This window comes from Oscillospiraceae bacterium NTUH-002-81, from assembly GCA_032620915.1.
GTDB lineage: Bacteria > Bacillota > Clostridia > Lachnospirales > Lachnospiraceae > JAGTTR01.
Map to the genome: position 1 here is coordinate 1,380,858 of CP136052.1, position 57,671 is coordinate 1,438,528.

Consider the following 57,671-nt stretch of genomic DNA (forward strand, 5'->3'; position numbering starts at 1 on the left):
GACCGGCGGGCAGAGCAGCTTCTTGCGCTTTTGCGAGAGATCGACCCACGGTTAGCGGTGGGGAAAACAGCGGCGGACATAGAGCGCCCGGAAACCTCCATCGCACAAAGCTCACTTTTCACCGGGGCTGTGCATGAGCCGCAGATGTTTACCGAGCTCAAAAAAGGAAATCGTCTCGGCCGACCGGATCGACATGCTGGTGTCCTTCATCAAATGGAGCGGTCTGCGGCTTATCATGGACGAGCTGCGGGAGTTTACGCACAGCGGCGGCGAGCTCCGCATCATCACCACCTCTTACATGGGCGCTACAGATGTGAAAGCCATTGAGGAGCTTCGAAAGCTGCCCAATACGCACATCAAGGTCAGCTACAACACCAAGATGACCCGGCTCCACGCCAAGGCATATATCTTTTACCGCGAAACCGGCTTCACGACGGCCTATGTTGGCTCGTCCAATCTGTCCAATGCGGCATTGACTAGCGGGTTGGAATGGAACACAAAAGTAACGCGGCGCGACTTGCCCGAAACCATCGACAAGATCGCCGCTACCTTTGAGTATTACTGGAATGACCGCGAATTTGAATACTACGCAGAGGATCAGAAAGAGCGCTTGGCACGGGCATTGAAGGCGGAAAAATATTTCGACACCAACAATGCTGACGTCTACACCATGGACATCAACCCATATTCCTACCAGCAGGAGATTTTGGACAAGCTGGAGGCAGAGCGCACTGTTCGTGGCTATACGCGCAATCTGGTGGTGGCGGCCACCGGTACCGGCAAGACGGTCATCTCTGCGCTGGATTACAAGCGCTTCCGCAAGCAGAATCCGGATCGACCCTGCCGCTTGCTCTTTGTGGCGCACCGAGAGGAAATCCTCAAGCAGAGCTTGTACACCTTCCGCGCCGTGCGCAAGGATGCAAACTTTGGTGAGCTGTTTGTGGGCAACTATAAGCCGGAGAGCATCGACAACCTGTTTCTGTCCATCCAGACTTTCAACTCACAGAGCTTCACGGAAAAGACGAGTCCCGATTTTTACGATTACATCATCGTGGACGAATTCCACCATGCCGCTGCACCGACTTATCAGAAGTTGTTGTCCTACTACCAGCCGCGCATCCTGCTGGGCTTGACCGCTACTCCGGAGCGTATGGACGGCAAGAGCATCCTGCCGTACTTCCATAATCGCATTGCAGCGGAGATCCGTCTACCGGAAGCTATTGATCGAAAGCTCCTGTGCCCGTTCCAATATTTTGGCGTTACCGATACGGTGGATTTGGATGCGCTCAAATGGTCTGCCGGTGGCTACCAAAAGAGCGAGCTGGAGCACATCTACACGTTCAGCGGGGCGGTTGCCGACCGCCGCGCTGACCATGTGGTGACGGCACTGCTGAAATATGTGACGGACATTGACGAGGTGAAGGGCCTCGGCTTCTGTGTAACGGTAGATCACGCGGAATTTATGTGCCGGTATTTTAACGACCACAACATCCCGTCCATGTGCCTCATCGGGCAATCTTCGGACGAGGAAAGAGCGGCGGCCAAGCGGCGCTTGGTGTCCGGCGAGGTGCGGTTCATCTTCGTCGTGGACATCTACAACGAGGGCGTGGATATTCCGGAAGTTAATACTGTTCTGTTCCTGCGTCCCACAGAGTCGTTGACGATTTTCTTGCAGCAGCTGGGACGTGGTCTGCGTCTATCTGAGGACAAGGAATGCCTGACCGTGCTGGACTTCATCGGTCAGGCAAATCGAAAATACAATTTTGAAGATAAGCTTGCGGCACTGCTGTCGAATGCCACCCGCAGCGTGAGTCGTGAAATTAAAGATGGTTTTGTGTCCGTCCCCAAGGGTTGCTATATCCAGTTGGAGAAGAAGGCAGCCAAATACATTTTGGAGAATATCCGCGCGTCCTATGGCAATACGGCTGGGTTGGTGGCTCGCGCAGCCTCCTTCACGGAGGACAGTGGGCTGGAGCTGACGCTCAAAAATTTCTTGGATTACTACCATCTTGACCTACGGGCGATCTACAAGTTTTCCTCCTTCTCTCGCATTTGCACCAGAGCGGATGCCATCGAGGACTTTTCAGAACCGCTGGAGGACATTCTGACCAAAGCGTTTGTAAAGCTTGCTGTGGCCGATTCCCGCCGCTGGATTTCGTTCCTGCTGGACGTCCTTCCGCGTTTGGACAACCTTGATTTTACAGCGCTTCCGGATGCGGAAAAGCGGATGATGCAGATGTTCTATGTCACCGTCTGGGGCAAGACTGTGGAGAACTGGGACGACGAAGAGGTGCTTAGTAACCTCTATGCCCTGTCTGACAGCACGGTTCTGCTCGGCGAGCTCTTGGAGCTGCTGCGTTATCGCTTCGAGCAGATCGACTTTATCGACGAGCCGGTGGAACTGGGCTTCGACTGCCCGTTGGATCTGCACTGCACCTATACCCGCGACCAGCTCTTGGTGGCGCTGGACTTTATGAAGCCGTCCACCGTTCGTGAGGGCGTGAAGTGGCTGCCGGAGAAAAACATTGACGTGTTCTTTGTGACGCTGAACAAGGCGGACAAGGACTACTCGCCAACTACCATGTACAACGATTATTCCATCAATGAGAGCTTGTTCCATTGGCAGAGCCAGAGCACCACGGCAGAAAAATTTGCCCACCGGCCAGCGCTATATCCACCACAAGGAACGCGGCAGCAAGGTGCTGCTGTTTGTCCGTGAGTTTAAGGCGGACCGTATGACCGGCGGTGCGGAGGCGTACACCTATCTGGGCACGGCGAACTACGTGAAGCACACAGGCAGCAGGCCGATGAATATCACCTGGCAGCTGGACCGCCCGATCCCGGCGAAGTTCTTGAAGAAGACAAATAAGTTGGTAGTAGGCTGACATACTTGGCATGATTTAAGGAGACACCTATGGACGCACGAAAGCACTTAATTATCATAAAAGGAAAAGACCAGACGGACTCGGTTGCGAGCTTTCAGTTCCATGACGGGAAGTGCGAGGTCGTCTATATCAGTGCGCCCAATAAGACATACAGCTTTCAGCGTAGCAGTGTGGAGATCCTACCCCTGCAAAAGAAAATCGACCCTGCGCAGGTGATTGTCACCGCAAATGGGCAGACCATCAGCGAAATTGATGAGCTTCTCGACTTCGGTGGGTATTATCGTATTGTCCGCAACGGAAAGAGAGATTTATCATTCCGTAGGAGCGAAGTGCAGTTCCGGCAAAATTGCCTGACAGACGGTAAAAATCAAGAAACATGCCAATATTTCAAGGAGACTGCCGCTGCAATCAGTCTGGTGGCGGAAAACGGTATCAACATTCTAAGCATGCAGTATGACAAGATCAAGCAGGTCAGCGAGGATACCGTGTTGGCAAGCTATCTTGCACCGCAGAAAGACGTCAAAATGCCCCAGATGCCGGAGGCAGTGATCTATCCGTTTGGCCTGAACCAGAGTCAAAAGCTGGCGGTAGAACGGGCGCTTTCCTCCAAAATCAGTATCATTCAGGGGCCTCCGGGTACTGGAAAGACACAGACGATCCTGAATATCATCGCCAATGTTGTCCGCAGTGGAAAAAACGTGGCGGTTGTCTCCAACAACAATTCCGCAACGCATAATGTTGTGGAAAAGCTGGAGAAGAAAAATTCAGCCTTTCTGACTGCGTTTCTCGGCATCCTTGCCAACAAAGAGAGAGGTTTCTGGATGCACAGACAGGCACCTATCCGAATATGAGCGATTGGGAAATGCCGCCGGAGGAGCAACAGCAATTAGACCGGGAAACAACTGCGCTTTCCAAAGAACTGAACGAAATGCTCAATGCTAAAAACCGCATTGCGGAAATTGAGCAGGAGTTCTTGCGGCTAAACCCGGAGCAGCATTATTTTGAGGAATATTACGCAAGTTACAGCGATGTGCCAATGGATAGCATGGACAAGCTGTCCTCGCAGAAGCTTCTTGCGCTTTGGATGGAATTTGAACAGCATGCAGAGCGTGAGACTCGCTTGGGCCTGTTGCAAAAAATATCCATCATGTTTCGATTCAACCGTAATGCGCTCAAATTGTTTATCCGTTCCCCGGAACAGGTCATTCCCTATTTGCAGAGTCAGTTTTATTCGGTGAAGAGGCAGGAACTGGAGGCTGAAAAGCAGGAATTGCACCGAAAGCTGGAGCGTTACGCTTTCGACGCGAAAATGGAAGAGCTCACACAGAAGTCCCTGCGGCTGTTCCGGGCGGAACTGGCAACACGGTATCATTGGCGAAATAATAGACGGTGCTTTGAAAAGAATGATTTCCGCCGGAATTCCGAAGAGTTTACCCGCGAGTATCCGGTGGTGCTTAGCACGACCTATTCCATCAAAGGAACGCTGAGCATCGATCATATCTACGATTACTTGATCGTGGATGAAGCCTCACAGGTCGATTTAGCCACAGGGGTGCTGGCATTTTCCTGTGCGCGGAATATCGTGATTGTCGGGGACTTGAAGCAGCTCCCCAATGTGCTGACGGAGGATGACATTCGCACCAGCGATGCCATTTGGCAAAAGCATTCCTTGGATGAGCGTTATCGCTTTTCTACCCACAGTTTGCTGTCCTCTGCATTGGAAATATGGCAGGATGCACCTGTTACGCTGCTGCGGGAACACTACCGCTGTCACCCGAAGATCATCAATTTCTGCAATCAGAAGTTCTACCACGGACAGCTGATCGTTATGACAAAAGACCATGATGAGCCGGATGTGTTGACCATGTTCCGGACGATTGCCGGTAATCACGCCCGTGGGCATCTCAACCAGCGCCAGATCGATGTCATCCAGCAGGAGGTGCTTCCGCGGCTGCATCAGCAAAATTTCCAGAGCATCGGTATTATCACGCCATATCGGGATCAGGTGACAGCCATCCGCAAGCAGCTGGGAGATACTTATGAGGTGGACACCGTCCACAAGTTTCAGGGGCGAGAACAAGATGCGATCATTCTGACCTCAGTCGACAATGTCATCACAGATTTTGTGGATGATCCCCATATGCTGAATGTGGCGGTTTCCCGCGCGGTCCATTCGCTGACGGTGGTCACATCGCAGGACCCACGTAATGACCAGACCAACTACGGTGATTTGACACGATACATCGAATATAACAATTTTGAAGTGATCCAGAGCCAAGTCTACTCCGTGTTCGATATGCTCTACCAGGGCTATGCCGAGCAGCGCAAGGTATATCTGCAAAAACATAAGCGGGTATCTGAGTACGATTCTGAGAATCTCATGTACTCTGTGATTCAAGAGGTGCTGTCCGAAGAGGCATTTTCCACTATCGGCTGCGCTGTACATGTTTCTCTTGCAACACTGGTGAAAGACTATGAACCGTTGACGGGGGAAGAACGCAAATATGCCCGGAATCCGTTGACGCATGTTGATTTTTTGTTATTCAATCAAATGGATAAACAACCTGTGCTAGCAATTGAAGTGGACGGGACTGGCTTCCATGAAGCCGGGAGCAAACAGGCAGAACGCGATATAAAGAAGAACTCCATTCTGAAGAAGTGTGCCATCTCGCTGCTGCGGCTACGTACAGACGGTAGCGGAGAAAGAGAGAAGATTAGGACTGCACTAAAGAGAAAATGATTATGTCGAGAATAATCAGGAATACAATCAGATGTAAAAAATGTGGAGACGTCATCGAAAGTAAAACCATTCTTTGAGACATAACGCTTCGTTTCAGCAATTCTATTATGAATGCTAGATTGTATTGGTTTCGATTATACCCCATTATACCCTTGATTTAGATGGTATAATGGGGTATAATTCTGCATAGAATAGTATCTCACAGGAGGTGCGCTATGGACTTATCTGAAATGCAAACCCGCGTGGCGGAGCTGGAACAGCAGATTTCTGCTTTGCCCGCTGGCTCTGTCACGAAGAAAACCGTCAACGGCAAGGAGTATTTTTACCACCGTTGGACGGAGAACAAGAAGCGGCGGGAGAAGTATATTCCTGCTGACGAATTGGAGAATTTCCGCGCGCAGATCGAACAGCGGAAGGAACTGGAGCAGGAGCTGAAAGCGCTGAAAAAGCAGCTGCCCAAGGCGAAATCTGCGAACCTTTCCGCGTTTGCCACCAATGTCCGCACCGGCAAGGCGCTGCGTTCCCTTGCGGCGTCTGTTCGCAGCTATCGCAGGCGCGAGTGTTTCCGGCAGCTGCACGACTTTGTCTATGGTGAGCCGCAGGACAAGGTATTCATCCTCTACGGCCTGCGCCGGACGGGAAAGACCACCATGATCCGCCAGATTTTTGCGGAGATGAGCGACACGGAGCTTGCCAAGGCAGCGTTCATTCAGATCACCGCAAAAGACACGCTGGCAGACGTGAACCGCGACCTTAAGGCATTGGAAGTGCAGGGTTTTCGCTATGTGTTCCTCGACGAAGTGACGATGATGGAGGATTTTATCGAGGGCGCAGCGCTGTTTTCTGACGTGTTTGCGGCCTGCGGTATGAAGATCGTGCTCTCCGGCACGGACTCGCTGGGCTTCCTCTTTACAGAGGACGAGCAGCTTTACGACCGCTGCATCCTGCTGCACACCACATTCATCCCTTACCGTGAGTTTGAATCCGTCCTCGGCGTTCACGGCATTGACGAGTATATCCGCTACGGCGGCACCATGAGTCTCGGCGGCGTCCACTACAACGAGACCTCCACCTTTGCCAGCAAGGAAAGCACCGACGAATATGTGGACACCGCCATCGCCCGCAACATCCAGCACTCCCTGCGCTGCTATCAGTATGAGGGACATTTTCGCCATCTGCGGGATTTATACGAGAAGGGCGAGCTGACCAGCGCCATCAACCGGGTGGTGGAGGACATCAACCATCGCTTTACGCTGGAGGTGCTGTCGCAGGATTGGAAGTCCCACGACCTTGGCATTTCCGCCAGCAATCTGCGCCGGGATCGGAAGAACCCGACGGACATCCTCGACCGCATCGACCTTGCGCTTGTCACCGACAGCCTGCGGAAGCTGCTGGAGATCCGCAACAAGGCAGAGCAGACCGTAGCGCTGGACGATGTTCACGCGGCAGAGATCAAGGAGTATCTGGACTTGCTGGACTTAACGCGAGAGATTGACGTGCTGCACCTGCCGGATGTCAGTACAAAGTCCGAACGCACGGTGATTGCACAGCCGGGGCTCCGCTATGCACAGGCGGATGCGCTGATCCGCAGTCTGCTGCTGGATGAGACGTTCAGCGCCCTGTCTCTTGCGGAGCGCACCGCCGTGCAGCAGCGCATCCTGACCGAGATCAAGGGGCGGATGCTGGAGGACATTGTCCTGCTGGAAACCAAGCTGACAAACCCCAAGAAGCAGGTATTTGTCCTGCAATTCCCCGTGGGCGAATTTGACATGGTGGTGTTTGACCCGGAGGCAGGCTCCTGCCAGATTTTCGAGATCAAGCACAGTGAAGAAGCTGTCCCGCAGCAGTATCGCCATCTGATCGACGGGCAAAAATGCGCCCAGACCGAGCACCGCTACGGCCCGATCATCGGGAAGATTGTCCTCTATCGTGGAGAAAGCCAAGAGATAGACGGCATTCAGTATCAGAATGTGGAAGAATATCTGCGAAACCTTGCATGATAACAGTTCAATAAAAACTTAGGCAGCCTCTGGTTGAAACCAACCGGAGGCTGTCTTTTACTTATTAAATCGCAACTTGTTTATCCGATATGCTATAAACAAGTTTGCCGGAATTGACTTGACGTATGACAAGTAGCAATGCGCAAAAATCGCGCGGCGAGACTGCAAGAATGCCGTCGATGACGAAAACAATAATGTTCTAAATAGCATGCATCGCTCATTTCATCAATCATTTTCTCAATGCACATGAGCGATGCGCTCCGAACTGGCACGGTCAGCGCGCGAAAACCTCTGCCTCCCGCAGAAATTTTCGGATTCTTCCCTTGGGTACCTTTTCAAATGGATCCCAATCCGTTATAATATATCTACCAACCTAACGAATAACGCGAGGTGCCGCCATGAAAACGAAAGATACGCCGAAGCAATATGTCATCTACTCCCGCAAGTCCAAATTCACCGGCAAGGGCGAAAGCATTGAGAACCAGATCGAGCTTTGCCGCCAGTACATCGCCATGCACTTTGGCGAGGAAGCGGCGGAAAACGTGCTGGTCTACGAGGACGAGGGCTTTTCCGGCGGCAATCTGGAGCGCCCGCAGTTCAAGAAGATGATGAAGGACTCCCAGAAGATCGCCTTTGCCGCCATCGTGGTCTATCGCCTCGACCGCATCAGCCGCAACATCGGCGACTTTGCCAAGCTCATCGAGGACCTGGGCGACCGGCACATCGACTTCATCTCCATCCGCGAGCAGTTCGACACGTCCTCGCCCATGGGCCGCGCCATGATGTACATTGCGTCCGTGTTCTCCCAGCTGGAGCGGGAGACCATCGCCGAGCGCATCCGGGACAATATGCACGAGCTGTCCAAGACCGGACGCTGGCTGGGCGGCACAACGCCCACGGGCTATGCCTCGGAGAGCCTGTCCAGCGTGACGGTGGACGGCAAGGTGAAGAAGGCCTGCAAGCTCAAGTCCATCCCGGAGGAAATTCAGCTGGTCAAGACGATCTTCGCGGTGTTCATGGAGACCGGCTCTCTCAGCAAGACCGACCAGTATCTTTTGGAGCACCGCTGCGTCACAAAGCGCGGCAAGCAGTTCACCCGCTTTGCCATCCGGGGCATTCTCACGAACCCGGTTTACATGATTGCCGACGAGACGGCGTATCAGTATCTGAAAGAAAACAATGTTGACCTGTTTGCCGAGCGCGCAGAATTCGACGGCGAGCACGGCATCATGGCCTATAACCGCACCCTCCAGCGCCCCGGCAAGGCCAACCAGATCCGCCCTATGGAGGAATGGATCGTGGCGGTGGGCAAGCATCCGGGCATCATCTCCGGCAGCGACTGGGTGCAGGTGCAGACCATGCTGGACGTCAACAAATCCAAGAGCTACCGCAGGCCCCGCAGCAATGTGGCGCTGTTGTCTGGCCTTCTGCGTTGCGGCGAATGCGGCGACTATATGCGCCCGAAGCTGACTAACCGCAAGAATGCGGAGGGCGAGCTGATCTACACCTACATGTGCTCCACCAAGGAGCGCAGCCACGGCACGGTCTGCGCCATGAAAAACTGCAACGGCAACACGCTGGACGCTAAAATCATCGAGGAGATCCGCAAGCTTTCCGCCGACAAGGAGACCCTTACCCGGCTGCTGGCGCAGACCAAGAAGGTTATCAGCGGCAGCAAGGAGGGCTACGACGCAGAGCTTGCGCTGCTCCGGGAAAAGCACACCGAGACGGAAGACCGCATCAAGCGGCTGGTGGAATCCCTGTCCGTTGCCAGCGACACCTCTGCGAAGTACGTCATGGAACAGATCGACGCGCTCCATCAGGAGAGCGAGACACAGCAGATGAGGCTTTCTGAGCTGGAAGCCCTGACTGAACAGAGCCGGATGCTGCATCAGGAGTTTGCCTTCCATCAGGAAATGATCGAATCCTTTGCCAGCGCGGTGGATACGGCGACGCTGGAGGAAAAACGCCGCCTGCTGCGCACTATCGTCAAAAAGGTGGTCTGGGACGGCAAAAATGCCTATGTTTACCTCTTTGCGGAGGATGGAGAGGCAGATTTGCCGCCCATTGACCAACCTATGTATCCGTTAGGAGAGGATAGCGAATGAGCTGCTGATGATGTTCCGTGCCCGGAAGAAATCAGCCCGGGATGTGTCTTTGTATGAGCCTATAGGGACGGATCGGGAGGGGAACGAGATTAGCCTGCTGGATGTCATTGAGTATGCAGATCCCGAGATTCCGGAGAAAATAGATCTGAAAGATAATACTGTTTATCTGTATGAAGTTATGCATCAGATACTCACTGCCAGAGAACGGCAGGTGTTGACCATGCGATACGGACTGTATGGCCGGCAGAGCGTCACACAGCGGGAAACGGCAGCTATATTGGGGATTTCCAGATCCTATGTGTCCCGGATCGAAAAAACAGCGGTTCAGAAATTACAGAAAGCCTTTGAAAAAAGTGGAAGAAGCGAAAGATAGCAGGAAATTGCTTAAGTGACAGAAGCTGAACCACATCTGGGCTTTGAACGGATGTGGTCCAACTTCTGTCTTGTGTTTCAGGGAAAGTCTGTTATAATGAAAATATCTTGATTACTATCTTTATTTCTTTTGGGCAGTTCGCCCGTTATTTCACAAAACATTATAGAATGAAAAGGAGGAAACGATCTTGTACAGTACGGTATATTCTGTGCTTATGATGGGATTGCATCCGCAGAAGATCTGTGTGGAGACGGATATCAGTGACGGTCTGCCCATGTTTCAGATGGTGGGGTATCTGTCAGCTTCGGTGCGGGAGGCCAGGGAGCGCGTGTGTACGGCTATCCGAAACGGCGGGGTAAAAATGCCGGCAAAAAAAATCACGGTAAATCTGTCACCTGCGGGCCTGCGAAAGCAGGGGAGCCGGGTTTGACCTTCCGCTGGCGATCTCTGTGCTGGCTGCCCTGGGACTGGTGAAGGAGCAGACATTAAAGGAGACTTTGATCCTGGGAGAACTGGGGCTGGATGGCAGTGTACATCCGGTGCGCGGTGTCCTGCCGGCTGTTTTGTTTGCCCGGGAGCAGGGATTTGACCGCTGTCTGGTACCGATGGAAAACGTGCGGGAGGGGGAACTGGTGGAGGGCATTGCCTGCGTGGGGACAAAGAGCCTGATGGAAGCAGTGGAACTGTTGAACCACCCGGAACAGATGCGACCGGTGAAAGGAGATTATGAGAGATTTTTGAAAACCCTTACGGATTATCCGGTGGATTTTGCAGAACTGCAGGGACAGAAAACAGCGAGACGGGCGGCAGAGGCGGCGGTGGCAGGGATGCATAATCTGCTGATCCTGGGTCCCCAGGGCTCCGGCAAGACCATGCTTTCCCGCAGGATCCCGACGATTTTTCCCCCGCTGACACTGGAAGAAAGTATGGAGATTTCAAAAATCTACAGTGTCACAGGCCTTCTGAGCCAGGAGGAGCCCATGGTTACCAGAAGACCCTTCCGGGTACCGCACCATACGCTGACAGAGAACGGGATGTGCGGTGGCGGGCGTATTCCGACGCCGGGAGAGATCAGCCTGGCTCATCTGGGGGTTCTGTTTCTGGATGAGCTGACAGAATATCCCAGGCCGGTGCTGGAATGCCTGCGGCAGCCTATGGAGGATGCCAGCATCCAGATTTCCCGGGTCAGCGGCACATTTGTCTACCCGGCAGATTTTATGCTGGTGGCAGCCATGAACCCATGTCCCTGTGGCTATTATCCGGACAGGGGGAAATGCACCTGCAGTCCCGGTGAGATCCGACGGCACCTGGAGCACATCAGCCAGCCTTTGCTGGATCGCATGGATATCTGTGTGGAAATGCCCAGAGGCGGCTATGCAGAAGTGAAAGTCGCACATACCGTGCAGGAGAGCTCTGTGCGCATCCGTGATCGGGTGATCCGTGCAGTGCTGCGGCAGCGGGAACGTTTTGCGGGCACCGGAATCCGATACAACGCGGGAATTCCGCCGGCGCGGATGGAGGAATTCTGCCCCCTCGGCAAAAAGCAGGAACGGCGGATGGAGCAGCTGTTCGGACGTCTGGATCTGAGCGCCCGGTCGTACCACAAGATTCTGAAGGTCGCCCGGACACTGGCCGATCTGGAGGGCTGTGCAGATATACAGGAAAAGCATTTGGATGAGTCTGTCCTTTACCGGTCTATCGACAAAAAATATTGGATCAGATAAAAAAACGGACAACACATATGGGAGGCGTATCTGATGGAAAATGAAAGAGATCTGCCATGGATGTACTGGCTGGCCGGTTGCTTTTCCGTGCGCAGAAAAACAAAAGAAAAATTGCTGGACATGTATGGAACAGCTGAGAATATATATAATATGAAGAAACAGGTGCTAAATGAGCCGGGATTTCTGACAGACCGGGAAAAAGAGGCCTTTTTGCAGCGCGGAAAGGTGGATCCGGAGCGGGAATTTGAGGATTTTTTTCGGCAGGGCGGAAGCTTCACATGGATCGGCGCGGCGGATTATCCGCAGAAGCTGCAGCCCCTCTCCGGTGCACCTTTTGCCCTGTTTTACTATGGAAAGCTCCCTGATCCGGAGAAAAAAGCGGTGGCCATTGTAGGCGCCAGAGGCTGTACTTCTTATGGGCGGGCGGCGGCCGGTTCTTTTGCGGAGGCAGCAGCCCTGGCCGGAGCGGAGATCATCAGCGGGATGGCCTGCGGCATTGACAACACGGCGCAGCTGGCGGCTCTGCGTGTGGGCGGCACCAGTACGGCGGTGCTGGGGTGCGGGACAGACATCTGTTATCCGGCTTCTTCGGCAGAGACCTACTGGCAGCTGCGGGAAAATGGCTGTGTCCTGTCGGAGTATCCGCCGGGGGTGCGGCCGGAAGCCTGGCATTTTCCTGCCCGGAACCGGATCATCAGCGGTCTGTCCGACGCGGTGCTTGTCGTGGAAGCCCGGGAAAAGAGTGGTTCTCTTATCACGGCAGACCTGGCTCTGGAGCAGGGGAGGGATGTCTACGCCTTGCCCGGGCGGGTGGGAGATGCTTTAAGCGCAGGCTGCAACCGGCTCATTCGGCAGGGGGCAGGGCTGGCGGAAAGCCCGGAGGAATTTGTTGCGGAGCTTGGTTTAAATTCTTTACAAACCGTGAATAAATGTAAAAAAAATAAGAATTCGCTTGCAAAGGAAGAGAACATGTTGTATAGTTGTGTGGATTTGAAACCGAAAACCCTGGAAGAAATCTTGGCGGAATCGCCGTTTTCTGCGGAAAAAACCATGGAATTGCTATTGAATCTGCTGGTTCGCGGTGTGATTCGGGAGATTTCCAGGGGGCTTTATGTCCGGGAACGCCTGTAAGAGGGATGTTATTTGCAGGGATAAAAGGCCGGACGAGAGGGTGGATAAGACAATGGAGGGGCATATATGGCAAAGTATCTGGTGATTGTGGAGTCACCGGCAAAGGTTAAGACAATAAAAAAATTTCTTGGGGCGAATTACGAGGTGGCCGCATCCAATGGCCATGTGCGGGATCTGCCCAAGAGTCAGCTGGGTATCGATGTGGAACATGATTTCGAACCCAAATATATCACGATCCGCGGAAAGGGAGACATTCTGGCCAACCTGCGCAAGCTGGTAAAGAAGGCAGACAAAGTGTATCTGGCAACTGACCCGGACCGTGAGGGAGAGGCGATCTCCTGGCATCTGTCCAAGGCGCTGAAGCTGGAGGACAAGAAGGCATGCCGGATCACCTTCAATGAAATTACGAAGACGGCGGTGAAAGCATCCTTAAAGGCACCGCGGGAAATTGATATGAATCTGGTGGATGCGCAGCAGACGAGAAGAATTCTTGACCGTATGGTTGGTTACATGATCTCTCCGCTGCTGTGGGAGAAAGTAAAGAGGGGATTAAGTGCCGGCCGGGTGCAGTCGGTAGCTCTTCGTATCATCGCAGACCGGGAGGAAGAGATCAACAGCTTTATCCCGGAGGAATACTGGAGCCTGGATGCCCAGTTTGCACTGAAGGGCGAGAAAAAGCCGTTGACAGCGAAATTTTACGGAACCCCCGAGGGCAAGATGGATATCCACAGCCAGGAGGAGCTGAACCGGATTTTGAAAGCACTGGACGGCGCCGATTATCAGGTATCTGAGGTGCGGATGGGCGAGCGCACAAAGAAAGCGCCGTTGCCATTTACCACAAGTACCCTGCAGCAGGAGGCTTCCAAGGCACTGAATTTTTCCACCCAGAAAACCATGCGTCTGGCTCAGCAGTTATATGAGGGCATAGACATCAAGGGCAGTGGTACGGTCGGTATCATCACTTACCTGCGTACCGATTCTGTCCGCATTTCCGATGAGGCGCAGGCAGCAGCCCGTGCATACATCACCGGGCGCTTCGGAGAACAGTATGCAGCCGTGCAGGAGACAACGCGAAAGGAAGGCAAGAAGATCCAGGATGCCCATGAGGCCATCCGTCCCACGGATATCAGCCGGACACCTGAGCAGATCAAGGATTCCCTGAGCCGGGATCAGTACCGTCTGTATCAGCTCATCTGGAAGCGTTTTACAGCCAGCAGGATGAATGCTGCGGTATTTGAGACAACCTCCGTGAAGATCGACGGCGGTGGATATCGCTTTGCCGTGTCCGCATCCCGGGTAAAATTTGACGGTTACCGCAGCGTTTACATGTCCGAGGATGAAGTAAAAGTGGACAGCAATACGCTGGTCAGCAGCATTGATAAGGATTCCGTGCTGACTTTCAGGGATTTTGATTATAAACAGCATTTCACCCAGCCACCGGCGCACTACACAGAGGCATCTCTGGTCAAGACGCTGGAGGAGCTGGGCATTGGCCGGCCGAGTACCTACTCACCGACCATCACCACGATTATTGCCAGACGGTACGTGGCTAAGGAAAGCAAGAACCTGTACATCACTGAGCTGGGCGAGGTGGTCAATTCCATCATGGTGGAGGCATTCCCCAGCATTGTGGATGTGAACTTCACCGCCACCATGGAGTCGCTGCTGGACAGCATCGGCGACGGGATCATCCCCTGGAAAACCGTGGTGAAGAACTTCTATCCGGATCTGGCCGAATCTGTAAACCGGGCCAAGGAGGAGCTGGAGCAGGTGAAGATCGAGGACGAAGTCACCGATGTGATCTGTGAGCAGTGCGGCAGAAATATGGTGGTAAAATATGGCCCTCACGGTAAGTTTCTGGCCTGCCCGGGATTTCCGGAATGCCGCAATACGAAGCCTTATCTGGAAAAAACAGGTGTGCCCTGTCCCAAGTGCGGCAGGGAGATCGTTATCCGCAAGACGAAGAAAGGCCGCCGGTATTACGGCTGTGAGGCTGCACCGGAATGTGATTTCATGTCCTGGCAGAAGCCTTCCAAAGAAAAATGTCCTCAATGCGGCAGCATTTTGCTGGAGAAGGGAAGCAAGCTGGTATGTTCCCGGGAGGGCTGCGGTTATGTGCGTCCTGCCAAGGAAGAGGAAAAAGAAGCTTAGTATAGAAAGAATTCATCTCGCGCCATTTGGAAGAATGTGCATGAGCGCAGCAGTTCAGCCGCGCCATTCAGAAGAATGCGTATGAGCACAACAGTTCAGCCGCGCCATTCGCAGAACCGCGCATACTGCGCTCTTCATCAAAGAATTGCTGAACTGTTGTAGAATAGTCTGATAAAACGTGAAATAGGACTTGCTTATTCGGAAATTGCGTGATAAACTCTAATAAAGGATGAAAAATCCGAAAATTCCGAATTGATAGATTTATTTGAGGCAGTGAAGAGACGGGCAAAGTCAGAAGCGGAAATATTTGTTACAGTTCACTCGTATGTTCTTGCGGACAGATTTCATGTTTGCATGAAAATCTGGATACATGAACAGACGAAGGGAGCGCCCCGTAATGAGCAAAAATGAGCTGCAAGGCAGCGGAGAGCATCGAAGATGCGGTTTTGCGAATGGCGCGAGTGAACAGTAACAAAAAAATATCAGTACGAAAGGACAGGGATGAAATGAGTGTACAATTATTAGACAAGACGAGAAAGATCAACAAGCTTCTGCACAACAATAACTCCAGTAAGGTAGTATTTAACGACATCTGTGAGGTTCTGACAGAAATCTTGCTGTCCAATGTGCTGGTGATCAGCCGGAAGGGCAAGATTCTCGGTGTCAGTGAATGTGAAGGTGTGGAAGAGATTACAGAGCTTATTTCTGATAAAGTGGGCGGTTATATAGATCCGCTTTTGAATGAGCGGCTCCTTGGTGTGCTTTCCACAAAAGAGAATGTGAATCTGGAAACGCTTGGCTTCGGCTCTGAGGTGAAGAAGTACCAGGCCATCATTACGCCCATTGATATTGCCGGTGAGCGACTGGGGACGCTGTTCCTGTACAAATGCGGTGAACAGTATGAGATCGATGATATTATTCTGAGTGAGTATGGCACGACGGTGGTCGGCCTGGAGATGATGCGCTCTGTGAATGAGGAGAATGCAGAGGAGAACCGGAAGATCCAGATTGTAAAATCTGCCATCAGCACATTATCCTTCTCCGAGCTGGAAGCCATCATCCATATTTTTGACGAGCTGGATGGCAAGGAGGGCATTCTTGTGGCCAGCAAGATCGCAGACCGGGTGGGCATTACCCGTTCCGTGATCGTCAATGCCCTGCGCAAGTTTGAGAGTGCCGGTGTCATTGAATCCCGTTCCTCCGGTATGAAGGGAACGTATATCAAGGTCATCAATGATGTGGTATTTGATGAGCTGGAAGATATCAAGAAGCAGAAAAAGCACTAGGATCATTGTCTGCGTGAAACGGTTGAACATGAATGCAATAGAGAAGAGTCAAGGCACACCCGTTGCTTTGACTCTTTATTATGGCAGCGGCTGACGAAGAGGAGAATATGAATAAAAAAGCGGTATTTTTTGACATTGACGGAACACTGTATGACCACGAAACGGGAATCAGTGACAGTACGAAGGAGGGGATTGCCCGACTAAAGGAAAACGGACACTATGCGTTTATCTGCACAGGCAGGAGCATGGCAGCGGTGTTTGATCCGGAGCTTCTCGGTATGGGATTTGACGGCATCGTGGCGGGCTGCGGCACCTATGTAAAGCTGGGGGAGGAGCTGCTCCTGAATGCGGAGATATCCCAGGAAAAGCTGTGCGGACTGCTGGATCTTCTGCAGGCGCACCGCATCATCCCGGTGCTGGAGGGCTGCGATTATCTGTATTACCACAGAAAGGATTATGAGATCGGCGACACCGATCTTTATATCCGGTCACTGAAAAAATACATTCCCGACCGGCTGGTGGAGATTGAAGACCATGAAGGGGATCTTCATGTGAACAAATTCAGTATCCAGTGTCAGGATCCTGCGCTGCAGCCGGAGGCACTGGAGCGGCTGGCAGAGGATTACTGCATCCTGCCCTTCTCCGCGCATCAGATGGAGCTCATTCCGCTGGGCCACACGAAAGCCACCGGCATGGGCGTGGTGTGCAGCCGCCTGTCTATTGAGCGGAATGATGTGTACGCCTTTGGTGACAGCGGCAACGATGTGGACATGCTGCGGTATGCAGGCTGCGGCATCGCCATGGGAAATGGTTCCGGGAAGGCCAAAGAGGCGGCGGACTATGTTACCAGAGGCATCCGGGATCACGGCATCTACATGGGGTTGAATGAATTCGGGCTCATCTAAAATATAACGGATCTTGCGTATCTCCAGACGGTTTGCTGCCTGATTTGAAAAATGATCATTCCGGTGCTTGACAGTCCGTGGCTGATACGGTAAGATTGACACGAAAATACAATAAAGCAACAGAAACAACGCTAGGGGAGCGCATTGCTGAGACAGGCCACAAGGCCTACACCCTCATTACTTGACCCGGATAATACCGGCGGAAGGAAGCGAAAGCAGCAGACACTCCTTCCTTGCGTAGACAAAGGAGGATTTTTTTATGTCAAAACCGAACACAACGAAGAAACTGGTCTTTTCTGCAGCGGCCATCGCGCTGGCAACGGTGATCTCCGTTGTCATCAAACTGCCGTCCCTGCCCAACGGCGGCTCTGTCACCCTGTTTTCCATGCTCTGCATCTGTCTGGTTGGCTACTGGTATGGCCTGAAAACCGGCCTGACCGCGGCAGTGGCCTATGGTATTTTACAGTTCATCACCGGCCCTTATGTGGTACACCCGGCCCAGGTGCTTTTGGACTACCCGCTGGCATTCGGCGCTCTGGGATTGTCCGGCCTTTTTTCCAATGCCAAGAACGGTCTGGTGAAGGGCTATATCGTGGGAGTGCTGGGAAGATATGTGATGCACATGATCTCCGGCCTGATTTTCTACACCGCCTACACCGGAGATTTCGCCGGAAATGCTGCAGCCATCTGGGCATCCACGCTGTATAACATGTCCTACATATTCCCGGAAGCGATCCTGACCCTCATTCTGCTGGCCATCCCGGCTGTGCGCAAAGGTCTGGACAGTGTGAAACGGATGGCTGTCGGTGCATAATCTGACGCGGATATCATACAATTTTAATGAGGTGTTCTATTGACTTTACTTTTTGTATTTGTTAGTATGTAGATACAGAGAAAGTTTACCACTGACCGATATGTGGTATATAAATGGTCGGGTTGTAAGTTTACCGCTGACCAATATGCGGTATATAAATGGTTGGCTCGAAAGTATAGTCCTTCGCCGTAAGGCGGGGGACTTTTTACATAATGAGGATGATAGATGAAAAGAACGGGCCGGAAATCATTTGATGTTGACAAGTGAACATACAGCGAAAGAAATTGAACGGAAAGCGAGAAAAGTATTGGGTATGTTAAAGCGTGGCACAAAATTCACTCCAACGCAGCCGGATGTTATGGCGATACTGCGGAAATTAAAAGAGCAGAGATAGGTTATTATTTTGTGAAAATAACAAAAAAGGGAATTGACTTTTTTCAAAAACCGTATTAGAATAACTTCATCCAATTAAATTATGAAAGCAAACAAACCAGTGAGCAGGAGAAGTAGCTGACGGAAAGTCACCAGAGAGCCGTAGGTGGGTGGAAATACGGCAGGCGGGAACTCAGTGAATGGACCTGTGAGGGCAGCTTGAAACCGGTGAAAAGGGAGTAGACGCTGACGGGGACTTCGTCCGTTATCAGAGAAGGGCATATGATGGTATGTCAGAAGAGTGGATATACAACGTATATCAATTTGGGTGGTACCGCAGGAGAATACATGAGCTCCTGTCCCATATTTTTCCAACGGGAAAATGTGGGGCAGGGGCTCTTACTATTTTGATGAAAAAGTTCAGCCATCGATGATGAGGACGGATGTGTGCTTGCACAGAGATCCGTCCTCATCATCGATGAGCGGAGCGCCAGATCATGAGCAGAAAGTAGCTGTGTAAGCAGCGAAGAGCGTGGAACACGCGGTTCTGCGAATGGCGCGGCTGAACGGTGCAAATGGCGGAAACTGTTACTTAAATGAAAGAAAGGAATCGGTGCATGATATGATCAGACCGGACACAGGACAGATTGAAAAGCTGGCAAAGGAATACCCGATCTTGCCGGTGTGCAGAGAGATTTACGCAGATGTGACGACAACGATGACGCTGCTTCGCAGGCTGTCAGCCATCAGCAGCCGCTATTTTCTGCTGGAAAGCGTGGAGGGCGGAGAAACCTGGGGCAGGTATTCCTTTCTGGGATACAATCCGATCTTGCGGGTGACATGCAAAGACAAAAAGGTGACCATTGAAGAAAATCATAAAAAGCGTTTCGTGGAAACGGGCAAGCCGCTGGAGGTGCTGCGAGGAATTTTGAAGGAATACCGTTCCCCGCGGATCGAAGGGATGCCGCCCTTTACCGGCGGCTTTGTGGGATATTTTGCCTATTCCATGATCGGATACGCGGAACCGGTGCTCTCCATTTCCGGCGGGGATTTCGATGACTACGACCTGATGCTGTTTGACCGGGTCATTGCCTACGATCATCTGCGGCAGAAGATATGCCTGGTGGTGAACATGAAGACCGATAAGGTGCTGGAAAATTACGGAAAAGCGGCAGCACAGCTGGAAGCCATGGCAGGGGTCATCCGCAGCAATGCGCCGCTTCCGGTGCTTACCACAGACAGCCAGGTGGATTTCACATGCAGTGCGTCCAAGGAAGAATATTGCCGGGTGGTGGAGAAGACGAAGGAATACATCCGGGAGGGCGATATTTTCCAGGCAGTCATTTCCAGACAGTTTACCAGCCCCTACGAGGGCAGCCTGCTGAACGCTTACCGGGTGCTGCGCACTACCAACCCGTCCCCTTACATGGTGTACATGCACATTGACGGGGAGGAGATCATGAGCACTTCGCCGGAGACGCTGGTGCGGCTGCAGAACGGGCGGCTGACCACCTTCCCGGTGGCCGGTTCCCGACCGCGGGGCAAGACCGTTGCCGAGGATGAACAGCTGGAGCTGGAGCTGCTGGCAGATGAAAAAGAGCTGGCAGAGCACAACATGTTGGTGGATCTGGGCAGAAACGATCTGGGTAGGATTTCCACCTACGGTTCGGTGGAAGTGACCCGTTACCAGATGATCCATAAATATTCGAAGATTATGCATATCTGTTCTCAGGTGGAGAGCAATATCCGGGAGGATGCGGATGCGCTGGATGCAGTAGAGGCCGTGCTTCCGGCAGGTACCCTTTCCGGAGCGCCCAAGATCCGGGCCTGCCAGATCATTGAAGAGCTGGAGTCCTGTCCTAGAGGCATTTACGGCGGGGCACTGGGCTATGTGGATTTCACCGGCAATCTGGATACGTGTATTGCCATCCGCATGGCGGTGAAAAAGAACGGAACGGTGTATGTCCAGTCCGGCGGCGGTATCGTGGCGGACAGCGTGCCGGAAAAAGAATACGAAGAGTCGGCCAACAAGGCAGCAGCTGTGATCTATGCCATTGAACATGCCGGGGAGGTGGAAGAATGATTTTACTCATTGATAATTATGACAGCTTTTCCTACAATCTGGTGCAGCTGGCGGGAAGCCTGCGGCAGGATGTAAAAGTCGTTCGAAACGATGCCCTGACGGTGGAAGAGGTGGAAGCGCTCTCCCCGGAGCGGATCATTTTATCCCCAGGGCCGGGATACCCGAAGGACGCGGGCATCTGTGAGGATGTGGTGCGCTGCCTGGGAGATCACATTCCGATCCTGGGCGTCTGCCTGGGCCATCAGGCCATCTGCGAGGTGTACGGCGCCACCATCAGCCATGCCCGGTGCCTCATGCACGGCAAACAGAGCTGCATTAAGATCAATACGGACAGCTTGATCTTTCGGGGGCTGCCGGAGGAAGTACCGGTGGCCAGATACCATTCCCTGGCGGCCCAGCGGGACACCATGCCGGACTGCCTCACCATCATCGGCGAGGATGCCTACGGAGAGGTCATGGCGGTGAAACACAGAGATTTCCCTGTGTATGGATTGCAGTTCCACCCCGAATCCATCCTCACCCCGGATGGAAAGAAAATGATGAGAAACTTTTTGCTATTACAGTGACAGAAAGTCTGAGCCTGCTCGTGCTTGCACGAAAGCAGGTGAAAGACCTTCTGGCACGCCGCGACATGAGCATAAAAGTGGAGCGTAGCTACACGATATGCGAATTTTTATACAACAAAGGAGGACACACAGATGATCCAGGAAGCGTTGAACGAAGTGTTGAATAAAAAAGATTTAAGCTATGAGATGGCCTGTGCGGTGATGGCAGAGATTATGGACGGAACAGCTACCAACGCCCAGATGGGTGCTTTTCTGGCAGCCCTACGGATGAAGGGGGAGACGGTGACAGAGATCACGGCCTGTGCAGAGGTAATGCGGGAAAAAGGCCTGAAGGTGGAGGTTCCCTTTGATGTAATGGAGATCGTCGGTACCGGCGGTGACGAGGTAGGGACGTTCAACATTTCCACCACCTCTGCATTTGTAGTGGCAGCAGGCGGTGTGCCGGTGGCCAAGCACGGCAACCGCAGCGTTTCCAGCAAGAGCGGCGCAGCAGATGTGCTGGAGCGTCTGGGTGCCCGGCTGGATCTGACGCCGGAGCAGAACGTAGAGGTGTTAAAGAAAGCCAACATGTGCTTCATGTTCGCTCAGGTGTACCATACATCCATGAAAAATGTGGGTCCGGTGAGAAAAGAGATGGGCGCCCGGACGATCTTCAATATTTTGGGGCCGCTGACCAACCCGGCCAGAGCCAACATGCAGCTCATGGGTGTGTACCGGGAGGATCTGGTGGAGCCCATGGCGCAGGTGCTGTCCAACTTAGGTGTTGTGCGCGGCCTGGTGGTCAATGGTTCTGACGGCCTGGACGAGGCGACCATGACCGGTGCCACCCATATGTGCGAGATTCGGGAGGGAAAATTCCGCACCTATGATCTGACGCCGGAGGCGCTGGGGATGCGTCGCTGCACGTTACAGGATCTGGTGGGCGGCACGCCGGAGGAAAACGCCCGGATTTCCAGAGACATCCTTACCGGCAAGCTGAAAGGGCCCAAGCGGGATGCGGTCATCTTAAATTCCGCCCTGAGCCTGTACTTAGGCATTGACGACTGCTCCATCCCGGAGTGTGTGAAGATGGCAAACGAGATCATCGACAGCGGCAAGGCCGGAGACAAGCTGGAGCAGTTTGTGGCAGCAACGAAGGAAGTATAGGAGACAGCATATGATTTTACAGCAGCTGGCGGACACGGCCAGAAAACGTGTGGCAGAGGATCAGAAAAATATCACGACGGTGCAGATGCGCGCCATGGCAGAGGCGCTGGCAGCAGAGCAAAAAGAGCCCTTCCGGTTTTACAGATCCTTATCCCAGCCGGGGATGCGCTTTATCTGTGAGGTGAAGAAGGCGTCCCCCAGCAAGGGGCTCATTGCGGCAGATTTTCCCTATCTGTCCATTGCCCGGGAATATGAGGAAGCCGGGGCGGCGGCCATTTCCGTGCTGACGGAGCCCTCTCCCGGTTTCTGGGCAGCGACGCCTATCTGCAGGAGATCGCAGCCCAGGCGGGCATTCCGGTATTGCGCAAAGATTTTACGGTGGATGCCTACCAGATTTACCAGGCGAAGGTACTGGGGGCGGAGGCGGTGCTGCTCATCTGTGCTCTGCTGGATACCGAAGAGATCCGGGAGGATCTGGCCATCTGCCGATCCCTTGGCATCAACGCCATTGTGGAGGCCCATGATGCCGCGGAAGTTTCCTCTGCGGTAAACGCCGGGGCGGACATCATCGGCGTCAACAACCGGAATCTGAAGGATTTCACCGTGGACATCCACAACGGGCTGCGGCTGCGCAGCCTCGTGCCGGAGGGTGTGCTTTTCATCGCAGAGAGCGGGATAAAGACCCGGGAGGACATCCGCCAGCTGGAGGAAGGCCATGTGGATGCGGTGCTCATCGGGGAGACGCTCATGCGCCAGCCGGATAAGAAGAAAGCCCTTGCCGTTTTGCGGGGAAGCGAGGAAACCCTATGACCAGGATCAAGATCTGCGGCCTGAAACGGCCAGAGGATGTGGCGGCGGTGAACGCCGTGCTGCCGGATTACATCGGATTTGTTTTCGCGGGAGAAAAGCGGCGGATCAGCCGGGAGACCGCCCGGCAGCTGAAAGCCCTGCTGGATCCCCGGATCGCCAGTGTGGGGGTGTTTGTCAACGAGGCGCCGGAAAACATCGCCGCTATCGTAAATGACGGCACGCTGGATCTGGTGCAGCTCCACGGGGATGAGGACGGGGCCTATATACAGTGGCTACGGCAGCTGGTGGACGTGCCCCTCATCAAAGCTGTGCGGGTGCAGACCAGGGAACAGATCCTGGAGGCGGAGCAGCTGCCCTGCGACTATCTGCTGCTGGACACCTTTGTGAAGAATGCCTACGGCGGCAGCGGAAAGACCTTCAATCTGGGACTGATTCCGGCACTGTCCAAGCCGTTTTTCCTGGCAGGCGGGTTAAACGGGGACAATGTGGCGGCGGCCATTGCGGCAGGCCATCCCTGGTGCGTGGATATCAGCAGCGGCGCGGAGACCGACGGATACAAGGATCCGGAAAAAATCAGAAGATTAACAGAGATTGTGAGGATACAAGGATGAAAAAAGGAAGATTTGCAGAGTATGGCGGGCAGTACATTCCCGAGACGCTCATGAGCGCCGTGCAGGAAGTGGAAGAAGCCTATGAATATTACAAAAACGACCCGGCCTTTCAGGCAGAGCTGACAGACCTGCTGGAAAACTATGCCGGACGTCCGTCCCTTTTATATTATGCGAAAAAGATGACCAGGGATCTGGGCGGCGCGAAAATTTACCTGAAACGGGAGGATCTGAACCACACCGGTTCCCACAAGATCAACAACGTGCTGGGACAGGTGCTGCTGGCAAAGAAAATGGGCAAGACGAGAGTCATTGCCGAGACCGGCGCCGGACAGCACGGTGTCGCCACCGCCACGGCAGCAGCCCTCATGGACATGGAGTGCGAGATCTTCATGGGAAAAGAGGACACCGACCGGCAGGCGCTGAATGTGTTCCGTATGGAGCTGCTGGGCGCCAAGGTACATGCGGTGACCAGCGGGACGATGACATTGAAGGACGCAGTCAATGAGACCATGCGGGAATGGGCTTCCCGGATGGACGACACCCTGTATGTGCTGGGTTCCGTCATGGGCCCCCACCCGTTCCCCACCATCGTCCGGGATTTCCAGAAGATCATCGGCAAGGAGATCAAGGAACAGTTACAGGCAAAGGAGGGACGGCTCCCCGATGCGGTCATCGCCTGCGTGGGCGGCGGCAGCAATGCCATGGGCGCTTTTTATGAATTTATCCCGGATACATCCGTACAGCTTATCGGCTGTGAGGCGGCCGGTCTGGGCGTGGATAACCCCAAGAATGCAGCCACCATCGCCAACGGCACCGTGGGCATTTTCCACGGCATGAAATCCTATTTCTGCCAGGACGAGTACGGCCAGATCGCACCGGTGTACTCCATTTCCGCAGGTCTGGACTACCCGGGCATCGGGCCGGAGCACGCCATGTTGTCCGACACCGGCCGGGCGAAATATGTGCCGGTGACCGACGAGGAGGCGGTGGAAGCCTTTGAGTACCTGTCCCGCACCGAGGGCATCATCCCGGCGGTGGAGAGCGCCCACGCGGTGGCTTATGCGAAAAAGCTGGCGCCCACCATGGGAAAGGATCAGATCATCGTCGTCAATATTTCCGGCCGCGGAGACAAGGACGTGGCGGCCATCGCAAGATATCGGGGGGTACAGATCTATGAGTAGAATTCACGAGGCATTTGAAAATAAGAAAGCATTCATTCCTTTTATCACCGCAGGAGATCCGGATCTTAATACCACCGCAGAGCTTCTGGTGGCCGTGGCAGAGGCCGGGGCAGATCTCATCGAGGTGGGCATTCCCTTCTCCGATCCCACGGCGGAGGGCCCTGTCATCCAGGAGGCGGACGAGCGGGCGCTGGCAGCAGGCTGCACCACCGACAAGCTGTTTGCCATACTCTCCCAGGTGCGGCCCAAGCTGGACATTCCGGTGGTATTTATGACGTACATGAACCCGGTGTTCACCTACGGCAAGGAGCGGTTTCTGCAGAAATGCGTGGAAGTGGGCATGGACGGCATCATCATCCCGGATCTGCCCTACGAGGAAAAGGACGAGATGTCCGGCCTGTGCGACACCTATGGCGTGGATCTGATCTCCCTGGTGGCTCCCACCTCCCATGAGCGCATCCGCATGATCGCAGGGAAGGCGAAGGGCTTCCTTTATCTGGTGTCCTCCCTGGGCGTCACCGGCGTGCGAAAAGAGATCACCACCGACATCGGCGAGATGGTGGCGCTGGCAAGAGAAGCATCGGATGTGCCCTGCGCGGTGGGCTTTGGCATCTCCACCCCGGAGCAGGCGAAGAAAATGGCTGCCGTGTCGGATGGAGCCATTGTGGGAAGCGCCATCGTGCGCATGATCGGGCAGTACGGAAAAGACTGCGTGGAGCCTGTGCGCCAGTATGTAAAAGAGATGAAGGCGGCAGTGAACGAGGCATAAAGAAACAGAGGCAGACAGGAAATGTGAGAAATACAAATCCTGCCTGCCTCTGTTTTGTATGCTAGAAAACGGCGTCCTGTCATATCAACGGAAGCAAAAGCAATCAATATTATTTACCGGCCTGCTCCTCGTGGATGAACAGGTTCCCGGGAATGGCGGGTTCTTCTTCCGGGATGACGGAGGGCTCGCAGAAGGTGTTGGGCTTTAAAAATCCTGACAGCACCGCATACAGCACGATGGAGACGATGCCTCCGGCGAAACCGTTGTTGTACAGGTTCAATCCCGAGTATCCGGCGCCTGCGTACAGTGCCACGCAGGAGTGCAGGAATCCGGCGGCCAGTCCGGCGGCGATGCCGTAGGTGCCCGCCACCGGCGCCAGGGTGGTGGAGAACAGCAGTGCCAGCTGGGAGGCCGGGCTTAAAGCACGGCCTGTGACGGCCACGGAGATCAGGACGCCGAACATCACCGGCGCAATGTTGCCCACATGCTTTCCCTTGGCGCTGAAACCGGCGATGGTCAGCAGGGCGCCGATGGTGGCGCCGTTTAAGTCTCCGCCCACCAGGAGAAGGAGGGTGACGGAAAATGCCAGATTGACGCCGATGTTCATGCACACGGCACCCATGCCGTCCAGCTCGATAAAATCATGGCCGGGAACACCGGGGCGGCGCAGCAGCATCCGATACCGGCGGAGGATATGCGCAGAGTCGTGATACAGGCCGTAGAGAACCGTTCCCGCCGCAATGAGGTACAGGCCGATGGCAAGCTCCATGTTGTGACCGGTGTACCAGTACATCTGTGCCTCAAAGGTGTAGCCAAAGCATTTGAAAATGGAACCGAGAACCATGGCCAGCAGCCCGACTGCGAAACCTCCGTTGTACAGGTTCAGGCCGTGGAGCAGCGTGTTTGTATGGATACACAGGGGCGGCGCCACAAAGCCGATGACAGTGCCGGTGAGCAGTGCAAGCAGAAAGCTTTTCCCGGAAAATCCGTTGGCGAACAGGAGGGAACTGATCAGCGGCCCCAGAGAGGTGGACATGAGGCTGAAGGTCAGGTATTTGGACAGTGGCTCCTTTCGGATGCGGGCGTAGAGAATGGTGCCCGGCAGCATGAACCACATGTTGACGATATTTTTTCCAAAGAAGGAAAAGCCTGCCATCAGGCTGGCTGTAGAAATGCCGTTGCCATGCATGGGAAGCTTGCACAGCCGCATGAGCAGCAGGGTGATGAGCGTCACGCAGCCTGCGTTGAAAAAAGCAGCGCCCACACCGGCGATCTCCATATAATCGGTAATGAGAATGTCGCTGGCAAAGGTGATACGAAGCATGCCGTTGATTAGATCTTCCACGGTCGAGAGAAAGAAGCTGACGGTGATCAGCACCGCTGAGATCATGTACATCAGGCGGTAAGCAATCTGGGACTGGCGGTCTAAAGAAGCCATGGGGTGTCCTCCTTCAAGATGTCAGATTGATATAATTATAACATTCTCCCTTTTTGACGCACAACTTCCTTTTACTTTAGAAAGAGATAAATAAGTTCAATAAGGCTTTTACAAAGTTTATAAACAAATTATTAAATCCACAATTCCGGGTAAATATATAAAAATCAGAGATTTTGAGAGAATAGATGAATAAAATAGAGAAAAAAAAAGAGAATAACATGTAAAAAATGGGTTTGCTAAATTTGTGAAAAATCACTACTATATGACTATCAGTTAGCACTCGATGAAGGTGAGTGCTAGCACAGAAAAAGAAAGAAGTTCATATCAGATAAAGGAGGACTTTACTATGAAATTAGTACCGTTAGGTGACAGAGTCGTAATCAAACAGTTAGAGGAAGAGGCTACAACCAAATCCGGAATCGTTCTTCCGGGACAGTCCAAAGAGAAACCGCAGCAGGCAGAAGTTGTCGCTGTAGGCCCTGGCGGAAATGTAGACGGCAAGGAGATTACCATGCAGGTAAAACCTGGTGATCATGTCATCTATTCCAAATATGCAGGAACAGAAGTAAAGATCGACGAGGATACCCTCATCGTGGTAAGACAGGCAGATATTCTTGCAATCGTAGAGTAAGAGACTGAATCGTTTAGGAGGAATTTATCATGGCAAAAGAGATTAAATATGGTGCAGAGGCAAGAAAAGCACTGGAGTCCGGCGTCAACCAGCTGGCAGATACCGTAAGAGTAACCCTTGGACCGAAAGGAAGAAACGTCGTACTTGACAAATCCTACGGCGCTCCGCTGATCACCAACGACGGTGTTACCATCGCAAAAGAGATCGAGCTGGAAGATCCGTTTGAGAACATGGGCGCACAGCTGGTCAAAGAAGTAGCTACCAAGACCAACGATGTAGCAGGTGACGGAACAACCACAGCAACCGTTCTTGCACAGGCAATGATCAACGAAGGTATGAAGAATCTGGCAGCAGGTGCCAACCCCATCGTCCTGAGAAAGGGCATGAAGAAAGCAACTGACGCAGCAGTTGCAGCCATCGCAAAGATGAGCCAGCCGGTAGACGGCAAGAAGCATATCGCAAGAGTAGCAGCAATCTCTGCCGGCGATGATGAGGTAGGCGCAATGGTAGCAGACGCTATGGAGAAGGTTTCCAAAGACGGCGTTATCACCATCGAGGAGTCCAAGACCATGAAGACCGAGCTGGATCTGGTAGAAGGTATGCAGTTCGACCGTGGATATCTTTCCGCTTACATGTGCACAGATATGGAGAAGATGGAGGCAACTCTGGAGGAGCCTTACATCCTCATTACCGATAAGAAGATCAGCAACATTCAGGAGATCCTTCCTCTGCTGGAGGAGATCGTGAAGACCGGCAGAAAGCTGCTCATCATCGCTGAGGACATCGAGGGCGAGGCTCTGACCACCCTGATCGTCAACAAGTTAAGAGGTACCTTCACCGTTGTAGGTGTCAAGGCTCCGGGCTACGGCGACAGAAGAAAAGCAATGCTGCAGGATATCGCTATCCTGACAGGTGGCCAGGTGATCTCCGATGAGTTAGGCCTTGACCTGAAAGAGACCACACTGGATCAGCTGGGTCGTGCAAAATCCGTGAAAGTTCAGAAAGAGAACACCATCATCGTTGACGGTGAGGGTTCCAGAGAAGCAATCGATGCAAGAATCGGTCAGATCCGTGCACAGCTGGAGGAGAGCACCTCTGAGTTTGATAAAGAGAAATTACAGGAGAGACTTGCAAAACTGGCAGGCGGCGTTGCTGTTATCCGCGTAGGTGCAGCTACAGAGCCTGAGATGCAGGAAGCAAAGCTTCGTATGGAAGATGCTCTGGCAGCTACCAAGGCAGCTGTTGAGGAAGGTATCATCGCAGGCGGCGGATCTTCTTACATCCATGCATCCAAAGAGGTTGCAAAGCTTGTAAACGATCTGGAGGGCGACGAGAAGACAGGTGCGAAGATCATCCTGAAAGCACTGGAGGCTCCTCTGTTCCACATCGCAGCAAATGCAGGTCTGGAAGGTTCCGTTATCGTTAATAAGGTAAGAGAGTCCGAGGTTGGTGTCGGCTTCGACGCTTATAACGAGGGAGTACGTGAAGATGGTAGACGCAGGTATCCTGGATCCGGCGAAGGTTTCCAGAAGCGCTCTGCAGAACGCAACCAGCGTTGCTTCCACACTGCTTACCACCGAGTCCGTAGTCGCAACCATCAAAGAGCCAATCCCGACCCTTCCCACCGGTGCAGGCGCAGGCGGCATGGGCGGAATGATGTGATGAGCGCAAAAGAAAAAGGAGCGCTGCGCAGCAGCATTCATTTTTCTTGCGCCATCAACGAGTGACCCGTCTGCGTAAGCAGACAGTAGAGTGCGTCAGCACGAGGTCACGAGTCTGGGCAGCTACATTCACAAGATAAAAATTTAACCGAAAACCAGTTGTAAGGCAGGCCGTGGGTAGGGAGCAATCCTTTTCCACGGTCTGTTTTTTTACTTTCAAATTCTTGCTTTTTTCCATACATACGCTACTATAGATAAAATAGAAGGAAGAAACCAGATAACAAGTTCCCGGTTAGCCGGGCTGACAGGAGGAAATACATGGTCAGAAAGAAGGATCCTGAATTCACGCTGGATCGAGATGTGATTTTTAATACGCTGGAAGAAGGAATCATTGCCATCAACACGCAGGCAGAAGTGATCTATATCAACCGATCTGCCGCAGAGATGCTGAATACGACAGAAGAAGCGGCAATTGGGCTGCCGCTGTCCGTTGTCTATCCGGCATCTAAGATGGCGCGGCTTCTGGAAACAGGGCAGGCAGAAAATAATGTCCCCATGCTTTCCCTGAAAAATGTGCGGATCCTGTCAGACCGGATGCCGATCCGGGAAGACGGAAAGATTGTTGGTGTGGTGGCGATTTTCCGCAACAAGACGGAGGTCAGCCGGATGGCAGAGGAACTCACCGGTGTGCACTATATGGTGGATGCGCTGCGGGCCAACAATCATGAATTCATCAACAAGCTGCATGTACTTCTGGGACTGATCCAGATGGAACAGTATGAGGAAGCGTGCAATTATATTTTGAAAACGGCCATGCTCCAGAAGGAAGTCATCCGTTTTGTCATGGACAGCATCGAGGTGCCGGAGTTGGCAGCCCTGTTGATCGGTAAGATTAGCAGGGGCAGTGAACTTGGGATCCGGGTGCAGTTAGATCCGGGCACCCATCTGGATAAGGAAGGAAATATGTCCTACGGACAGGCGCTGGTCACCATTGTGGGCAACCTTCTGGAGAACGCCATGGAGGCGCTGGATCACTACGACGAAGAGAATAAACAGATCACTGTCGGTATTTACGGCGGAGAGTCTGATATTCTGGTGACCGTGTTTGACAACGGGCCGGGGATCCCGGCAGACATCCAGGAGAAGATTTTTGAGGAAGGCTTCTCCACAAGAGGAGACGGCAGAGGCATCGGCCTTGCCACCCTGCGGAAGATCACCCGGAGCTATGGCGGAGACATCACCGTGGATTCGGAAGAAGGCGCGGGCACATATTTTTATGCAAATATCAAGAAAGAGGGATAGCGGGATGACGACATATCGAGTAGTACTGGTGGAGGACGACCCCATGGTGCTGTCCATCAACCGGAGATATCTGGAAAAAGACAGCCGCTTTGAGGTGTGCGCGGCATTCCGGGACGGACGGAGCGCACTGGAATATCTGGAAAACAACCCGGCAGACCTGTTGCTGCTGGATATTTACATGCCGGTATTCACCGGGCTGGACCTTCTGAAGGCATTGCGGCTACGGGGCATTGGCGTCCAGGTCATCATGATCACGGCGGCCAATGACAGCCAGAGCCTGGAGATCGCCATGAGCTTGGGCATCATGGATTATCTCATGAAGCCCTTCGAGTATACGCGTCTGAAAAAGGCGCTGGATATGTTCGTGTACCAGGCATCTGTCCGGAAACGGCTGGAGAAGGGGCCAAAGATGCACCAGCAGGATATCGACAAGGTATTTCTGGATGTGCCGGCCACCGATGCGGTGCAGAAGGGCATCCAGGAGAAAACGCTGCAGATGATCCGGCTGTATGTGGATGCGGCAGGCGACCGGCCGTTGAGCAGTGAGGAAGTGGCCGAGCAGAACGGGCTCTCCGTGGTCACTGCCAGAAAGTATATGAATTATCTGGCGGAAAATCACGAGGTGATCAGCACCGTGGATTACAAGACCGGCGGACGGCCGTGTATTCTCTACCGGAAAACCACAGATTGAAAATAAATTAACAAAAAAACAGGACAATATGGAAAGCAAAGATCCCGACAGTGACTGAACTGCCGGGATCTTTGCTTTTTTGGATTTGTTCTAAGCAAGAGTTCTTTGCGTGATTGTAAAAACGGGGAATGTCTTTACAATCCGTATCATATCGCAGTTTTCTGACAGATGCAAGGATAGTCAATTTAAAAAATCATAATAAAACAGCCCCTGGTTTCCTTAGTTTTCTTACCGTTTTTTAAGTTTGATAAAAACAAGACAATCTTTTTGTATGTTATATTCTTGTTATCAGTTTAACAATGAGCGTGGAGGAAACAAGACATGGGAGAAAATAATCTGAAAAAAAGAATACGAAATGCGCAGTGCAGAGAAAAAATCATGTCCGCGGAGGAAGCGGCATCGTTCATCCGCCCGGGTATGACCATCGGTTCCAGCGGTTTCACCCCGGCAGGATATCCAAAGATGATCCCGGCAGCCCTTGCCAAACGGGCAGAGGCGGGCGAAAAACTGGATCTGACCCTTCTCACAGGCGCATCCACAGGAGATGAGATGGATGGTGTGCTGGCCAGAGCAGGTGTGATCAGGAGAAGAATTCCGTACCAGACCAACAAGGATCTGCGGGACGCCATCAACCGGGGCGAGATTTCCTATATGGATATGCATTTAAGCCAGCTGCCCAACTGGGTAAAGAACGGGTATCTCGGTAAGGTGCATGTGGCAGTTGTGGAAGCCACAGCCATTGATGAGAACGGAAATATTATCCCTACCACCTCCGTGGGATGTGCCAATACCTATGTGGCATGTGCAGATCAGGTGATTGTGGAGATCAATACTACACAGCCACTGGATCTGGAAGGAATCCATGATATTTATTCACCGAAAAAAGCACCGGATACTGAGCCGATTCCCATTACCAGGACAGAAGACAGGATCGGAACACCCTATATTCCGTGTACACCGGATAAGATCCGCGCCATCGTTATCAGTGATATCCCGGATAACGGCCGTTCGGTGGCAGCCATTGATGAGACTTCTCAGAAGATCGCAGACAACCTGGTGCAGTTTTTAAAAGATGAGACAAAGGCGGGAAGACTCCCCACCCCGCTGCCGCCGCTGCAGTCTGGCGTGGGAAGTGTGGCAAATGCAGTACTGGCGGGTCTGAAGGACTCTGACTTCGAAAATATCAACATTTATTCTGAGGTGCTGCAGGATGCCGTGTTTGATTTGATGGACGCAGGAAAAGTTGCCTGTGCATCGGGAACTTCCCTCACCATTTCTCCGGCAAAGAGAGAAGAATTTTATGCGAAGTTTCCTGCATACCGGGATAAGATCGTGTTACGGCCCCAGGAGATCAGCAATTCTCCGGAGGTGATCCGCAGACTGGGCGTCATTGCCGTGAATACGGTGATCGAGGCAGATATTTATGGCAACACCAATTCCTCCCACATCGGCGGCAGCCGTCTGATGAACGGCCTGGGAGGCAGCGGTGACTTCGGAACCAATGCGGGCCTGTCCATTTACATCACACCGGCCACAGCCAAGAAGGGAACCGTATCCAGTATCGTGCCGTTTGTGACACATGTGGATCATACAGAGCATGATATCCATGCACTGATCACAGAGTACGGCGTGGCAGATATCCGCGGACTTTCCCCCTATCGAGCGTGCACATAAGATCATTGACAACTGTGCAGCACCGGAATTCCGTGAGGAACTGAACGCTTATCTGGAAGAGGCCATCGCGCAGTCCACACACAAACAGACACCGCATGTGCTGCACAAAGTATTCAAGTAACACCTTCCTGAGAAAATACAGGATATAGTAAGGAGAGGATGAAAACTTATGGGATTGGAAGAAAAGAAACAGGTTCCGTTTCGGGGTACCGCTGAACAGGAACGACAGCTTTTGGATTTTATAGAAGAACACAAACAGGTGGGCGGATGCCTGATGCCGATCATGCAGAAGGCACAGGAGATTTACGGATATCTTCCGGAAGAGGTTCAGAAAATGATCGCAGACGCTATGGGGATTCCCATGGAAGAGGTGTACGGCGTATCTACCTTCTATTCCCAGTTCCATCTGATGCCAAAAGGAAAATATGAGATTTCGGTTTGCCTTGGCACAGCCTGTTATGTCAAAGGGGCAGGAGATATTTACAATAAGTTTATGGAACAGCTGGGCATCGTCGGCGGCGAGTGCACGCCGGACGGAAAGTTTTCCCTGGATGCCTGTCGATGTGTAGGCGCCTGTGGACTGGCACCGGTGGTTCTCGTAAACGATGAAGTGTACGGCCGTCTTCGGGTGGATGACGTACCGGGTATTCTTGCAAAGTATGAGACAGAGGATGAAGGAGGAGCGCAGAAATGAAATCACTGGAAGAACTAAAACAGATCCGTGACAGAGTAAAGGATCAGGTGGATATCCGGGAAGGCTCCGCCGGAAAAATCCGTGTCGTTGTGGGAATGGCTACGTGCGGAATCGCCAGCGGCGCAAAGCCGGTTCTTTCCGCACTGGCAGACGAGGTGCAGAGACGGCATCTGAAAAACGTGATCGTGACACAGACAGGATGTATCGGGCTGTGCCAGTACGAGCCGATCGTAGAGGTGTATGAGCCGGGAAGAGGCAAGACCACCTATATCAAAATGAATGCGGAAAAAGCAAAGGAAGTTGCAGATAAGCATCTGGAGCACGGCCTGGTACTGAACAAGTACACGCTGGCTTCCGAGGGACTGTAGGAAAGGGGGAATGGAATGTTTCGAAGTCATATACTGGTCTGCGGAGGTACGGGATGTACATCTGCAAAGAGTATGGAAATCATTGCACGGCTGGAAGAAGAGCTGAAGGAGCATGGACTCGACCAGGAAATCGCCGTGGTAAAGACCGGGTGTTTTGGTCTGTGTGCCATGGGGCCGATCATGGTGGTGTACCCGGAACAGGTCTTCTACTGTATGGTAACCCCTGACGACGTGCCGGAGATCGTGGAAGAACATCTGGTAAAGGGCCGTCCGGTACAGCGGCTGATCTACGACGAGACGCTGCGCACGGACGGGGAGACGGTTCATCTGGAGGATACAGACTTTTACCGCAAGCAGAAACGGATCGCCTTACGTAACTGCGGCGTGATCAATCCGGAAAACATCGAGGAGTACATTGCCAGAGACGGTTATGAAGCGCTGGGCAAGGTGCTGACGGAGATGACGCCGGATCAGGTCATCCAGACTATTCTGGACAGCGGCATCCGTGGACGTGGAGGTGCAGGCTTCCCCCACCGGCCTGAAATGGAAGTTCGCTTCCGGCAATCGTGGAAAAGTAGAGAAATATGTATGCTGTAATGCGGATGAAGGAGACCCAGGTGCTTTCATGGACCGTTCGGTGCTGGAAGGTGACCCCCATGTGGTACTGGAGGCCATGGCCATCGCCGGTTATGCCATCGGTGCATCCCAGGGATTTATCTACGTGCGTGCGGAGTATCCCATCGCTGTAGAACGATTGCAGATTGCCATTGGACAGGCGCGAGAGTATGGCCTCTTAGGTAAAAATATTTTTGACACCGATTTCTGCTTTGACGTGGAGCTGCGGCTGGGTGCCGGCGCTTTCGTCTGTGGAGAAGAGACGGCCCTGATGACCTCCATCGAAGGAAAACGGGGAGAGCCCAGACCACGACCGCCGTTCCCGGCAGTGAAGGGTCTGTTCGGCAAACCGACCATCCTGAACAACGTGGAGACCTACGCCAATATTCCACAGATCATTTTGAACGGGGCAGACTGGTTTGCTTCCATGGGAACCGAGAAGTCCAAAGGAACGAAGGTATTCGCTCTGGGCGGCAAGATCAACAATACCGGCCTGGTGGAGATCCCCATGGGAACGACGCTCCGGACCGTCATTGAGGAGATCGGCGGCGGTATTCCGAATGGAAAGCATTTCAAAGCGGCACAGACCGGCGGCCCGTCCGGCGGGTGTATTCCGGCCTCCCATATGGATATCCCCATCGATTATGACAACCTGATCTCCATCGGCTCCATGATGGGCTCCGGCGGACTCATTGTTATGGATGAAGATACGTGTATGGTGGATATCGCCAAGTTTTTCCTGGAATTCACGGTAGATGAATCCTGCGGCAAATGTACGCCGTGCCGGATCGGTACCAAGCGGATGTACGAGATCCTGGATAAGATCACCAAAGGAAACGGGACGCTGGAGGATATCGACGAGCTGGAAGAGCTGGCTTACTACATCAAGGACAACGCCCTGTGCGGCCTGGGACAGACAGCGCCGAACCCGGTATTATCCACGCTCCGTTATTTCAAAGACGAGTATATCGCACACGTAACGGAAAAGAAATGTCCGGCCAAGGTATGTAAAGACCTGCTCGTATACAAAATCGATCCTGAAAAATGTAAGGGCTGTACCCTCTGCCGCAGAGGCTGTCCGGTACAGGCCATTGAAGGTAAGGTAAAAGAACCACACACCATCGATATCGACAAGTGTATCAAGTGCGATGCCTGCCGTTCCTGCTGCCGATTCGGCGCAATTTACAAAGATTAAGGAGGGGAGAACAGCATGGGAGAGATAACAATCAAATTAAACGGCATCAAGACAACTGTCCCGGAGGGGATCACCATCCTGGAGGCGGCAGCCATGTCTCATATCCGGATCCCGACCCTCTGTTATATGAAGGATCTCAATGAGATCGGCGCCTGCCGGATCTGCGTGGTAGAGGTAAAGGGCGCCAAAACACTGGTGGCATCCTGTGTATATCCGGTCAGCGACGGCATGGAGGTGTGGACCAACACGCCGAGAGTGCGGGAATCCCGGAAAAAGACGCTGCAGCTTATTTTATCCAATCACAGAAAAGACTGTCTGGCCTGTGTGAGAAACGGCAACTGTGAGCTGATGAAGCTCTGCCGGGAGCTGGGCGTCAATACAACGGAGAAATACAACGGCAGCATGACACCGTCGGTGGTGGATGACAGTGCGGTACATATGATCCGTGACAACAGCAAATGTGTGCTGTGCAGACGCTGTACAGCCGTGTGTGCCAAGGTACAGGGCATCGGCGTCATCGGTGTCAATCACAGAGGTTTTGCCACATCCATCGGTTCCCCTTATGAAAAGGGGCTGGCAACCACAAGCTGTGTGGGCTGCGGACAGTGTATCGCCGTATGTCCCACAGGCGCCATCACAGAGAAAGACAGTACCGGCAGAGTATTCGATGCCATTGCCGATCCCGATAAATTTGTGGCAGTGCAGACCGCACCTTCTGTCCGGGCAGCGCTGGGAGAAGAATTTGGCCTTCCTATGGGAATGCCGGTGGAGGGAAAGATGGTCACCGCCCTGCGGATGCTGGGCTTTGACAGGGTATTCGATACGGACTTCGGCGCAGACCTGACCATCATGGAAGAGGCTCACGAGTTCCTGAATCGGGTGCAGAATGACGGCGTCCTGCCCATGATCACTTCCTGTTCTCCGGGCTGGGTAAAATACTGTGAGAACTACTATCCGGATCTGATCCCGCATCTGTCCACGTGCAAATCGCCGCAGCAGATGTTCGGCGCCGTGCTGAAAACCTACTTCGCAGAGAAGCAGGGAATCGATCCCTCGGAGATCATGAGTGTCAGCATCATGCCCTGTACGGCAAAGAAAAATGAGATCGGACGGCCGCATCAGGATGCCTCCGGTTACCCGGATGTGGACGTATCCCTGACGACGAGGGAGCTGGCCCGGATGATCCGGACCGCAGGCATTGATTTTGCCAACCTTCCTGACGGCACCTTCGATCATCCGCTGGGAGAATCCACCGGTGCCGGTGTCATCTTCGGCGCTACCGGCGGTGTGATGGAAGCAGCGCTTCGTACCGCAGTGGAGACCCTTTCCGGTGAAGAACTGACCCACCTGGAATTCCAGGCGGTGCGGGGAACGGAAGGCATCAAGGAAGCCGAGTATGGTGCAGCCGGAAGAAAGATCCGCGTGGCAGTGGCCTCCGGTCTTTCCCATGCGAAGATCTTGCTGGATCGGGTGAAAAACAAAGAAGCCGAATACGATTTCATCGAGATCATGGGATGCCCCGGCGGCTGTGTCAACGGCGGCGGACAGCCCTTCGTATCTCCCACAGAGCGAGAACATGTGGACGTCCGGGGCCTGCGGGCAAAAGCCCTCTATACGCTGGATGCCAACATGCCGGTGCGCAAATCCCATGAGAATCCTTCGGTGAAGACCCTTTATCGGGAATATCTGGGAACGCCGGGCAGCATGATTTCCCACAAGCTGTTACATACGACTTATACACCGGGGGAAGTTCACCGGTTGAAATAAGAAGGGAGCACTTTTTATGAAGCAGTTAGAAGAAATGACCCATGAGAGAAAAGTACCGATCGGCATTTCTGCCAGACATGTGCATCTGTCAGAACAGGATTTGGAGGTACTGTTTGGCAAGGGAGCGAAGCTCACACCCTACAAGCCCCTAAGCCAGCCCGGACAGTTTGCTTCTGTAGAATGTGTGGATATCATCACCTCCAGGGGCATGCTCCGGGGCGTGCGGATCCTGGGGCCGGTGCGAAAGGAAACCCAGGTGGAGATATCCAAGACGGACTGCTACACCCTGGGCATTGATGCACCGGTGCGGGCGTCCGGGGATATTGAAGGGACGCCGGGGGCGATCCTGCGGGGGCCGGAAGGTATCCTGCAGATTCCAAAAGGGGTAATCATTCCTGACCGCCATATTCATATGACGCCGGAGGATGCCGCGCAGTATGGTGTGAAAAACGGAGACCGGGTACACGTTCTCGTAGAAGGAGAGCGGGGCGGTATTCTGGATCGGGTGCTCATCCGGGTCAGCGAAACCAGCAGGCTGGATTTTCACGTGGATACGGATGATGCCAATGCCTTTGACCTGCATCAGGGACAGTGGGTCAGAATTTTCAAAAGCAACCCTTATGAAAAATAGAAGCAAAAAATAGAAGCTGCCGGAAAGTCAGCCCGGTGAAAGGAGGAATCTTCTATGAAAATAGCAGTGATCGGAAAAGGAAAACAGGCGGCACATACCGCTGCGGCATTTGCACTTTGCAAAGATTGTCAGGTATTTCTTTATAATACATCCGAAGGCGTATCCCGAACGGTTGAGGGCAGAACAGAGGATGTCCTTCTGGATCGGGTGGAGCGGAAACGCCTTTCCATGGAAGAGGCCGCGCAGGCGATCACAAGACTGGTGATCTGTCCGGAGGAGACAGCGCTTTACGACTGTGACCTTGTCGTGGAGATGTCCCGGGAGTCAAGACGTGAGAGACGAAAGGAACTGAAAAAGCTGGCCGGGATCTGCAGCCCGAAAACCGTATTTGCCATTGGCACGTTTTCCCTGGATGCGGACTGGGAGCGCAGTGAGATCGGCCGTGAAGTGATTGGTATGGGATTTTTCCGGGAACGGTTCGTGTCAGATGCGGTGGAATTGATTGCCAGTGAAAAAATTCACAGAGATCTGGTCGCAGAAACGTCCGGAATCCTGAGAAGGCTGGGAAAACGGACCATTCTGGGCCGGGATCGGGGCGGGATTTTTTACAACCGCTTTATCGCACCATTGCAATATGTGGGAGAAACTGTGTATTTTCGGGCATTTGGGAGATAGATGGTTATCTAACTTATCTATAGGTTTTCTAAGTTTCATAAGGTTGCCATAGAGCACTGTAAAGGTTAAAATATTAACATGAAAAGCGGAAACGCAAAAAAGGAAAAGGAGAACGGAAACTATGAGTACAGTAAGCGAATTAGTGAAACGCGCAAGAGCAGCACAGGCAGTGCTGGAAGGATACTCTCAGGAGCAGGTAGATACTCTGGTACGTGCCATCGGCAAATTTGTCTATGACAATGCAGAGGATCTGGCAAAGAGAGCAGTGGAAGAGTCCGGTATGGGTGTTTACGAGGATAAGGTGGCAAAATGTTATGGCAAGTCCAAGAACATCTGGAACAGCCTGAAGGGCAAGAAGTCCGTAGGTGTGATAGAAGTGAATGAAGAGACCGGTATCATGAAGGTTGGTAAGCCCAAGGGAATCGTGGCAGCAGTGACCCCGGTAACGAACCCGGTTGTGACCCCCATGTGTAATGCCATGTTTGCCATCAAGGGCAGAAACGCCATCATCATCGCTCCGCATCCGAAGACAAAGAAGGTCAACAAATATGTGGTTGACAGTTTCCGGGATATCCTTGTAAGCCTGGGCGCACCGGCAGATGCCATCCAGACCATTGAGGAGCCTTCTCTGGATCTGACGGATGAGCTCATGGCTTCCGTTGATGTGGTTATCGCAACCGGCGGCGGCTCCATGGTAAAAGCCGCATACTCCAGCGGAAAACCGGCACTGGGTGTTGGACCTGGTAACGTACAGACCATTCTTGACCGCGACATTGACCTGGAGGTAGAGATCCCGAAAGTGATCGCAGGAAGAATTTTTGATAATGGGATCATCTGCTCCGGTGAGCAGAGCATCATCGCTCCCCGGGAACAGTATGACGAGATCATCGACATCTTTGTAAAGAACGGCGCATTTTATGTAGATAACGAAGAGGATCTTGCAAAATTCCGTGAGGCGATTTTCCCTGGCGGCGGCCCCATCAGCAGAAAGGTTGTTGGTCAGAGTGTGCAGAAGGTGGCTGAACTGGCAGGTGTCAAGGTACCGGAAGGAACCAAGGTGATCATTCTGAAGGCTGACAAGCATGGCAAGGAAGAGCAGCTCTGTCGTGAGAAGATGTGCCCATGCATGGTAGCTCTGAAGTACGATACTTTCGAGGATGCTGTACAGATCGCAAAAGACAACTTACTGTTTGAGGGCGCAGGCCATACCACATCCCTGCACTCCAACAACATGGATCATATCCGTTACGCAGGAGAGGTACTGCCCATCAGCCGTCTGATCGTGAACCAGCCGTCCTCCACAGGAGCGGGCGGAGCGCTGAACAACGGATTCTCTCCCACAACAACACTGGGCTGCGGTTCCTGGGGCGGAAACAGTATTTCTGAGAACCTGAACTATACCCACCTGATCAATATTTCTCAGATTGGTATGCCGCATACGAGAAAAATTCCGACCGATGAGGAGATCTGGGCTGAATAAGCGTATTTGAATATGGGTAGCTTCTCTTTCGTTTGTGAGCTTTGCAATGACGGAAACGGAAGATAGGGACAAAGACTGCTGCACATGGTAACTGAAGTTTCATAGCAGCAGTCTTTTTTTAAAAACACTTTAGAAAGTAAGATAAGTTCTGAAGCTGTTTTAGAAAGCTGGGGTTTTACGATGGATGAATATAAAGTAATGATCGTGGAGGATGATCCGATGGTGATGCAGATCCACAGCAATTATCTGGCAAGGGCAGGCGGATTTTCTGTGGCGGAGCGCGTCTCGGACGGGGAGCAGGCGCTGGCTGCGCTGAAAAAGGAACAGGTGGATCTCATCATTCTGGACGTGTTTATGCCGAAAGCGGATGGGTTTGCCGTTCTGCAGCGGATCCGGGAGGAGGGGTATGATACGGAGGTGATCATGGTGACAGCGGCCAACGACTACGCCAGCCTGAACCGGGCCATGAAGCTGGGAGCGCTGGACTACCTGATCAAGCCCTACGACTACAGCCGCCTGGAGAAGGCACTGAAAAAATTCCGCAGAAAGATGAACCGGAAGGAAGGCGGACAGAAAGCGGTGCTGCTGGAACAGCGGGAGGTGGATCTGTTTTTCGAGGAATCTGAGCGGGAGGATGACCTGCCGAAATCCATCAACCCCAATACCATTGAGCTGGTGCGGCGCTTTTTCAGGGAGCATGGCCGGGAGGAATACACCAGCCTGGAGGTGGCACAGGCAGTGGAGCTTTCCAGTGTGACTGCGCGGAAATATCTGAATTATCTCATTTCCCAGCAGGAACTGAAAGCAACGGTTGACTATATGACAGGCGGACGGCCATGTATTCGTTATCGCTATGTGAGCCGGAGTCTGGGAGACCGGAAAAGGAGGAGCGCATGTCCCGTAAAGTAGGAATGAGAATCGTCAAATCCTGTATTGCCGCGTATCTTTGTTTCGTCGTTTATATGCTCCGGGGACAGAAGGGCATCCCGTTTTACTCTGTCATCGCGTCGATTTTCTGCATGCAGCCGCTGTTATCCCGATCCCTGAAGGTTGCGGGGGAGCGGATGAAGGGAACCATCATCGGGGTTGCTGTGGGAATTTTTACGCTGTGTCTGGAACGGCAGTTTCATCTGGACGAGCATCTGTGGATCCATTATCTGTTGTTGGCGGTGATGTATCTGCCGGTGCTGTACCTGACAGTGATTACCCATAACCCGGCGTCCTCGTTTATCGCTTGTGTGGCCTATTCCAGCGTAACCGTCTCCCACGGGTTTGACGTCAGTCCCTTTTCCTGGGGCATCAACCGTCTCATCGATACGATGATCGGCATTCTCGTGGCTTATGTGGTGAATTGCATCCATATGCCAGCCAGGGGAAAGCGGGATCACTTGTATGCAGTGGCGGTGGATGCGCTGCCGGAGGGGGAAGACGGTGTGCTGGACAATTATACGAAGGTGCGCCTGAATCAGCTGGTGGAGCGGGGCGCCCATATTTTCCTGTATGCCAGGGGCTCGGCGGCGGAGGCAGAGCGAAAGCTGGCAGGATATACTCATCGCTTCCCGGTCTGTATTTTAAATGGGGCGGCCCTTTATGATCCGAAAAAGGGCACCTTTACAGCGGTGGAATCTTTTTCGGAGGAAGCGGTTGGAAAGCTTGGAAATCTTCTGGAAAAGAACGGTTTTTCTGTGTTCACTTACTGCGTTTCCCACGGCAATCTCCAGGTGTTTTTTGACAAACTGGAGGATGAAGCCATGGAGAAATGGCACGACAGCAGAAGTACGCTGCCCCGGGAGAATTATGTGTGTGCATACCGGCCGGCGGACTGTTCGGTGCAGTGCCTGCGGGTTTTTGTAAAAGAGGAACAGCGGGCGTCCTTTGCGGACGCGCTGCAAAGAGAAGGCGCGGACATTCTGGCAAATATCCACTGGGAGGCGGACGACGCCTGCCCGGGGTGGCAGATCCTCTCTTTATATCCGCTGGCGGCAAGCGTAGATCAGGCGGCAGGGAAGCTCATGGAAGAACTGCATGTGCACGAACTGAATTACTATGTGCCGGAGGATCAGGAAACCTGGAATGTGTGGGTATTCGAGCAGTGGCATAAGAAACAAATGAAGAAATGCTGATCAGATGGGAAAGAGAAGCGGCAGGCACTCCTTTGGTGGGGGCTTCCACTTCTTTTTTCTGTATTTGTACTGCCTCATACTTTGGAATGATTTACACAGGGGGCAGGAACTGATAAAATTTATATATATCAAACAGGATGGAATGGCAGTGAAAAAGCAGCAGGATGACGTGCCGGAAGAAATGGAGGCAGGGGAGCAAATGGCGGATAGCAAAACAGCAGACAACAGAATCGTGATCAAACCTGCGATCGCGGAGCAGTTCCGGCAGTGGCTGGATCATGGCAGAGTGCTTTTCCTCAGTGCGCCCTGCGGCTTTGGAAAGACGGTGGTGGCGGAGACCCTGCTGGCGGGAAGATCTTACCGGCGGGTGACCGGGGAGCAGCCGCAGCTGGAAGAGCTGGCAGCCGATCGCTCCTGGAAGATGTTGCTGCTGGACGATCTGCAGCTGATGCAGGAAGAGGAGGAGCAGCAGGCGCTGTGTGCCCTGATCCGGGATAATCCGTCCCGCCGGTTTCTGCTGCTTTCCCGAGGCGTGCCGCCGGGCTGCCTGATGGCTTTCGGGTACACCGGTCTTATGACCGTGCTGCGGGCGGACGCGCTGCTCTTTGACCGGGAAGATGTTCGACGTTGTTTTCAGCTTTTCGACGTGCCGGTGACGGAATCGGAGATCACCGCTATTTTGAAGGAATCCATCGGTCATCCGCTGGGTGTGGCGGTGACGGCCCGCTGTATGGCGGAGGGGCGTTCCTTCGGGCCGGATGTGGTGGCAGACGCGTTCCGGGAGATTTTTCTTTATTTTGAGACAGCCATTTACCGGCGCTTCGACCTTCTCATCCGCCGGTTCCTGCTGGAACTGGCTCCCTTTGAGAGCTTTGACCTGGAAATGGCCCGGATGGTAAGCGGCAATCCCCATGCAGGGGAGCTGTTGGACTGGCTGCAGCGCAACACGACCATGTTCCGCTACGACGATATCCAGCGTTTTCATTTCTGGTCTGAATTCCGGGCGTTTCTGCTCTGGGAGATGGATCGGGAATACACGGAGGAAAAGAAGCGGGCGCTCTTTATCCGGGGCGGTATGTACTATGAACTGAAGGAAGATTTTTCCCATGCGCTGGAATGCTATACCCAGGGCGGCGACCATGCCAAGGTGTCGGAGCTGCTCATCCGCAGTGCCCAGCTGCATCCGGGCATGGGCCATTATCAGGAGATGGAGAAATATTACCGGGCGCTGCCGGAGGCGGAGCTTTTGTCGTCCCCGTCGCTCATGCAGGGCATGAGCATGCTCTGTGCGCTGTCCGGGGATTATGAGGCGTCGGAACGGTGGTACGATGAGCTGCGGCAGTTTGCCCTGCGGTGCGACAAGCGGGATGCGGAAGGCCGGCAGGCGAAAAGCCGTCTGGCCTGGCTGGACATTTCTCTGCCCCAGCGGGGCGTGGAAGGACTGACAGAGACGATCCCGGCGGTTTTCCGTCTCATGATGGAAAAAGAAATCGCGCTGCCGCCGTTTTCCGTGACGAGTACCCTGCCCAGCATTATGAACGGCGGAAAAGATTTTTCTGACTGGAGCAGAAAAGACGATCTGCTGTACCGGACGCTGCGGGTGCCGGTGGAAGCCGTGCTGGGAAAGGACGGCGTAGGGCTGGCGGACTGCGCCATTGCGGAAAGCAAGTTTGAGAAGGGCGAGGCCATTTCCTTTCGGATGCTTTCCCTTGTGCCCCGGATGGGCGAGATCCGGCGCAGGGGCACGCCGGATATAGAGTTTGCGGTGACCGGGCTTCTCATCCGCAGCCAGATATCCAGCGGGCAGGTCGAGGACGCCAGACGCACGGCGGAAAATCTGCGGACATATTTTATAGAAGAAAGGCTCACCAGATTCCTGCCGAATATGGATGCCCTGCGCTGCCGCATCGACCTGTATGGCGGCGATCTGGACAGTGCGGACGCCTGGTACCGGGAGAAAGCGCCCAGGGATCCGCTGCATCTGGATGTGATGAAACGCTATCAGTATATGACCCAGGCCATGGTGGAGCTGACGGGCGGGAAGCCGGAGGCAGCCCTTTTGACGCTGGCGCCGCTGGTGGACTATTGCCGGAGATGTCAGCGGCATATCGATGGCATTCATCTGGCCGTGCTGCAGGCGGTAGCTCTGTGGCGACAGAAGGATGCCCACTGGAGAGCACTTCTCACAGAAGCGCTGGACTGCGCGGAAAGCTATGATTTTATCCGACCGATCAGCTGTTACGGCGGCGCGGTGCTGCCGCTGCTGGAGGAGCTGCCCCGGGTGGATGACAGCAGATGGTTCCAGCGCCTGATGGCAGAGGTGCGGGCGCAGGCGGCCTGTTATCCGGCATTTCTGCAGCCGCGGATGGCGCCCGGGGAGACGCTGACGGCCACAGAGCTGCAGATTCTGCGGCTCATCTGTGCCGACAAGAGCAACGCCCAGATCGGGGAGATCATGGACATCAAGCTGCCCACGGTGAAAACCCACGTCAGCCATATTCTGGAAAAGTTGGGGGTCAGCCGCAGAAGTGAGGCCAGAACCGTGGCCCAGAAGCGGTGGCTTGTCTGATTTGCATTTACGAAAGAAGGGGTGAGGCCTGTGAAAACATGGATATGCCGTGCGGCGCTGCTGACTGCGTTGTGCTTTTGGGCCATGCCGGTGTCTGTACATGCCGAGGACGGCTACACGCTGTTTGCCATAGAAAAAGGAAGAGATGAGAATATCCGAAATGCCTATGTGGTCATCGACGGGAAGACCGGGGAGACAGAAAGTGTGGCGGAGGAAGAGGCGAGCGCCGGGGCGGATACAGATGCCGGGGAAGCATCAAGTGCCGGGGCGGATACGGCTGCCGGAGAAGAGGACGATGCCGGGACAACCGCTGATGTCGGGGGAGCGGCAAATGCCAAGGATAACCCCTCAACAGGCGATTTTTCCCTCCCGGAGAAGCTCTTTTTTCTGCTGATCCTGAGTGGCACAGCAGTTTGTGGGCTGCTGACCAAAAGAACCCGAAAGAAAAAGCGCCGATTCAATTGACACAGGCTTCTTTTTTTTGCTATCATGAGGAACAATAAATATAAACCAGATGAAATATACAGAAAGAGAGGATAAGCAGATGGGTACAATTATTGGCGAAGGCATTACGTTTGACGATGTGCTCCTTGTTCCGGCATATTCGGAAGTAATTCCCAATCAGGTAGACCTGACCACGTATCTGACGAAGAGCATCAAGCTGAACATTCCGATGATGAGCTCAGGAATGGATACTGTTACGGAGCATCGCATGGCAATCGCGATGGCAAGACAGGGCGGTATCGGTATTATTCACAAGAATATGTCGATTGAGCAGCAGGCAGAGGAAGTAGACAAGGTAAAGCGTTCTGAGAACGGAGTCATTACGGATCCTTTCTTCTTATCTCCGGAGCATACACTGGCGGATGCCAACAATCTGATGGCCAAGTTCCGCATTTCCGGTGTGCCGATCACCGAGGGCCGCAAGCTGGTGGGTATCATCACCAACCGTGACCTGAAGTTTGAGACGGATTTTTCCAAGAAGATCAAGGAAAGTATGACTTCTGAGGGGCTGATCACCGCAAAAGAGGGCATCACCCTGGATGAGGCCAAGAAGATCCTTGCCAAAGCCCGCAAGGAGAAGCTGCCCATCGTAGATGACGACTTTAACCTGAAGGGACTCATTACGATCAAAGACATTGAGAAGCAGATCAAATATCCACAGTCTGCCAAGGACAGTCAGGGACGTCTGCTCTGCGGCGCAGCAGTCGGTATCACAGCCAACGTGCTGGAGCGCGTAGAGGCACTGGTGAAGGCACGTGTGGATGTAGTGGTTCTGGACTCCGCTCACGGCCATTCTGCAAACGTGCTTCGCTGCGTGAAGATGATTAAGGAAGCTTATCCGAATCTGCAGGTGATCGCAGGAAACGTGGCGACTGCAGAGGGAACCCGCGCCCTGATCGAGGCCGGTGTGGATGCAGTGAAGGTAGGTATCGGCCCTGGTTCCATCTGTACGACCCGTGTGGTGGCGGGTATCGGCGTGCCTCAGGTAACTGCTGTCATGAACTGCTATGAGGCTGCCAAGGAGTACGGTATCCCGATCATTGCTGACGGCGGCATCAAGTATTCCGGTGATATGACGAAATCTATTGCGGCAGGCGCTAATGTGTGCATGATGGGAAGCATCTTCGCAGGCTGTGATGAGAGCCCGGGAGATTTTGAGCTGTACCAGGGAAGAAAATATAAGGTATACCGTGGCATGGGTTCCATCTCTGCTATGGAGAACGGAAGCAAAGACCGTTACTTCCAGACCGATGCCAAGAAGCTCGTTCCGGAGGGTGTAGAAGGCCGTGTGGCATATAAGGGAACCGTTGAGGATACCGTATTCCAGCTCATCGGCGGACTTCGTTCCGGTATGGGCTATTGCGGAACCGCTACCATTGAGGAGCTGAAAGAGAACGGCAGATTCGTGAAGATTTCCGCTGCATCCTTAAAGGAGAGCCATCCACACGACATCCATATCACAAAGGAAGCGCCGAACTACAGTGTAGACGAGTAATTTGGATTTTTCGCGAAATCTTCCTGAGAAAAATCATTCAAAACAGAAAGTAAGAGACAGACTTATGGTGCAATAATAAATGTACGTAAGCCTGTCTCTTTTTTTGATGAACTTTTTTTATCTGAACAGGAAGCAGTTGCCGGCAATGCATATAGATGGGATCAGTGGCAGATGCCGCCTTCCGGATAGGTTTCTTTTTCCCGGATCACTTGGGATTCCTTTTCCTGGAACAGTTTTCCGAAGATGGCCCGGACCATCGATCCTGCAAAGAAGATCTGCCAGAAAAAGGCCATGGGGAAGTTCATGGCAGTGGTCTGCAGCCATACCGCAATAATTTCTTTTCCGGCAGATTTGAACAGTAAGGTAGCGATCAGGCTCATGGTCGGACACATGAGAAGCACAGTGACGGAGGAGATGGCCAGAATCACAAGGAAAGGTTTATCCTCACCCGGCGTCACAATGCGGAAGGCGATTTTCTTGGAAAGGCTCCCATAGAAGAAAAAGTCCAGGATAAAAGCAGCAGGGCCCATGATGATCAGCTCATGGAAGGCCATGAGGAAGACCGCATTGGACATTCCTCCAATGTTGAGAGAAATGTTGTAGCAGATCATGGCATAAACCATGACGAACACCATAAGAATTGTAAATACCAGTTCCTGTAATTTTGTTTTCGGCATAAGAAAACGCCTTTCTGAAATTCACTGCAACAAAAAAGGCAGTGTAGACGGGCACCCACAAATCATAACTTTCGTTGCGATTGTGCGGTGTGCACAGCATCTCACTACCATTTTCATCTAAGCAATATTTGGTTGAACGAGGGTTATTGTATCACAAAAGAAAAAATTGTGTAAGTGTTTTTTTAAGAAAAACTTCATTTTTTTCATTGGATTTATTTACAAGTGCTCTCTATAATAGAATTAATTAACAGAGAGGACAGCGAGGGGACATGGCAGTGCACAGAAGAAACGACCGGTTTTATGACCGGGACTGGGAAGAGGAAAAACGATACCGGAGAAAAAAGAAGAGAAGGCGGCAGGAGCGGATGGCCCGGGGCATTTTTGTGGGCGGAACAGGGTGCCTGCTGGTGCTCTTTGTTGCGTTGCTTGTCTGGTTTCCAGGCAGATGGCTGTGGAACCGGCTGTTTCATAAGGAAGAACCGGCGACCCTGCTGGTGGAAGCGCCGGACTATGACGTACAGCTGCTGACACCCAACGAGTATTCCAGGCCCCAGACGGCCACCGATCCCATCACCGGCATTGTCATCCATTATACGGCCAATCCCGGCACCAGCGCCCAGAACAACCGGGATTATTTCGAGGGGCTCAAAGACAGCCACATCACCAAGACCAGCAGCCATTTCATTGTGGGCATCGAGGGTGAGATCATCCAGTGCATTCCCACCAAGGAAGTGGCCTACGCCTCCAACAGCCGCAACAACGATACGGTGTCCATCGAGACATGCTACATCAACGAGGACGGTTCCTACGAGCAGGCTACTTATGATTCCCTTGTGCATCTCACCGCCTGGCTCATGGGAAAATTCAACCTGAAAATCGATGCTGTCATCCGGCATTACGACGTCACCGGCAAGCTGTGTCCTCTGTATTTCGTGGAGCATGAGGATGCCTGGGCGCAGTTCAAGCAGGATGTGGTGGATTACATAGAGGCCAACGGCAGCACGCCGCCAAAGGAGCAGGAGTAAAACCAGAACAGGCATAAAAGAAAAGGAAAATACATTTCAGGCATAAGCGCAAATACGGCAGGGGTATTAGACATCCCTGCCGTTCCCGATTAAAATATAGGTGTCTGCTGAAAAAGGCAGGCATCTATTTTTTTAGTATGATGTATGATAGGAATATAAACGAAGGAGAGGTAAGATTGTTTTCCAATAAAGATTTACGAAATCTGATCGTCCCGTTTTTTCTGGAGCAGCTGCTGATGGCGCTGGTGGGCATGGCGGATGTTTTTGTGGTGGGCCTCCTGGGGGAGGCGGCAGTGTCGGGCGTATCCCGGATCAATGCCTTTAATATGATTTTTATGAATCTGTTCACGGCGCTGGCGGCGGGCGGTGCCGTGGTCATCAGCCAGTATATCGGCAGAAAAGACAACCGGCGTGCCGGGGAGGCGGTGTCTCAGCTACTGCTGGCGGCGGTGCTGTTTTCTGTGGCCATCTCCGTGGTGGTGCTGCTGGCCAAGAGCACGATCCTGCGCTTCATGTTCGGCCGGGTGGAGGACGACGTTATGGCAGCCTGCGTCACTTATCTGTGGATTTCCGCCTATTCCTACCCGGCGCTGGCCGTGTACAATGCCGGGGCGGCCCTTTACCGCAGCTTTGGAAAGACCAGCACCACCATGTACCTGTCCATCGCCTCCAATATCATCAACGTTGTGGGCAACTGTATCGGTGTGTTCTGGCTCCATGCCGGTGTGGCGGGGGTGGCCTGGCCCTCCCTGCTGGCCCGGATGTTTTCGGCGGTGGTCATCACGTTCTTTTGTTTTTCTGAAAAAAACCCGGTGCGCTATGGGAAAGCATGGATCTTCCGGCTGGATGGAAGCCTGCAGAAAATCATCCTGCGCATCGCCGTTCCCAACGGCATCGAGAGCGGCATTTTCCAGCTGGTGAAGGTGGCCCTGTCCAGTGTGGCAGCCCTGTTCGGCACGTATCAGATCGCGGCAAACGGCGTGGCCCAGAGCATCTGGTCGGTGGCGTCTCTGGTGGCTTCCACCATGGGACCGGTGTTCATCACCGTCATCGGACAGTGCATGGGCGCCGGGGATATTTCACAGACAGAGCAGTATTTCCGAAAACTGACAAAGATCACCGTAGGATTTGCCCTGCTGTGGAACAGCCTGATCTTTGCGGCCACACCGGTGCTGCTCCGATTCTATGCGCTGGAGCCGCAGACCAAGCAGCTTATCCTCATTCTGGTGCTGCTCCACAATCTGTTCAGTGCCCTGGCGTTTCCCTTTGCCGATCCCCTGGGCAAGGGATTGCGGGCAGCAGGAGATGTGCGCTTTACCACTGTGACCTCGCTGTTCACCACCATCGGCGTGCGGCTGGTGTTCTCCATTCTGTTTGCCATCGTCCTGCATATGGGCGTGGTGGGCATTGCCTGTGCCATGTGTCTGGACTGGGTGGTCAGAGGCGTGATTTTCTGGCTGCGGTTCCGGCAGGGCAAGTGGAAAAACTATCGGGTGATCTGAGAACTTCCATACAGGTGCCTGTCTGAAAATTTCGAATTTTCGGGCGGTACCTGTATTTTTTTGAAAAAAACTTGAAAATTTTTTGATAAAAAATTATCAGTAAATTGCCTGAAAAGTTTATACAAAAAAGGCAGATGGCATAATATACAATCAAGTGTTAAGAAATCGTTAATAACCCCTTTTGAAACTTAAAAAATATACAAAAACAGAACGGAAAATATGTCTAATTTTTAACTTAACAATACTGTTTAATAATTAACGATTGTTTACAATTCGTAAAAATTACTATAGAATAGAGTCAACATCGATGTGGGGTTGTACAAAATTATGGGTAAAGGGGTGTATTTATGGGAAAGGAACAGAAAGACTCCGGCCGCGCAATGGGGATCGTGGCATTTTTCACATTATTTATGGCAATTATGACATTTAACCTGATCGTGTTCCCTGCCTGTGCATTATCGACCATGGAAGTGCTGGGGGTAGGGCAGGCGGAGCTGACGACACTGACATCTGTGACATCGGTTGTGGGTGTGTTTGGCGGTATCATTTTCGGGCGGATGCTGGATACGAAAGACGTCCGCAAGAGTATTATGACATTTATGGCCATCGGCGTGGTGCTTTTCTTCGTCCGTGCATTTATGACATCGTATATTCCGGTGATGATCCTCACCTTCCTGGCTTCCTTCTGTGTAGGCATCTGCCAGGTGGCAGGCCCGAAGGTTGTGGCAACCTGGTTCCCGCCGGAAAATGTGGGAACAGCCATGTCGTTCCTGAACGCCGGTGCCGGTATCGGTTCGGCTCTGGGATTTGCCGTGGGCGGGATCTTAGGCATCAAGAACGCCATGCTTCTTGTGGGCATTCTCTATCTGGCACTGCTGATCTTCTGGCTTGTGATCGGCGGCGAAGGCCCTTACAAGATGGAGATGCCTCCGGTGCAGAATGCAGGCAATGGCTCCGGCGCTGTGTATAAGAGCAAGAATCTGTGGATGATCATCATTGCCTTCAGTATGGCAGTGACCAGCTCCCAGCTGGTAAACTCCTACATGATCAATTCCTTCGTGAGCAAGGGCCTGTCCCCGGCATCCGCTTCGGCTATGGGTACCGCACTGAACCTGTCTCTGCTCATCGGCGGTTTCATTATGACGGCGATCCTGAATTCTGTGAAAAAATTTAACCCGCTGCTGGCGGTAGCCATGATCGGCAGTGCTATCCTCATTCTGGCAGGCTGGTTCCTTCCGATCGGAACGATCACCTGGGTATGCGTCATCCTGGGCGGCCTGTTCTTCGGCGGTTCCCTGGGACTGTGTGCAGGACGGATCCCGCTGCTGCCCATGACCGGCGATTTCGGCCCGGAAAATATCGGTGCAGCTTCCGGCTTTAACGAGACCATCAAAGGCATCATCGGCTTTGTGCTTCCCATTGTGGTAGCCAACGCCCTGGGAACGAACTTTAACGGTATTTTCATCGTATTTGCAATCTGCTGCGTGATCTGTACGGTCTGTGGCTCCCTGATGATCCCGGAGCTGGGCGAGCGCGGCAAGCTTTTCCAGGAGACACAGAAGAGATCGTAAAACAGGAGAGATCCATTTACAGAACGGATAGAATGAAAAATATAAATTTGGGAAGGGGTAAGAATTTATGAAAGACATGTTAAAAGACCAGATTGCAATCGTTACAGGCGGCGCTTCCGGAATGGGAGAGGCAACGGCAAAGCTGTACGCTTCCGAGGGAGCCAAGGTTGTCATCGCGGATTTCAACCCGGTGAAGGCACAGAAGGTTGTGGATGAGATCACGGCAGCAGGCGGCGTGGCACGGTTCTATCAGCCCATGGACGTATCCAAACGGGAGGATGTGGAAGCCATCGCAGCCAAGACGGCAGAAGAGTTCGGACGGATCGACATCCTGGCTGCTTTCGCAGGCAAGACCTTCGACGGCGACCCGAACCTGACCCAGGAGCAGGTGCTGGAGAAGACCACCGCTGTCAACCAGTGGGGCATGTACTATTCCTGCTTCGCAGTCGTTCCTTACATGAAGAAACAGAAGAGCGGCAAGATCGTCATCTGTTCCTCCAACGGCGCCTTCAATCCCACCGCACCGGCATACGAGTATCATATGGCAAAAGGCGCCTGTGAGTCCCTGACCGTGAACCTGGCCATGGATCTGGCAAAATTCGGCATCCGCGTCAACTGCGTGAAGCCCGGCCCCATCGTCACCGCATTCTGGGATGAGCTGATGGACGACGGCCCGGAGAGAAAGGCCATGCTCAAGGGCATCGCTGACATCGAGGTACCCCTTGGCAGAACCGGCGTGGCAGAAGATATCGCAGGCCCGGCACTGTTCCTGGTATCTGATCTTTCCAGCTACATCACCGGACTCTGCCTGTACGTGGCAGGCGGCATGGGCTATGTATATGCCTTTGGTCAGTCTTCCATCGCACATGCAGGCGTGGGACGCACTGATTTATAATACAGACAAATACCACAAGAACATAAAAGTGGGATATGAATCCCACGATATGCGAATAGCGGGCGCTATGTGCCAGTGGCACATGTTTAGCGCCGACCGAAGCGGGGCGTAGAAGAATTGTGGGAGTGCGCAGCACGGAGCAATTCGCAGGGATATAAATATAAAAGGGGGACAAATGGGTATGGAGAAAAAAGAAATTGATTTTGGTAAACGGTTTGGTATGGGCGGACTTCGTTTTCCGCTGATCGATCCCGATGATCAGATGTCTATCGATTATGATACACTGAATGTGATGATCGATAAGTTTATGGCTGCGGGATACCGCTATTTTGATACATCTTATATTTATCACGGCGAGCTGTCGGAGTCTGCACTGGGCAGATGTCTCGTTGACCGGTATCCCCGGGATTCCTTCCTGCTTTCCACGAAAATGCCCATCAAATTTATGAAGAAAAAAGAAGATATGGAGACCATTTTCGAGGAGCAGCTGAAAAAATGTCATGTGGATTACTTTGATTTCTACCTGATCCACAGCATCGGCCGTGAGGCATATGAAAACTGTAAGAAATGGGATACCTTTGAGTTCCTGAAACAGAAACGGGCAGAGGGCAAGTTCCGTGAATTCGGCGTTTCCCTCCACGATTCCCCGGAATTCCTGGATGAGATCCTCACCGAGCATCCCGAGATCGACTTCGTGGTAGAACAGCTGAACTACATCGACTGGAACAACCCGGGTATCCGTTCCAAGGAAATCTATGAAGTGGCTGTAAAGCACGGCAAACCCGTCGTGGTTATGGAGGCCATCAAGGGCGGTACCCTGGTCAACATCCCGGAAGAGGCACAGAAGCTTATGAAGGACTACAATCCTGACGCTTCCATCGCTTCCTGGGCACTGCGTTTCGTGGGCAGCCTGCCGGGCGTGCGTGTGGTACTGGCCGGTATGCCGAAGATGGAATTCCTGGATGACAACCTGAAGACCTTCAACGACTTCAAACCGCTGAACGAGGAAGAGTATAAGATCATCGATCAGGTGGTGGACATCATCAACTCCAAGGTGGCCATTCCGTGTACCTACTGCAGATACTGTGAAGTACAGTGTCCGAAGAACATCGACATTCCCGACTACTTCGCCCTGTACAACGACCTGAACCGGCTGCGCTTGGACGATCCGAGCCTGCCGCAGACCCAGACGTTCTACTACATGAACTACATGGAACAGGGCAGAGGCCCGGCTTCCGCCTGCATCGGCTGTAAGAAGTGTGAGAAAGTCTGTCCGCAGCATCTGCCGATCATCGACTATCTGAAAGATTATGTATACAAGGACATCGAGTGCTATAACCCGGAGGCAAATATCGCTGCCATGAAGGAGAAGCACAAACACGATTAAGCCATTTGTCACCATTTTGAATATTTGTCTGTAAAAAGGCCGGGCAGCCTCTGGAAACAGGGGCTGTCTGGTCTTTTTGCGGGAAAAATAAAATGATGAAATACATTTGACATGGGTAGGATATCAGGTATAATAAAAATGAAATAAATAATTTCAAATATGTGAGGTTTTGCTATGCTGTATGATTATATATTGAAAAATTATGAAAAGGATGAGCCGATTTTTCTGTCCGAGCTTCCGGGAGATTCCAGAGATTACGTCCGTCAGGAAATGAAAAAACTTGTAGATAACGGAAAAATGGAGCGTCTGTTTAATGGGGTCTATTATCTGGCATATACGACGATTCTGGGAACAAAAGGGAAGATGTCGGTGGATAAATATGTAGAAAAGAAGTTTATTCATTCTAATGGCAGTGTATCTGGATACATTACGGGAATCCAGCTTGCCAATATGTATGGATTTACAACCCAGACCCCGGCCTGTATAGAGGTATGTTCGAATGAAGCAACCACAAAACAGAGAAAGCTTTGCATTGATGGAAGGAACCTGATCATTTATAAGCCGGTTACCGAAATTACGAAAGAAAATCAGGTTGTTTTGCAATTTTTGGATCTGATGACAACTGTTGACAAATACAGTGAGCTTTCGGGTGATTTATTGAAAATGAAGCTGAAAGAATTTGTAAATCTATTGCAGGTGGATTTTTCTGTCGTAAAAAAATACATCTCATTGTTCCCTGATCGGGTGTACAGAAATATTTATCAAGGAGGGCTGATGGGTGAGCTGGTATAGTGAATATAGGAGAGAATGGAAAGAAATTATAGAAACCGTTGCCCGTGAATGTAAAAGAGCGGAGCTGATGGTTGAAAAAGATGCCCTTCAATCTATGTTTTTATTGGGATTATCGAAAACGGATCTGCCTTTTGTATTTAAGGGTGGAACATCCCTGTCAAAAGCATATGGTTTGATAAATCGATTTTCCGAAGATATCGATCTGTCAATGAATCGGAAATTGATGCAGTCTGAAAGAAAAGCATCGAAAGAGTGTATTGTAGAGATTGCTAAGTCACAGGGGATGGAGCTTACAAATCCAGATCAGATTAAATCAAGATATGACTACAACAGGTATGTGTTTCATTACGATTCTCTTTTTTCAGCAAATCACTTCCTGTTCCATTTGAAGCAGCAACGCTTAATATGAATGTGCAGTCAATAGAACGAACTTTTATTGACAAGGTATTTGCCATTTGTGATTATCGTATCCAGAATATGCAGGATAGAGCCTCCCGTCATTTATATGATATCTGTAAATTACTTCCGATGGTAAAGTTCGATCAGAATTTGGATGAATTGATTGACGTTGTGAGAAATGACAGAATGCACGCAAAGAATCATCCATCTGCGCAGCTGGAATATAATATTCCTGAAATGCTGAAAGAAATGATCACCGGTCATTTCTATGAACCTGATTACCGAAATGTGACTCAAAAATTACTATATGAAGACATGAACTATGATTACGCCATTAAAAATGGCATTGCTGTGGTAGCGGAGTCGGATGTGTTTTTGTATAAGAATAAAACTAGAAAGGAAACGTTCAATTACCGCGTAAAATAATTGGATGGGTGGTGATACAATGAAAATAGAGTGGATGGGACATGCATGTTTTCAGATCAGTTGTGGAAAAGAACGGATTTTGATTGATCCCTTTGATCCAGACACTGAAACAGGTGGATATCTGCATGGTGCCAGTGGGCGGCATTTATACCATTGACAGCGAAAAAGCCAGACGGATGATGGCGCAGATCGAGCCCAAAGTGATCATTCCCATGCATTACCGGGATGGTGAAGCCGGGGTACAGGAGCTGGCTCCGGTGGAGGCGTTTACAGCGCTTTATCCGACAGAAATGGTGCACCATTTGTCTGATAATCAGTGGGATACCGAACAGGAGCCCCTACAGGGCGTGGTGGTATTTGATGCCGGGAAGATGCGGGGGCTTTTTCGTTGTGCTGTTTTCAAAAAAATAGTATAATTCGCCTGTAAGGGAAGGTGACACCATGACACTTCAACAATTAAAATATATCATCACCGTGGCGGAGACGGGAACGATCACGGAGGCGGCCAACCGGCTGTACATCACCCAGCCCAGTCTGACGAATGCCATTCATGAGCTGGAAAAAGAGATGCATATTGTGATTTTCAACCGGACAAACAAGGGCATCACGCTGTCCAGGGAGGGCGAGGATTTCCTGGGATATGCCAGGCAGGTGCTGGAGCAGGCGGCGATCCTGGAGGATAAATAAAAAAACGGGGATGGCGGGAAGAAGCAGTTCTGCGTGTCCACCCAGCATTATTCTTTTGCGGTGAATGCCTTTGTGGATCTGATCAAGGAATACGGCCAGGATGCTTACGATTTCAGTCTCCGGGAGACGCAGACCTATGAGATCATCGAGGATGTGGCCCGGATGCGCAGCGAGATCGGTATTTTGTTTCTGAATGATTTCAATGAAGCGGTGCTGCAGAAACTGTTGAAATCTCAGGATCTGGAGTTTCATCTGCTGTTTGTGGCGAAGCCTCATGTGTTTATCAGCAGGCGGCATCCGCTGGCTTCGAAAGAGGTGATCACCAACGAGGAGCTGCAGCAGTACCCGTATCTTTCTTTTGAGCAGGGAGAGCATAATTCCTTTTATTTTTCGGAGGAGATTTTTTCTGCTTTTGAGCGAAAGAAAAACATCCGGGTGCGGGACCGGGCGACGCTGTTTAACCTGCTCATCGGCCTGAACGGCTATACGGTGTGCAGCGGCGTGATCGACCGGAAACTGAACGGAAAGGATATCATTGCGGTGCCGCTGGCGGACGAGAGCGAGATGCGGATCGGCTACATTACCCATCGAAAGGGCAGGCTGAGCCGTCTGGGCAGCAGTTATCTGGAAGCGCTGAAACGGTATCTGGAGCCGGTCTTATCATAGTTTAAAACTATGAAGAATGCCGAATTTTAAATATTATACAATGCCTCCGCGGCCATTTATAATGATCCCATGATCAAAAAGACAACGGAGGAAATGAACATGAGCAATTTACAGACACCTTTTCGATATGATTATGTGGGAAGCTTTCTGCGTCCGGCAAAATTAAAACAGGCCCGGGCAGATTTTGAGGCAAAGAAAATAGATGCGGCACAGTTGAAGGAAGTGGAGGATGCGTGCATCCGGGAGCTGGTGGCAAAAGTAAAGTCGCTGGGGTACCATGTGATCACGGACGGCGAGTTCCGCAGATCCACTTGGCATCTGGATTTTATGTGGGGATTTCAGGGTGTGGAGCACAAGAAAACGGTGGAGGGCAACACCACCTTTGATGCGGAAGCTGCCATGATCGATGATACATACATGGTGGGAAAAATTTCCGTGAAAAAGCATCCTTTCGTGGAGCATTTCAAATTTGTGAA

Annotated in this window: 45 protein-coding genes, 5 pseudogenes, 1 riboswitch and 1 other annotated feature (2 of these 52 cut by a window edge); of the genes and pseudogenes, 48 read left to right on the forward strand and 2 right to left on the reverse strand. The window is 52.4% G+C overall.

The features are described 5' to 3' along the window. From RJD28_06590 to trpA, 20 genes and pseudogenes are all read left to right on the forward strand, one after another. Positions 1–2,885 (forward strand): annotated as a pseudogene (locus RJD28_06590) (DUF3427 domain-containing protein); it begins 273 nt to the left of the window's first position. Positions 2,886–2,914: 29 nt separating this feature from the next. Next, a complete protein-coding gene (locus tag RJD28_06595; protein ID WNV59146.1) occupies positions 2,915–3,736 on the forward strand; it encodes an AAA domain-containing protein in 822 nt (273 codons plus the stop codon). After that, positions 3,733–5,625 carry an AAA domain-containing protein gene (locus RJD28_06600; protein WNV59147.1) on the forward strand — a complete coding sequence of 631 codons (1,893 nt, stop codon included), beginning with the start codon at positions 3,733–3,735 and terminating at the stop codon, positions 5,623–5,625. Before RJD28_06595 ends, RJD28_06600 begins: the two co-directional genes overlap by 4 nt. Positions 5,626–5,840: 215 nt before the next feature. Next, positions 5,841–7,625: an AAA family ATPase gene (locus tag RJD28_06605; GenBank protein ID WNV59148.1), complete on the forward strand. Its 1,785-nt coding sequence runs from the start codon at positions 5,841–5,843 to the stop codon at positions 7,623–7,625. Positions 7,626–8,023: 398 nt separating this feature from the next. Further along, positions 8,024–9,733 carry a recombinase family protein gene (locus RJD28_06610; protein WNV59149.1) on the forward strand — a complete coding sequence of 570 codons (1,710 nt, stop codon included), beginning with the start codon at positions 8,024–8,026 and terminating at the stop codon, positions 9,731–9,733. A gap of 7 nt (positions 9,734–9,740) precedes the next feature. Then, the gene (locus RJD28_06615; GenBank protein WNV59150.1) at positions 9,741–10,106 is read left to right on the forward strand and encodes a sigma factor-like helix-turn-helix DNA-binding protein; all 366 of its coding nucleotides are present in this window, start codon (positions 9,741–9,743) and stop codon (positions 10,104–10,106) included. A gap of 187 nt (positions 10,107–10,293) precedes the next feature. Beyond that, positions 10,294–10,536 (forward strand): magnesium chelatase domain-containing protein, encoded by a 243-nt coding sequence (locus tag RJD28_06620; GenBank protein ID WNV59151.1) that lies wholly within the window; start codon positions 10,294–10,296, stop codon positions 10,534–10,536. A gap of 19 nt (positions 10,537–10,555) precedes the next feature. Further along, the gene (locus tag RJD28_06625; GenBank protein ID WNV59152.1) at positions 10,556–11,830 is read left to right on the forward strand and encodes a YifB family Mg chelatase-like AAA ATPase; all 1,275 of its coding nucleotides are present in this window, start codon (positions 10,556–10,558) and stop codon (positions 11,828–11,830) included. 33 nt (positions 11,831–11,863) lie between these two features. Further along, positions 11,864–12,961, forward strand: a complete 1,098-nt coding sequence (dprA, locus tag RJD28_06630) for a DNA-processing protein DprA (protein ID WNV59153.1) — start codon at positions 11,864–11,866, stop codon at positions 12,959–12,961. Between the two features lie 66 nt (positions 12,962–13,027). Further along, positions 13,028–15,112: a type I DNA topoisomerase gene (gene topA / locus RJD28_06635; protein WNV59154.1), complete on the forward strand. Its 2,085-nt coding sequence runs from the start codon at positions 13,028–13,030 to the stop codon at positions 15,110–15,112. 506 nt (positions 15,113–15,618) lie between these two features. Beyond that, positions 15,619–16,398: a GTP-sensing pleiotropic transcriptional regulator CodY gene (codY, locus tag RJD28_06640; protein WNV59155.1), complete on the forward strand. Its 780-nt coding sequence runs from the start codon at positions 15,619–15,621 to the stop codon at positions 16,396–16,398. Positions 16,399–16,505: 107 nt separating this feature from the next. Then, positions 16,506–17,303, forward strand: coding sequence for a Cof-type HAD-IIB family hydrolase (locus RJD28_06645; protein WNV59156.1), 798 nt, complete (start codon positions 16,506–16,508; stop codon positions 17,301–17,303). Positions 17,304–17,426: 123 nt separating this feature from the next. Then, positions 17,427–17,528: riboswitch (TPP riboswitch) on the forward strand. A 34-nt stretch (positions 17,529–17,562) separates the two neighbouring features. Continuing rightward, on the forward strand, positions 17,563–18,117 hold the full coding sequence (locus RJD28_06650; GenBank protein WNV59157.1) for an energy-coupled thiamine transporter ThiT: 555 nt from the start codon (positions 17,563–17,565) through the stop codon (positions 18,115–18,117). 484 nt (positions 18,118–18,601) lie between these two features. Next, positions 18,602–18,856: a binding site (T-box leader), on the forward strand. A gap of 255 nt (positions 18,857–19,111) precedes the next feature. Further along, positions 19,112–20,572 carry an anthranilate synthase component I family protein gene (locus RJD28_06655; GenBank protein WNV59158.1) on the forward strand — a complete coding sequence of 487 codons (1,461 nt, stop codon included), beginning with the start codon at positions 19,112–19,114 and terminating at the stop codon, positions 20,570–20,572. Then, positions 20,569–21,138, forward strand: a complete 570-nt coding sequence (locus RJD28_06660; GenBank protein WNV59159.1) for an aminodeoxychorismate/anthranilate synthase component II — start codon at positions 20,569–20,571, stop codon at positions 21,136–21,138. Before RJD28_06655 ends, RJD28_06660 begins: the two co-directional genes overlap by 4 nt. A gap of 132 nt (positions 21,139–21,270) precedes the next feature. Next, positions 21,271–22,284, forward strand: coding sequence for an anthranilate phosphoribosyltransferase (gene trpD, locus RJD28_06665; GenBank protein ID WNV59160.1), 1,014 nt, complete (start codon positions 21,271–21,273; stop codon positions 22,282–22,284). 10 nt (positions 22,285–22,294) lie between these two features. Next, a pseudogene (gene trpC, locus RJD28_06670) lies at positions 22,295–23,094 on the forward strand (indole-3-glycerol phosphate synthase TrpC). Further along, entirely contained in the window at positions 23,091–23,705 is a 615-nt protein-coding gene (locus RJD28_06675) for a phosphoribosylanthranilate isomerase (protein WNV59161.1), read from the forward strand. Before trpC ends, RJD28_06675 begins: the two are co-directional and overlap by 4 nt. Further along, positions 23,702–24,886 carry a tryptophan synthase subunit beta gene (gene trpB / locus RJD28_06680; GenBank protein WNV59162.1) on the forward strand — a complete coding sequence of 395 codons (1,185 nt, stop codon included), beginning with the start codon at positions 23,702–23,704 and terminating at the stop codon, positions 24,884–24,886. Before RJD28_06675 ends, trpB begins: the two co-directional genes overlap by 4 nt. Further along, complete coding sequence (gene trpA / locus RJD28_06685; protein WNV59163.1) at positions 24,879–25,655, forward strand: tryptophan synthase subunit alpha; 777 nt, start codon at positions 24,879–24,881, stop codon at positions 25,653–25,655. The genes trpB and trpA overlap by 8 nt, the downstream gene beginning before the upstream one ends. A gap of 109 nt (positions 25,656–25,764) precedes the next feature. Here the strand turns inward: trpA and RJD28_06690 are convergent, their stop codons facing one another. Beyond that, a complete protein-coding gene (locus RJD28_06690; GenBank protein WNV59164.1) occupies positions 25,765–27,093 on the reverse strand; it encodes a DUF1576 domain-containing protein in 1,329 nt (442 codons plus the stop codon). A gap of 346 nt (positions 27,094–27,439) precedes the next feature. Here RJD28_06690 and RJD28_06695 point away from each other — a divergent pair, with 346 nt between their 5' ends. The 17 genes and pseudogenes from RJD28_06695 to guaB all read left to right on the forward strand — a co-directional run bounded on the left by RJD28_06695 (position 27,440) and on the right by guaB (position 47,168). After that, positions 27,440–27,724 carry a co-chaperone GroES gene (locus RJD28_06695; protein ID WNV59165.1) on the forward strand — a complete coding sequence of 95 codons (285 nt, stop codon included), beginning with the start codon at positions 27,440–27,442 and terminating at the stop codon, positions 27,722–27,724. A gap of 29 nt (positions 27,725–27,753) precedes the next feature. After that, positions 27,754–29,386, forward strand: a pseudogene (gene groL, locus RJD28_06700) (chaperonin GroEL). A 317-nt stretch (positions 29,387–29,703) separates the two neighbouring features. Then, positions 29,704–30,687 (forward strand): ATP-binding protein, encoded by a 984-nt coding sequence (locus tag RJD28_06705; GenBank protein WNV59166.1) that lies wholly within the window; start codon positions 29,704–29,706, stop codon positions 30,685–30,687. 4 nt (positions 30,688–30,691) lie between these two features. Continuing rightward, the gene (locus RJD28_06710; GenBank protein WNV59167.1) at positions 30,692–31,378 is read left to right on the forward strand and encodes a response regulator; all 687 of its coding nucleotides are present in this window, start codon (positions 30,692–30,694) and stop codon (positions 31,376–31,378) included. Between the two features lie 321 nt (positions 31,379–31,699). Continuing rightward, the gene (locus RJD28_06715) at positions 31,700–33,052 is read left to right on the forward strand and encodes an acetyl-CoA hydrolase/transferase C-terminal domain-containing protein (protein ID WNV59168.1); all 1,353 of its coding nucleotides are present in this window, start codon (positions 31,700–31,702) and stop codon (positions 33,050–33,052) included. Between the two features lie 175 nt (positions 33,053–33,227). Next, positions 33,228–33,746, forward strand: coding sequence for an NAD(P)H-dependent oxidoreductase subunit E (locus tag RJD28_06720; GenBank protein WNV59571.1), 519 nt, complete (start codon positions 33,228–33,230; stop codon positions 33,744–33,746). Then, complete coding sequence (locus tag RJD28_06725; protein WNV59169.1) at positions 33,743–34,114, forward strand: (2Fe-2S) ferredoxin domain-containing protein; 372 nt, start codon at positions 33,743–33,745, stop codon at positions 34,112–34,114. The genes RJD28_06720 and RJD28_06725 overlap by 4 nt, the downstream gene beginning before the upstream one ends. 15 nt (positions 34,115–34,129) lie before the next feature. Next, positions 34,130–35,924: pseudogene (gene nuoF, locus RJD28_06730) on the forward strand (NADH-quinone oxidoreductase subunit NuoF). A 15-nt stretch (positions 35,925–35,939) separates the two neighbouring features. Further along, positions 35,940–37,691: an NADH-dependent [FeFe] hydrogenase, group A6 gene (locus RJD28_06735; protein ID WNV59170.1), complete on the forward strand. Its 1,752-nt coding sequence runs from the start codon at positions 35,940–35,942 to the stop codon at positions 37,689–37,691. Positions 37,692–37,707: 16 nt separating this feature from the next. Continuing rightward, positions 37,708–38,322 carry a phosphate propanoyltransferase gene (locus RJD28_06740; GenBank protein ID WNV59171.1) on the forward strand — a complete coding sequence of 205 codons (615 nt, stop codon included), beginning with the start codon at positions 37,708–37,710 and terminating at the stop codon, positions 38,320–38,322. Positions 38,323–38,376: 54 nt separating this feature from the next. Further along, positions 38,377–38,997, forward strand: a complete 621-nt coding sequence (locus RJD28_06745) for a 3-hydroxyacyl-CoA dehydrogenase NAD-binding domain-containing protein (GenBank protein ID WNV59172.1) — start codon at positions 38,377–38,379, stop codon at positions 38,995–38,997. Positions 38,998–39,118: 121 nt separating this feature from the next. Next, the gene (locus RJD28_06750) at positions 39,119–40,477 is read left to right on the forward strand and encodes an aldehyde dehydrogenase family protein (GenBank protein WNV59173.1); all 1,359 of its coding nucleotides are present in this window, start codon (positions 39,119–39,121) and stop codon (positions 40,475–40,477) included. A 180-nt stretch (positions 40,478–40,657) separates the two neighbouring features. Then, on the forward strand, positions 40,658–41,386 hold the full coding sequence (locus RJD28_06755; GenBank protein ID WNV59174.1) for a response regulator: 729 nt from the start codon (positions 40,658–40,660) through the stop codon (positions 41,384–41,386). Continuing rightward, the gene (locus tag RJD28_06760) at positions 41,371–42,600 is read left to right on the forward strand and encodes an FUSC family protein (GenBank protein ID WNV59175.1); all 1,230 of its coding nucleotides are present in this window, start codon (positions 41,371–41,373) and stop codon (positions 42,598–42,600) included. Before RJD28_06755 ends, RJD28_06760 begins: the two co-directional genes overlap by 16 nt. Before the next feature lie 148 nt (positions 42,601–42,748). Continuing rightward, entirely contained in the window at positions 42,749–45,169 is a 2,421-nt protein-coding gene (locus RJD28_06765; protein ID WNV59176.1) for a LuxR C-terminal-related transcriptional regulator, read from the forward strand. A 30-nt stretch (positions 45,170–45,199) separates the two neighbouring features. Then, positions 45,200–45,634, forward strand: coding sequence for a hypothetical protein (locus tag RJD28_06770; protein WNV59177.1), 435 nt, complete (start codon positions 45,200–45,202; stop codon positions 45,632–45,634). A gap of 79 nt (positions 45,635–45,713) precedes the next feature. Further along, positions 45,714–47,168, forward strand: a complete 1,455-nt coding sequence (guaB, locus tag RJD28_06775) for an IMP dehydrogenase (protein ID WNV59178.1) — start codon at positions 45,714–45,716, stop codon at positions 47,166–47,168. A 161-nt stretch (positions 47,169–47,329) separates the two neighbouring features. Here guaB and RJD28_06780 read toward each other — a convergent pair whose 3' ends face one another. Next, a complete protein-coding gene (locus tag RJD28_06780) occupies positions 47,330–47,845 on the reverse strand; it encodes a DUF2798 domain-containing protein (GenBank protein ID WNV59179.1) in 516 nt (171 codons plus the stop codon). A gap of 269 nt (positions 47,846–48,114) precedes the next feature. Between RJD28_06780 and RJD28_06785 the strand changes: the two genes are divergently transcribed. From RJD28_06785 to RJD28_06835, 11 genes and pseudogenes are all read left to right on the forward strand, one after another. Beyond that, positions 48,115–48,870: a peptidoglycan recognition family protein gene (locus tag RJD28_06785; protein ID WNV59180.1), complete on the forward strand. Its 756-nt coding sequence runs from the start codon at positions 48,115–48,117 to the stop codon at positions 48,868–48,870. 176 nt (positions 48,871–49,046) lie between these two features. Further along, positions 49,047–50,372, forward strand: a complete 1,326-nt coding sequence (locus RJD28_06790) for an MATE family efflux transporter (protein WNV59181.1) — start codon at positions 49,047–49,049, stop codon at positions 50,370–50,372. Positions 50,373–50,719: 347 nt separating this feature from the next. After that, on the forward strand, positions 50,720–51,943 hold the full coding sequence (locus tag RJD28_06795) for an MFS transporter (GenBank protein ID WNV59182.1): 1,224 nt from the start codon (positions 50,720–50,722) through the stop codon (positions 51,941–51,943). Positions 51,944–52,010: 67 nt separating this feature from the next. Beyond that, positions 52,011–52,838 (forward strand): SDR family oxidoreductase, encoded by an 828-nt coding sequence (locus RJD28_06800; protein WNV59183.1) that lies wholly within the window; start codon positions 52,011–52,013, stop codon positions 52,836–52,838. 181 nt (positions 52,839–53,019) lie between these two features. Continuing rightward, positions 53,020–54,225, forward strand: coding sequence for an aldo/keto reductase (locus RJD28_06805; protein WNV59184.1), 1,206 nt, complete (start codon positions 53,020–53,022; stop codon positions 54,223–54,225). Between the two features lie 174 nt (positions 54,226–54,399). Then, positions 54,400–55,017 (forward strand): hypothetical protein, encoded by a 618-nt coding sequence (locus RJD28_06810; protein WNV59185.1) that lies wholly within the window; start codon positions 54,400–54,402, stop codon positions 55,015–55,017. Beyond that, a complete protein-coding gene (locus RJD28_06815) occupies positions 55,004–55,426 on the forward strand; it encodes a nucleotidyl transferase AbiEii/AbiGii toxin family protein (GenBank protein WNV59186.1) in 423 nt (140 codons plus the stop codon). The genes RJD28_06810 and RJD28_06815 overlap by 14 nt, the downstream gene beginning before the upstream one ends. Next, positions 55,423–55,842 (forward strand): nucleotidyl transferase AbiEii/AbiGii toxin family protein, encoded by a 420-nt coding sequence (locus RJD28_06820; protein ID WNV59187.1) that lies wholly within the window; start codon positions 55,423–55,425, stop codon positions 55,840–55,842. Before RJD28_06815 ends, RJD28_06820 begins: the two co-directional genes overlap by 4 nt. A gap of 83 nt (positions 55,843–55,925) precedes the next feature. Continuing rightward, positions 55,926–56,258, forward strand: coding sequence for an MBL fold metallo-hydrolase (locus RJD28_06825; protein ID WNV59188.1), 333 nt, complete (start codon positions 55,926–55,928; stop codon positions 56,256–56,258). A 25-nt stretch (positions 56,259–56,283) separates the two neighbouring features. Then, positions 56,284–57,195: pseudogene (locus RJD28_06830) on the forward strand (LysR family transcriptional regulator). Positions 57,196–57,294: 99 nt separating this feature from the next. Then, a protein-coding gene (locus RJD28_06835) for a 5-methyltetrahydropteroyltriglutamate--homocysteine S-methyltransferase (GenBank protein WNV59189.1) crosses the window boundary here: on the forward strand, positions 57,295–57,671 show its start. 754 nt of this gene lie beyond the right edge of the window; only the first 377 of its 1,131 coding nucleotides appear in the window; the start codon lies at positions 57,295–57,297; the stop codon falls past the right edge of the window.

Coding starts and splice junctions, on each gene's coding strand:
- RJD28_06595 (WNV59146.1), top strand. CDS start 2,915: ATGGACGCACGAAAGCACTTAATTATCATAAAAGGAAAAGACCAGACG.
- RJD28_06600 (WNV59147.1), top strand. CDS start 3,733: ATGAGCGATTGGGAAATGCCGCCGGAGGAGCAACAGCAATTAGACCGG.
- RJD28_06605 (WNV59148.1), top strand. CDS start 5,841: ATGGACTTATCTGAAATGCAAACCCGCGTGGCGGAGCTGGAACAGCAG.
- RJD28_06610 (WNV59149.1), top strand. CDS start 8,024: ATGAAAACGAAAGATACGCCGAAGCAATATGTCATCTACTCCCGCAAG.
- RJD28_06615 (WNV59150.1), top strand. CDS start 9,741: ATGATGTTCCGTGCCCGGAAGAAATCAGCCCGGGATGTGTCTTTGTAT.
- dprA (WNV59153.1), top strand. CDS start 11,864: ATGGAAAATGAAAGAGATCTGCCATGGATGTACTGGCTGGCCGGTTGC.
- topA (WNV59154.1), top strand. CDS start 13,028: ATGGCAAAGTATCTGGTGATTGTGGAGTCACCGGCAAAGGTTAAGACA.
- codY (WNV59155.1), top strand. CDS start 15,619: ATGAGTGTACAATTATTAGACAAGACGAGAAAGATCAACAAGCTTCTG.
- RJD28_06645 (WNV59156.1), top strand. CDS start 16,506: ATGAATAAAAAAGCGGTATTTTTTGACATTGACGGAACACTGTATGAC.
- RJD28_06650 (WNV59157.1), top strand. CDS start 17,563: ATGTCAAAACCGAACACAACGAAGAAACTGGTCTTTTCTGCAGCGGCC.
- RJD28_06655 (WNV59158.1), top strand. CDS start 19,112: ATGATCAGACCGGACACAGGACAGATTGAAAAGCTGGCAAAGGAATAC.
- RJD28_06660 (WNV59159.1), top strand. CDS start 20,569: ATGATTTTACTCATTGATAATTATGACAGCTTTTCCTACAATCTGGTG.
- trpD (WNV59160.1), top strand. CDS start 21,271: ATGATCCAGGAAGCGTTGAACGAAGTGTTGAATAAAAAAGATTTAAGC.
- RJD28_06675 (WNV59161.1), top strand. CDS start 23,091: ATGACCAGGATCAAGATCTGCGGCCTGAAACGGCCAGAGGATGTGGCG.
- trpB (WNV59162.1), top strand. CDS start 23,702: ATGAAAAAAGGAAGATTTGCAGAGTATGGCGGGCAGTACATTCCCGAG.
- trpA (WNV59163.1), top strand. CDS start 24,879: ATGAGTAGAATTCACGAGGCATTTGAAAATAAGAAAGCATTCATTCCT.
- RJD28_06690 (WNV59164.1), bottom strand. CDS start 27,093: ATGGCTTCTTTAGACCGCCAGTCCCAGATTGCTTACCGCCTGATGTAC.
- RJD28_06695 (WNV59165.1), top strand. CDS start 27,440: ATGAAATTAGTACCGTTAGGTGACAGAGTCGTAATCAAACAGTTAGAG.
- RJD28_06705 (WNV59166.1), top strand. CDS start 29,704: ATGGTCAGAAAGAAGGATCCTGAATTCACGCTGGATCGAGATGTGATT.
- RJD28_06710 (WNV59167.1), top strand. CDS start 30,692: ATGACGACATATCGAGTAGTACTGGTGGAGGACGACCCCATGGTGCTG.
- RJD28_06715 (WNV59168.1), top strand. CDS start 31,700: ATGGGAGAAAATAATCTGAAAAAAAGAATACGAAATGCGCAGTGCAGA.
- RJD28_06725 (WNV59169.1), top strand. CDS start 33,743: ATGAAATCACTGGAAGAACTAAAACAGATCCGTGACAGAGTAAAGGAT.
- RJD28_06735 (WNV59170.1), top strand. CDS start 35,940: ATGGGAGAGATAACAATCAAATTAAACGGCATCAAGACAACTGTCCCG.
- RJD28_06740 (WNV59171.1), top strand. CDS start 37,708: ATGAAGCAGTTAGAAGAAATGACCCATGAGAGAAAAGTACCGATCGGC.
- RJD28_06745 (WNV59172.1), top strand. CDS start 38,377: ATGAAAATAGCAGTGATCGGAAAAGGAAAACAGGCGGCACATACCGCT.
- RJD28_06750 (WNV59173.1), top strand. CDS start 39,119: ATGAGTACAGTAAGCGAATTAGTGAAACGCGCAAGAGCAGCACAGGCA.
- RJD28_06755 (WNV59174.1), top strand. CDS start 40,658: ATGGATGAATATAAAGTAATGATCGTGGAGGATGATCCGATGGTGATG.
- RJD28_06760 (WNV59175.1), top strand. CDS start 41,371: ATGTCCCGTAAAGTAGGAATGAGAATCGTCAAATCCTGTATTGCCGCG.
- guaB (WNV59178.1), top strand. CDS start 45,714: ATGGGTACAATTATTGGCGAAGGCATTACGTTTGACGATGTGCTCCTT.
- RJD28_06780 (WNV59179.1), bottom strand. CDS start 47,845: ATGCCGAAAACAAAATTACAGGAACTGGTATTTACAATTCTTATGGTG.
- RJD28_06785 (WNV59180.1), top strand. CDS start 48,115: ATGGCAGTGCACAGAAGAAACGACCGGTTTTATGACCGGGACTGGGAA.
- RJD28_06795 (WNV59182.1), top strand. CDS start 50,720: ATGGGAAAGGAACAGAAAGACTCCGGCCGCGCAATGGGGATCGTGGCA.
- RJD28_06800 (WNV59183.1), top strand. CDS start 52,011: ATGAAAGACATGTTAAAAGACCAGATTGCAATCGTTACAGGCGGCGCT.
- RJD28_06805 (WNV59184.1), top strand. CDS start 53,020: ATGGAGAAAAAAGAAATTGATTTTGGTAAACGGTTTGGTATGGGCGGA.
- RJD28_06810 (WNV59185.1), top strand. CDS start 54,400: ATGCTGTATGATTATATATTGAAAAATTATGAAAAGGATGAGCCGATT.
- RJD28_06820 (WNV59187.1), top strand. CDS start 55,423: ATGAATGTGCAGTCAATAGAACGAACTTTTATTGACAAGGTATTTGCC.